This is a genomic window from Ancylobacter rudongensis, from assembly GCF_900100155.1.
Lineage (GTDB): Bacteria > Pseudomonadota > Alphaproteobacteria > Rhizobiales > Xanthobacteraceae > Ancylobacter > Ancylobacter rudongensis.
The window spans coordinates 112,570-169,067 of record NZ_FMTP01000009.1; the positions used below are offsets into that span (position 1 = coordinate 112,570).

Genomic DNA, 56,498 nt, shown 5'->3' on the forward strand with positions numbered 1-56,498 from the left:
CCGTCGGCGTGGTCAAGCAGCTCGCCAATGCAGATGACCCTCTGGTGGCCCTGCCGATCAACGCGCTGCTGCCGCACCAGCTGGCCCGACTGTGCCAGGAGGCCGGCGCGCGCCTTGTCCAGATCAGCACGGACTGCGTGTTCGACGGCACGCGCGGGAACTACACCGAAGACGATTTTCCTGACGCGACCGATTTGTACGGGCGCAGCAAGCTGCTCGGCGAGGTGGACTACCCGCATGGGGTCACCTTGCGCACCTCCATCGTCGGCCATGAGCTCGACAGCCATCATGGCCTGTTCGACTGGTTTCTGGCGCAAGAGGGGGTTGTCCGCGGTTACAGAAGGGCGATCTTCTCGGGCCTGACCACCGTCGAGCTGGCCCGTGTCATAGCCCGGCATGTGGTGCCGAACGCACATCTGCGCGGCGTCTATCATGTCTCGGCCGCGCCCATCAGCAAGGACACGCTGCTGCGAATCGTTGCCGATGTCTACGGCAAGTCGATCGAGATTGTGCCGACGGACGAGCCGGTGATTGATCGTTCCCTGCTTTCGCACCGTTTTCGGGCGGCGGTAGGTTACTCCCCGCCGGACTGGCCGACGTTGGTACGGGAGTTGCGCGATGTCTATGCGCGTGGGTGAGGGCATGGCGCCGGGGGCGACACGCATCGTCGTCACCGGGGCGGGCGGGCTGCTCGGCTGGCACTGCCTTGTCCGCCTCCACGCCCGCAACTGCGCGGCCCGGTTCCGCGGCGAGCCGGCGCCCTATGATCTGGTACCCCTCGACCGCGCGACGTTCAACGATCCGGCCCGCCTTGGCGGGGCGGTGGAAGGTGCGGCGGCGGTGCTGCATTTCGCCGGCGTCAACCGCGGCACCGAGGCCGAGGTCGAGGCCGGCAATATTGAGATCGCGAACCGCCTCGCCGGAGCCTGCGCGACGAGCGGGGCCGCGCCGCATATCGTCTACGCCAATTCCACCCATGCCGCGTCCGACACGCCCTATGGCCGCTCCAAGCGCCGGGCGGGCGAGATCCTTGCCGCCGCCACGTCGCGCTTCACCAATCTCGTCCTGCCGCACATTTTCGGCGAGGGCGCGCGGCCCTTCTACAACAATGTCACCGCCACCTTCATCCACCAGGTGATGCGGGGGGAGACGCCCGAGGTGAACCCCGAAGGGCGGGTGCAACTGCTCCATGCCGGGGCGGCGGTGGAAGCGGCGATCGGCGCCTGTGAGGGCGGGGTATTGGGCGAGCTTCGGCCCGCGCCGCGCCCGATGGGCGTTGGCGAGCTGCTGGCGCGGCTCCAGGACATGCACGCCGCCTATGGCGCCAACCTGTTCCCGAACCTGTCGGACCCGTTCGATCTCGCTCTGTTCAACAGCTACCGCGCCGCGCTCTATCCCGATGGCTTTCCGCGCCCGCTGAAACTGAACACGGACGCGCGTGGGGTTCTGTTCGAGGCGGCCAAGGGCGGCGGCGGCGGGCAGACCTTCCTCAGCTGGACCGAGCCGGGCGTCACGCGCGGCAATCACTTCCACCTCGACAAGGTGGAACGCTTTCTGGTGCTGGAGGGGCAGGCGGTCATCCGCATCCGCCGCGTGCCTGATGGCCCCGTGTGGGAGTACCGCGTCGATGGGCACCAGCCCGCCGCCGTCGACATGCCCACCTTGCACACGCACAGCATCGAGAATGTCGGCACGACGCCGCTGCTGACGCTGTTCTGGACTCAGGCGGTGTTCGACCCCGCCGCGCCCGACACTTATGCCGATCCGGTTCTGGGGTGAGACAATGCTCAAGGTCATGACGATATTGGGCACGCGGCCCGAGATTATCCGCCTCTCGCGCGTCATGGCGCGTCTGGACGAGTTCTGCGACCATCGCCTCGTTCATACCGGCCAAAACTACGACTACGAGCTGAACGAGGTGTTCTTCGAGGATCTCGGCGTGCGCCGGCCGGACCATTTTCTCGGCACCGGCGGCGGCTCGCTGGGCGAGACGCTGGGCAAGATCCTGATCGAGAGCGAGAAGGTGCTCGCCGCCGAGCGCCCCGATGCCGTGCTCATTCTCGGCGACACCAATTCCGCGATCTCGGCGCTCATGGCGCGGCGGATGAAGATCCCCGTCTACCACATGGAAGCCGGCAACCGCTCCTTTGACGGCAATGTGCCGGAAGAGACCAACCGCCGGCTGGTCGATCACATCGCCGATTTCAATCTCGTCTATACCGAGCATGCCCGCCGGCATCTCATTTCGGAAGGCCTGCCGCACCGGCGCATCTATCTCACCGGCTCGCCGATGCGCGAAGTGCTGGAGCATTACCGCCCGCGCATCGAGGCCTCCGACGTTCTGCAGCGGCTGGGGCTCGTCCCGCGCGGCTATTTCATCGTCTCGCTGCACCGCGAGGAGAATGTCGACAGCCGCGAACGCCTTGGCGAACTGGTGGGTGCCTTGTCGGAGCTGGCGGTGCGCTACGAGAAGCCGGTGATCGTCTCCACCCATCCGCGCACCCGCAAACGGCTGGAAGCGGCCGGGCTGGTGGCGGATGAGCGGGTGAGCTTCATGAAGCCGTTCGGCTTTCACGACTACAACCACCTGCAGATGAATGCCTTCTGCGCCATCTCCGACAGCGGCACCATCGCCGAGGAGGCCTCGCTGCTGAATTTCCCCGCCATCACCCCGCGCGACGCCATCGAGCGGCCAGAGGCGCTCGACACTGGATCGATCATGGTCACGGGGCTCTCCCGCGCCGCCATTCTGCGCGGCGTCGAGGTCGCCACCCGCCTGTTCGCCGCCCGCGCGGCACGGGGCGAGCGCTGCCCCCTGCCGGACGACTACGCCGTCACCAACACCTCGGAGCGGGTGGCGAGCCTCATCCTCGGCACGGCGCCACTCTCCAATGGCTGGGACGGGATCAGGGCGAACGCGAGCTGATCCCATGACGACCTCCGCTTCCACGAGCAGCGCGAAGCGGCCACGGCTGATCCTGCTAACGCAGTTTTTCGATCCCGAGCCGGCAATGAAGGGGTTGGCTTTCGCCCAGCGTATCGACGCGCTCGGATTCGACGTCGAGGTCGTGACTGGTTTCCCAAACTATCCCGGCGGCAAGGTCTATGACGGCTACCGCATCCGGCCGCTGCTGCGCGAGCGGATCGAGGGCGTCGCCGTGACCCGGCTGGCGCTCTATCCCAGCCATGACCGCAGCCGGATCGGCCGCGTGCTGAACTATGTCAGCTTCTTCCTCTCCGCGACGTTCTATCTGCTCTTCCGCGCCCGCCGCGCCGATGTTCTCTATGCGTATCATCCACCCCTGACCGTCGCACTTTCTGCCGTGGTGGCGCGGCGCCTGCACCGCATCCCATTGGTGCTCGACGTGCAGGATATGTGGCCGGACACGCTGCGCGCCACCGGCATGATCCGCAATGAGCGGGCCCTGCGGTTCATCGGTGCCATATGCCGCTGGACCTGGCGCCGGGCCGACCGGATCAGTGTTCTCTCCGAAGGGTTTCGCGGGCTGCTGGTCCAGCGGGGCGTGCCGGCCGAGCGGATCTCCGTGATCTACAATTGGGCCGACGAAGCCGATGGCAGCGGGGTCGCCACCGCCCCGCCAGACGCCTTCGCCATGCCGGGTCGCTTTCGCATTCTCTTCGCCGGAAACATGGGGCCGGCGCAGGGGCTCGACACGGTGCTCGACGCCGCAGCCCTGCTGATTGACGCGCACCCGCAGGTCGACTTCTGTTTTCTGGGTGAGGGGCTTGAGGCGAAGAGGCTCGAACAGGCCGCCGCCGCGCGCGCGCTCTCCAATGTCCGGTTTTTCCCGCGCGTGTCGAAAGCTGAGGTCGGCCCCTGGCTGGCGGCGGCGGATGTCCTGCTGGTTCATCTGAAGGATGATCCGCTCTTTGCCATCACCGTGCCCTCGAAGACGCAGGCCTATCTCGCCGCCGGCAAGCCGATCCTCATGGCCGTCGCGGGCGATGCGGCCGCACTCATCCGGCGGGCCGGCGCGGGGGTCGTCGCGCCGCCCGAGGATGCCCGCGCGCTCGCGGCGGCGGTGGAAAGGTTGGCGGCGCTCGATCCGGACCAATTGGCAACGCTCGGCGACAATGGCCGCCGCTACTATGACGAGCATCTCTGCTTCGCGCAGGGGACCGGACAGATGGCCGCGCTGCTGCGCGACGCCATGGCCGCGCGCGACCCGGCCTGAGCGGCACGCGGCGGCTCACACCCCGTAATAGTCCCGGTACCAGGCGACGAACCGCGCCACACCCTCGCGGATCGGCGTGTTCGGACGAAAGCCGGTGAGCGCCTGGATCAGGCTGGCATCGGCGAAGGTGGCGGGCACGTCGCCGGGCTGCATCGGCAGATAGTTGCGGATCGCCTTGGTGCCGATCTCGGCCTCGATGGCCTCGACGAAGTCGAGCAGGCGCACCTTGTCGGAATTGCCGATATTGACCACGCGGAAAGGGGCTGCCGGGCTCAGGCTGTCGCCCGGGATCGGCTCGCCGCGCGCGCCGGGCAAAGGCGGCACCGTGTCGATCAGCAGTCCGATGCCGCGCACGAGGTCGTCGACATAGGTGAAGTCGCGCCACATCTCGCCGTGATTGTAGATGTCGATTGGCGTGCCTTGGAGAATGCCGCGCGTGAACTTGAACAGCGCCATGTCCGGCCGGCCCCAGGGGCCATAGACCGTGAAGAAGCGGAACAGGGTGGTCGGCAGGCCGTAAATATGGGCATAGGAATGCCCCATCGCCTCGGTCGCCTTCTTGGTGGCGGCATAGATGGTCAGCGGCGTATCGGCCTTGTCGGTCTCGCGGAACGGCATGTCCTCATTGGCGCCGTAGACCGAGGAGGTCGAGGCCATGAGCAGATGCTGCACCGGCACCGCCCGCGCGCATTCCATCACATTGAAGGTGCCGAGGATGTTGGCGTCGATATAGGCGCGCGGGTTTTCCAGGCTGTAGCGCACGCCCGCCTGGGCGGCGAGATGGACGATGACATCCGGCTGGAACGCCTCGACCGTGCGCTGGAGCGTGTCGACATCCTCCAGCATCGCCTCGGTGGCGGCGAAGGCTTCGTTCTGCGCCAGCATCGCGTGGCGGCGCTGCTTGAGGCGGACATCGTAATAGTCCGTCAGGCCGTCATAGCCGTGCACGCGCCACCCCTGCGCCAGCAGCAGGCGCGCGAGGTGGAAGCCGATGAAGCCGGCGGTGCCGGATATGAAGATACGCCGCGCCACGCCCGTTCCCCGCTGCCGCGACAGGGCGGTCGCGGCGTTGCCCGGTCGCCTTGTTACGCCGCGTCGGTGGGGATGGGAAGCGCAGGCGGCGACGTGGTATCAGCCCACCGCGCGCAGATGGCGGATCGGCCGGCCCGGTACGATGGCCTGCACTGCCCGCACCATGCCCTGCGCGTCGATGCCGAAGTGCCGGTAGAGATCGGCGATGGTCCCGGTCTGGCCGAAATGCTCCACGCCGAGCGCGCGGGCGCGGTGGCCATGCACCGAGCCGAGCCAGCCCAGAGTCGCCGGGTGACCATCCACCGCGCTGATAATGGCGCAGCCTGGCGGCACAGCGTCGAGCAGCGTCTCCACATGTGCCTTCGCGCCGGCATCGCCAGCCTCGCGGGCGCGCTGCGCCGCCGTCCAGCCAGCATGCAGACGGTCGGCCGAGGTGACAGCGAGCAGGCCGACATCGCGCCGGTCCTCGGCGATCAGCCCCACCGCCTCGATCGCTTCCGGCGCCAGCGCGCCGGCATAGGCGATCACCACCTGCGCATTCGGTCCCGGCCGGCGCAGCCAGTAGCCGCCGGCCACGATGTCCGCCGCCAGCGCCGTGTCAATGGCCCGGCGCGGCTGCTCGATGGTGCGGGTGGAGAGGCGCAGATAGGTCGAGCCGCCATCTTCCGCCTGCGCATGCTGGAAGGCAAAGCGCAGGATCACCGCGAGTTCGTCGACAAAGGCCGGCTCGAAGCTTGCCAGCCCGTCCTGCGCCATGCCGATCAGCGGCGTGGCGATGGACTGGTGCGCGCCGCCTTCCGGCGCCAGCGTCACCCCGGAAGGGGTGGCAGCGAGGATGAAGCGGGCGTCCTGGTAGCAGGCATAGTTCAGCGCATCGAGCCCGCGCTCGATGAAGGGATCGTACAGCGTGCCGATGGGCAGAAGCCGCTCGCCAAACAGGGAATGCGACAGGCCGAGTGCCGAGAGCATCGTGAACAGGTTCATCTCGGCGATGCCGAGTTCCAGGTGCTGGCCGGCGGGGCCGAATTCCCAATTATAGGTCGAGGGGATTCGCTCCTTCTTGAAGGTGTCGGCCAGTTCCTCGCGGGCGAACAGCTTGCGCCGGTTCACCCAGGCGCCGAGATTGGTCGAGACGGTGACATCGGGCGAGGTGGTGACGACGCGGCGGGCGAACAGATCGTCGCGCTTGCCGATCTCGTTCAGCAGCAGGCCGAAACCCTGCTGGGTCGACATGGCGGGCTGCAGCGGCACGTCGAGCGCGGCCGGCACCTCGATCTTTGCCGGCTGGTGACGGCGCGTGCCCCCGGTGCGGAACGGCACCGCGTCGAGAAACGCCTGCAGCGCCGCAGGCGGGGCGCTGAGCCCCTCGAACAGGTCCCATTCGTGCCCTTCGCGCACATTGTGGCGGGCGCGCAGCGCCTCGACCTGTGTCGGCGTCATCAGCCCGGCATGGTTGTCCTTGTGGCCGGCCAGCGGCAGGCCGAAGCCCTTGATGGTGTAGGCGATGAAGCAGACCGGACGGTCATGCGTGCGGGCCGCTTCGAAAGCCTCGATCAGCGAGGGCAGATCATGCCCGCCGAGATTGCCCATCAAGGCCGCCAGCTCCTCGTCGCTCCGCCGCTCGATCAGCGCTGTGACGTCGCCCTGGTCGCCGATATCGTCCATCAGCCGCTTGCGCCACGCCTTGCCGCCCTGGAAGGTCAGCGCCGAATAGAGCGGGTTGGGGCAGGTATCGATCCAGCGGCGCAGCGCCTCGCCGCCTTTCTCCTTGAATGCCGCCTGCTGCAACTGGCCGTATTTCAGGATCACCACATCCCAGCCAAAGCTGCGGAAGATCGATTCGAACCGCTCCCACAGCCCCTCGCGCACCACGGCGTCGAGGCTCTGCCTGTTGTAGTCGACGATCCACCAGGTGTTGCGCAGGCCGTGCTTCCAGCCCTCCAGCAGCGCCTCGAAGATGTTGCCCTCGTCCATCTCGGCATCGCCGACGAGCGCGATCATCTTGCCCTCGGGGCCCTCTCCCAGCCCCTTGGCGGCCAAATAGTCCTGCACCAGCGAGGCGAACAAGGTCTGCGCCACGCCAAGCCCGACCGAGCCGGTGGAGAAATCGACGTCGTCACTGTCCTTGGTGCGGGAGGGATAGGACTGCGCGCCCTTGTAGGCGCGGAAATTCTCCAGCTTTTCCCGCGTCTGCGTGCCGAACAGGTACTGGATGGCGTGAAAGACCGGGCTCGCATGCGGCTTCACCGCCACCCGGTCCTGCGGCCGCAGCGCCTTGAGGTAGAGCGCGGTCATGATGGTCGCCATGGAGGCCGAGGACGCCTGATGGCCGCCCACCTTCAGCCCGTCCGCGTTGGGGCGGAGATGGTTGGCGTTGTGGATCGTCCATGTCGCCAGCCAGAGGATCTTGCGCTCCAGCTCCCGCAGGATGGCGATGTCGTCGGCACGGTGTTCGGCACGGTCAGTCATGGTCGGCGCTCCCGGCTCACCCATGGCAGAATCCTAGGCGCGGGTGAGGGGCGTTTGGAGCTATTCACGGTCGCCCGAGCCGCCTATCGTGGCTCAAACCACTCCCTGTGGCCTGCTCCGTGGTGATTCATGCCAGAGACGAAGATCGACGCCATCGACCGGAAGATCCTCGCCATCCTCCAGCAGGACGCACACACGACGATGGAGAAGCTGGCGGAGGCGGTGGGTCTCTCGCCCTCGCCCTGCGCCCGGCGCGTGCGCAACCTGGAAGCGGCCGGCGTCATCAAGCGCTATGTCGCTGTCGTCGACCAGGACAAAGCCGGCCTGCCGGTCAGCGTCTTCGCCTCGATCAAGCTGGAGCGTCAGCGCGAGGACGAACTCGACCGCTTCGCCAAGGCGATCTCGCGCTGGCCGGAGATCGTCGAGTGCTATCTGATGACCGGGCAGCGGGACTATCTGCTGCGCATCGTGGTCAAGGATCTGCCGGCCTATGAGGCCTTCCTCAAGCGGACGCTGACCCGGCTGGACGGCGTCGCCTCGATCGAATCGAGCTTCGCGCTGAGCCAGGTGAAGCACGCGCAAGGGCTGCCGATCGGGTGAGGGGGCGATTGCCGGGCCGCGCGCCGGCCCCTATCCTGCGCCCCCTTCCCGCAGGACGAGCGAGGCCCCCATGCCCCATCCCGCACCCATCCGCATCGGCGTCGGTGGCTGGACCTTCGAGCCCTGGCGCGGGGTGTTCTACCCTCAGGGCCTGACCCAGAAGCGCGAGCTGGAATATGCCGGCTCGAAGCTCACCGCCATCGAGATCAACGGCACCTATTACGGCTCGCAGAAGCCCGAGAGCTTCGCCAAGTGGCGGGCGGAGACGCCTGATGGCTTCGTCTTCACGCTGAAAGGCCCGCGCTTCACCACCAATCGCCGCGTACTCAGCGAGGCGGGTGAATCGATCGAGCGCTTCTTCAACAGCGGCGTGACCGAGCTGAAGGAGAAGCTCGGCCCGGTGAACTGGCAGTTCATGCCGACCAAGAAATTCGATCCCGACGATTTCGAGGGCTTCCTCAAGCTGCTGCCCAAGCGCGTCGACGGCCATGACATCCGCCACGCGGTGGAGGTGCGGCATGAGAGCTTCAAGACGCCGGACTTCATCGCGCTGGCGCGCGCCTACAGCGTCGCCATCGTCCATGCCGGCGACAGCGATTTCCCAGCGATTGCCGATGTCACCGCCCCCTTCGTCTATGCCCGCATCATGGGCACGCGCGAGGACGAGCCGCTGGGCTATTCCACGGACACGCTCGACGGCTGGGCCGGGGCGGCGAAGGCGTGGGCGAAGGGCGACACGCCGCCGGCGCTGAAGGAGGCTTTGCTCGCGCCGCCCGCGCCGGCGATGCCGCGCGAGGTGTTCCTGTTCGTCATCAGCGGCTTCAAGCCCCGCAACCCCGCCGCCGCCATGGCGCTCATTGAGAGGGTGTGAGGGGCTCCGGCGCGAGGGCGAGCCGCGCCGGGGCCATGGCGCGGGGGCTCACCCGATCGCTGCCGACACCGCCTCGACGGCGCCGCGCGTCGCGTCGACCACGATATCGGCTTCCTCGCGCGTCAGGCACAGCGGCGGGGCGAAGCCGAGTATGTCGCCCTGCGGCATGGCGCGGGCGATGACGCCGCGCTCCAGCAGGGCGGCGGCGATGCGCGGTCCGATCTTCTCGGACGTCTCGAAGAAGCGGCGGTCATCTCTGTCGCGTACGAGCTCAACCGCCGCCAGCAAGCCTTCGCCGCGCACCTCGCCGACATGGCGGTGGCCACTGAGCGCATCTTTCAGCGCCGCATTGAAATAGGCGCCGGTCTCGCGGGCATTGGCGACGAGATCGAGTTCGTCCACCAGCTCCAGATTGGCGATGCCGGCGGCGGTGCAGAGCGGATGCGAGGAATAGGTCCAGCCATGGCCGATCGGGCCGAATTCGTCCGAGCCCTGCTCCAGCACCCGCCAGACCTTCTCCGAGACGATGACACCGGAGAGCGGGGCATAGGCGGAGGTGAGGCCCTTGGCGATGGTGATGAGATCCGGCTCGATGCCGTAATGATCGGAACCGAACATGCTGCCCAGCCGCCCGAACCCGGTCACCACCTCGTCGGCGATCAGCAATATGTCGTGCTTCTTCAGCACCGCCTGGATCTTCGGCCAGTAGCCGGCCGGCGGCGGGACGATGCCGCCCGTGCCGAGCACCGGCTCGCCGATGAAGGCGGCGATGGTGTCCGGACCTTCCGTGAGGATCATTTCCTCCAGCTTGTCGGCGCAGTGCTGGGAGAACTGCTCCTCGCTCATCGAGCGGTCTTCGCGGCGGAAGTAATACGGCGCCTCGGTGTGCAGGATCGGCGCGCGCGGCAGGTCGAACAGGTTGTGGAAGCCGGCGAGGCCGGTGAGGCTGCCGGTCATCACACCCGAGCCGTGATAACCGCGCCAGCGCGAGATGATCTTCTTCTTCTGCGGGCGGCCGAGCACATTGTTGATGTACCAGACCAGCTTGATGTTGGTCTCGTTGGCATCCGACCCTGAAAGCCCGAAGAACACCCGGCTCATTCCGGCCGGCGCGCGCTCGATCACCATGCGGGCGAGGCGGATCGAGGGCTCCGAGCCGTGGCCGGCATAGGCGTGGTAATAGGCGAGCTTCGAGGCCTGCTCGGCGATGGCGTCGGTGATCTTTTTACGGCCGTAACCGACATTGACGCAGTAGAGCCCGCCAAAGGCGTCGAGGCTGCGCCGCCCCTCGCGATCGACGATGTAGACGCCTTCCGCCCCAGTGATGATGCGGTTCGGCGTCTCGCCGCGCGCATGCTGGCCCATATGGGTGGAGGGGTGGAAGAAGTGGTCGCGGTCCCAGCTGTCGAGTTCGTTGCTGGCGGGGGCGGGATGGTCGAGCATGATGGGTCTCCTTAAAACTCCCGCCTCAGCCGAGGTCGAGGCAGACATATTTGAGGTCGGTGAAGGCTTCGAGGCCGTGGCGCGAGCCTTCGCGGCCGAGGCCGGACTGCTTCACGCCGCCAAAGGGGATGGGTGCGCCGGTGATCTTGACCCGGTTGATTGCGACCATGCCGTAGTCGAGCGCCTGCGCCATCCGCGCCGCCCGCGCGCCGTCGCGTGTGACAACATAGGCGACGAGGCCATATTCGGTGGCGTTGGCGCGGGCGATCACCTCCTCCTCGCTGTCGAAGGGGGCAATGGCGGCCACGGGGGCGAAGGTCTCCTCGCGCATGATCAGCGCTTCTTCCGGCACGTCGGCGAGGGCAATGGGGGCGAGGAACAGCGGGCCGGGCAGGGGGCGCTCCGGCGTCAGGCGGCGGGCGCCGCGTTTGAGGGCATCGTCGATCTGCGCCTGCGCCTTGGCGACGGCACCTGCATGCATCAGCGGGCCGATCTCGGTGCCCTCGTCCAGCCCATGGCCGAGGCGCAGCCGGGCGACGCGCTCGGCAAAGGCGGCGCAAAAGCGGGGATAGAGCCCACGCTGCACATAGATCCGGTTGGCGGCGAGGCAGTCCTGGCCGGAGGTGGCGAACTTCGCATCGACAGCGATGGCGACCGCGCGGTCGAGGTCGGCGTCGTCGAACACGATCAGCGGCGCATGGCCGCCAAGCTCCATCACGACGCGTTTCATGCTGCTCGACGCGTTGCGGGCCACGATGCGGCCAATCTCGGTGGAGCCGGTGAAACTCACCGCCCGCACGCGCAGGTCGGCGCAGATGGTCTCGGCGATCGGCGCCGGCTCGCCGGTGACGACGTTGAACACACCGGGGGGCATGCCGGCGCGCTCGGCGAGTTCGGCGAGAGCCAGCGCTGACAGCGGCGTCTGCGAGGAGGGGTGCGCGACGATGGTGCAGCCGGCCGCCAGCGCCGCCGCCGCCTTGCGGGTGAGCATGGCGGACGGAAAGTTCCACGGCGTCAGCAGCGCGGCGACGCCCACCGGCTCGCGGCTGAGGGCCATTTGCGCGCCGGGGAGGTGGCTGGTGACGCCCTCCACATTCACCCGCAGCGCCTCCTCGGCGTAATAGGCGATGAAGGAGGCGGCATAGGCGATCTCGCCGCGCGCTTCCGCCAGCGGTTTGCCCTGCTCAAGGGTCATAAGAAGCGCCAGATCCTCGGCCGCGCCCTGCATCAGGGCGTGCCAGCGGCGGAGGATGTCCGCGCGCGCCTGCGGCAGCAGCGCCTTCCAGGCCGGGAAGGCGCGATGAGCGGCCTCGACCGCCCGTGTCGCCTCGGCCGCGCCGAGGGCGGCAACCTCCGCTACGGCGGTGCCATCGGCCGGATCGGTGACGGTGAAAGTCCGCCCATCCGGTGCGCCGGTCCATTTGCCGTCGATATAGGACAGGCTGCGCAGCAGCCGCGGATCGGACAGCCGCCCCAGTGCCGGGTGGCCGGCGGCGCGGGCGAAGCGTTCGTTACGGGCGCGTTCATTGCGGGCAGGCGCGATCATGGCGGCTCCTTTCTCTCGTGGCCTTAAGCCTAGGCGGGCGGGCTCCGAGAGGGTTTCCGAACATCCCGGCGACCACCGACAGGCCGCCGGAACTTCGCCGCTACGCCGAAGAATTATCGGCGGGCGCGGCTGCTACCGCAGCACCGAGGCCAGGAACTCGCAGGTGCGCGGGTGGCTGGGCGCGGTGAAGATGGCGTCCGGCGTGCCCTGCTCGCAGATGCGGCCCTTGTCGAAGAAGCAAACGCGATCCGACACCTCGCGGGCGAAGCGCATTTCGTGCGTCACCAGCAGCATGGTCAGGTCGTGCTCATGGGCGAGGTCGCCGATCACCGCCAGCACCTCGCCGACCAGCTGCGGGTCGAGCGCCGAGGTCGGCTCGTCGAACAGCAGCACGCGCGGGCGCATGGCCAGCGCCCGGGCGATGGCGACGCGCTGCTGCTGGCCGCCGGAGAGCTGCGAGGGGAAATGGTCCTTCTTGTCCGACAGCCCGACCAGGGCGAGCAGATCGACTGCCCGCGCCTGCGCCTCCTCGCGCGACAGGCCGAGAACGCGCACCGGCGCCTCCGCCACATTGCGCATCACGCTCATATGCGGGAATAGGTTGAAGCTCTGGAACACCATGCCGACACGGCTGCGGATCTCGCGCAGATGCCGTTCCGACGCCCGGAACGGGCCGGTGCCGCCCGGCTCCTGATAGGATAGGCCATCGAGGGTGAGCCTTCCCTCCTGAAACGGCTCCAGCGTCATCAGGATGCGCAGCACGGTGGACTTGCCCGAGCCGGACGGGCCGATGAGCGTGACCTTCTCGCCCGGCGCGACCTCGAAATTGAAATTGTCGAGCACGGTGAGGGCGCCGAAACGCTTGGTCACGCCGGCGAACTCGATCAGGGGCGCAGTCGCGTTCTCGGTCATCGCAGCGGGATTCCTGCCTTGGGGAGCACCTTCTGCAGCCGGTGCAGGCCGGCCGAGCAGATCAGCGTCAGGATGAGGAAGATGAGGCCGACCATGGTCAGCGGCACGAGATACTCAAAAGTCCGCTCGCCGATCATGTTGGCCAGCGCCATCATGTCGAGCACGGTGATGACGGAGAGCACGGGCGTCTCCTTGATCATCGCGACCATGTAATTGCCCATGGCGGGCAGGATGCGCGGCACGATCTGCGGCACCACGATGTCGCGATAGGTCTGCATCCGGGTGAGGTTGAGCGCGGTCGCCGCTTCCCATTGGCCGCGCGGCACCGCCTCGATGCCACCGCGATAAACCTCGGAGGTATAAGCCGAATACTGCAGCCCCAGCGCCAGCGCGCCGGTGAGGAAGGCGGGCAGGGTCAGGCCATATTCGGGCAGCACGTAATAGAGGAAGAACAGCTGCACAAGCAGAGGCGTATCGCGCAGGAACTCGACCACGCAGGCGGTGGTCCAAGACACGCTGCGGAAGCGGCTTCGCCGCAGCATGGCGAAGACCAGCCCCAGCACCAGCGCGATGGCGAAGCCGGCGGCGGCCGCCTTCAGCGTTACGGTGAGGCCGATGAGGATGATGGGAAGGATCGACCACGCATAGGTGAGCGGGGTCGCGGTGTCCCAGGTGAAGCCGTACATCATGCCGGGGCCCTCACGAATGCGCCGCGCGCGGGAAGGCCGCGCCGCGCCGGGCCAGCCGCTCGATCAGCCTCATCACCAGCATCAGCACCAGCGACATGGCGAAATAGCCGAGCAGGGTCAGCGTGTAGACGCCGGCGCTGTCGAGGGTGAGGTTGCGGATCGACTGGGCGCGGAAAGTGAGGTCGGCGATCGAGATCAGCGACACCAGCGAGGACAGTTTCAGCGTCTCGATGGCGAGATTGCCGAAGGCCGGCAGCATCTCGATGATCGCCTGCGGCAGCGTGATGTGGATGAGCGTGTGCAGCCGTCCGAAGTTAAGGGCGCGCGCCGCCTCGTGCTGCTGCACCGAGACGGAGGCCAGTGCGCCGCGGACGATTTCCGAACCATAGGCGCCGACATGCAGGGCGAGCACGAGGATGCCGGTCGCCACCGGCTCGAAGCTGATGCCGATCAGCGGCAGCGCGTAATAGAACCAGAACAGCTGCACCAGCAGCGAGGTGCCGCGAAACAGCTCCGTGTAGCACAGCGCCAGCGTGGAGACGGCGCGCCCACCCTCGACCCGGGCAATGCCGGCGACAAAAGCGAGCACCGCCCCGATCGCGATCGCCGCAAGCGTGATCCACGCGGTGACGAACGCGCCCTGCGCCAGCGAGGGCAGATAGGAAACCCACGGCATCGTCAGCTCCCGGTGTGAGCGTCGATAAAGGCGGCCCCCGCCGGGGCGCTGCCTCCGGCGGGGGATGCGGTCCAGTCAGGGCGCGGCGTTACTTGCCGGCGCAGAGATCGGCGACCTTGCGGTCCGCCGCGGCCTTGATGCTCTCCGGCGAGAGGCCGTAATTGGCTAGGATCTTCTTGTACTCGTCGGTGGTGCGGAACTCGACGAGGGCGGCGTTGAACGCCTCATAGAGTTCCTTGTCCTCGGGGCGGAAGGCGAAGCCGCCAAAGTTGCGCACCGGCTTGCCGTCCACCACAGGGTCGGTGAAGGGTGCTACCTGCTCGACGCCGTCCTGCCCCTTGGCCAGCGCGGCCACGGTGAGCTCGGTCGCAGCATAGGCGTCGGCGCGGTTGCGCACGGTGGCGAGCGCATCGGCATTGGCGGTGATGAAGATTACCTGGTCGTCCTTCACGCCAACGGCGCGCAGGAAGTCGATATTGTTGGCGCCGGAGACTACCGCGACCTTGAGCGAGGGGTCCTTGGCGATGTCGGCATAAGTGGTCAGCTTCTTCGGGTTGCCGGCCTTCACCAGCAGCCCTTCGCCATAGGAGGAGTTCGGCTCGGTGAAGGCGACCTGCTTGCAGCGCTCGGGCGAGATGTTCTGCTCGGCGGCGACGAAATCGTAGCGCTTGGCCTTGAGGCCGGGAATGAGCGTGCCGAACGGCGTCACCGACCAGGTGACATCGGTGATGCCCATCTTCTTGAGCACGGCATTGGCGACATCCGGGCCGATGCCGGCCGAGGTGCCGTCATCCTTCATGTAGGAATAGGGCACCTCATTGGCGGTGGCGGCGCGGATATAGCCCTGCTCCTTCACATCCTTGAGGGTGGTGGCGTTGGCGATGGAGAGGCCACCGGCGAAGGCAAGGGCGGAAAGCCCGGCAATCCTGATGAACGACATCTTGTTCTCCTCTGGTCGGTAGGGGTTCCGAAATTTCTCGGCGGCGCCGTGGTCCGGCGTCCGTGTTGGGCCGCGCGCGGCGGCCGGATGGATCAGGCCTCCGTCACCACGGCGAGGACGGAGAGGCAGTCGCCGGCCTTGATCAGGCCCGGCACATGGCGGGCGGCGAGCACGCCGTCCATCGCGGCGCGGTACTCGGCCGGCGCCTGTCCGGTGCGGCCGATGGGATAGACGCGGGCGACGAGGTCGCCCTTGCGCAGCTTTGCGCCGAGGTCGACCGCGAAGGCGATCAGCCCGTCATCGGCCGCGAAGGCGAAGCAGTCGCTTGACGGCATGTCGAGCCAACGCGTGGCGGCGGTCTCGGGTTCACCGGCGAGGATGCCGGCATGGCGCAGCAGGTTGGTCGCGCCCCGCCGGGCAATGCCGATGCTGGTCGCGCTCGCCGTGCCGGCGCCGCCGAGCTCGGTGGTGACGAACACCTTGCCCATGTCCTCGACCGTGGTGTCGAGCATGCCGACCGCGTCGATCTCCAGCATCCGCATCGAATAGGGGGCGGAAAACGCCGCCACCGCCGCGAAGCAGCGCGCTTCCTGCGCCTTGTCCGCCAGCTCATGCGCGGCGGCATAGGGCAGGAAGTCGAGCGTCTTGCCGCCGGAATGGAAGTCCAGCACCAGATCGGCCAGCGGCACGAGGTGGCGGGTGACGAAATCGGCGATCTTTTCCGTCACCGTGCCGTCCGGGCGGCCAGGAAAGCTGCGGTTGAGGTTGCCGCGGTCGATCGGCGAGGTCCGGGTGCCGGCGCGAAAGGCCGGGTAGTTCAGCGCCGGCACGAGGATGATGCGCCCCTGCACCTGTTCCGGCCGCAAGCTGCGCGCCAGCTCGAACAGGGCGGCCGGTCCCTCATATTCGTCGCCATGATTGGCGCCGGTGAGCAGGGCGGTCGGGCCCTCGCCATTGGCGATGACGCAGATGGGGATCATCACCGAGCCCCAGGCGCTGTCGTCACGGCTATAGGGCAGACGCAGATGGCCGTGCTGCACACCTTTCGCGGCGAAATCGACCGTCGGCGTGATGGGCGAGGGGCGCGGGGACGCGGTCAGCATCGCGTCACCCCTTCACGAACAGCTGGCGCGGCACGTTGGACAGGCATTCATGCCCGGCCTGCGTGATGGCGATGCTCTCGGTGATCTCCAGCCCCATATCCTCCAGCCACAGGCCGGTCATGAAATGGAAGGTCATGCCGGGCTTCAGCTCGGTGCGGTCGCCGGGGCGCAGGCTCATGGTGCGCTCGCCCCAGTCCGGGGGATAGCTCAGCCCGATCGGGTAGCCGGTGCGGTTGTCCTTGATGATCCCGTACTTCTTCAGCACCGCGAAGAAGGCGTTGGCGATGTCCTCGCAGGTGTTGCCGGGCCGGGCGGCGGCAAGGCCGGCTTCCATGCCCTCCAGCGTCGCCTTTTCGGCGTCGAGAAAGGCCTGTGTCGGCGTGCCGAGGAAGACGGTGCGCGAGAGCGGGCAGTGATAGCGCTTATACGCGCCGGCAATCTCGAAGAAGGTGCCCTCGCCGATCCGCATCGGCTTGTCGTCCCAGGTGAGATGCGGGGCGGAGGCATCCGCCCCCGACGGCAGCAGCGGCACGATGGCGGGATAGTCGCCGCCGAACTCGGCGGTGCCGCGAATGCCGGCATCATAGATCTCGGCCACGAGGTCGCATTTGCGCATGCCGGGCTCGACCACCTCGACAATGCGCTGGTGCATCAGTTCGACGATGCGGCCGGCCTTGCGCATATAGTCGAGTTCGGTCGGGCTCTTGACCGCGCGCTGCCAGTTCACCAGCCCGCCGGAATCGGTGAAGCTTGCATTGGGCAGGTGCTTGACCAGCGAGGCGAAGGCGGCAGCCGAGAAGTAGTAATTGTCCATCTCCACCGCGATGGAGCCCTTGTCCCAGCCGCGCTCGGCGATGATCTGCGACAGCAGGTCCATCGGGTGGCGCTCGGTCGACTGCACATAGTGGTCGGGATAGCCGATGATGTTGTCATGGCCGAGATAGGCGGTGCGCTTCGCGCCGTTCGCGTCCTGCTTGCGGCCGTACCACACCGGCTCGCCGGTCGGGGGCACCAGCACGCACTGATGGACATAGAACGACCAGCCATCATAGCCGGTCAGCCAGTGCATGTTGGAGGGGTCGGTGACGACCAGCAGGTCGATGCCGGCCTTGTCCATCGCCGCGCGGGTCTTGGCGAGGCGCTCGGCATATTCCTCGCGGGAGAAGTTGAGGGTGACGGTCACGCGATGTCTCCGGCTGCGGCCTTGGTGTCGATGGGGCGCCCGGCGCCGGCGTCGCGCGCACGGGCAAGGGCGAGATTGGCGATAGCGGTGTCCTGCACGCCGGTGCCGGTGAGGTCGGCCAGCGTGATCTCGTCCGGGCTTGTGCGGCCTGTCGCGGTGCCGGCGATCACCTCGCCCAGCTCGGCGAAAGCGGCATCGGCGGGGATGAGCCCGGCGGATAGGGCGTGGTGCAGCTCGCCCAGCCGCCGGGTCTGGCTCAGCCGGTCGGCGATGTAGGTGACGCGGGCGAAGGCGGCGGGGTCGATCTCGTTCTTATGCTCGCTGTCCGCGCCCATGGCGGTGACGTGCTGGCCCGGCTCCAGCCACTCCGCCTTGAGGATCGGCCGCTCGGCCGGGGTGGTGGTGACGACGATGTCGGCGCCGCGCACGGCCTGCTCGGGATCGGCGCTGGCGATGACGGGAAAGCCGAGGCGTGCGGTGAGATCGCGGGCGGTGGCGGCCGCCTTCGCCGCATCGCGGGCCCAGATGCGGGCCTCGCGAATGGGGCGCACGAGCGTGAGCGCTTCCAGCTGCAGCCTTGCCTGCATGCCGGCGCCGAGGATCGCGGCGACGCTCACCTCGGGGCGCGCGAGATGCCGGGCGGCGACCGCGCCGGCGGCGGCGGTGCGCACATCGGTGAGATAGCCATTGTCCAGCAGCAGCGCCTCGACCAGCCCGGTCCGGGTGCTGAACAGGATCATCAGCCCGTTAAGGCTCGGCAGGCCGAGCAGGGGATTGTCGAAGAAGCCAGGGCTGACCTTGATGGCGAAGCCGTCGAGGCCGGGGACATAGGCGGTCTTCACATCCACTTCGCCGCGATGCTCGGGAATGTCGAGCCGCAGGATCGGCGGCATGGCCACGGGCTTGGTCACCAGCGCGGCAAACGCCGCCTCAATGCCGTCGACGGCGCTGGCGTCCAGCCCGATGATCGGGCGCAGGTCGGTCTCGGTGAGGACGAGCATGCGGCTCATGCGGGCGCTCCGTTGACGAGGCGGCGGTGCAAAGCGGTGTCGATATTGCCGCCGGAGAGGATGAGCGCGGCCGGCCCGTGCGGGCGGACCTTGCCGGCGCGCAGGGCGGCGATGCCCACGGCGCCGCCGCCCTCCGCCGTCTCGCCTTCCTCGCGGGCGGCGTGGCGGATGCCGGCGGCGATCTCGTCCTCGCTGACGAGGACGACCTCATCGAGCAAGGCGCGGCACAGCGGAAAGGTGAAGCGGTTGGCAAGGCCGATACCGCCGCCGAGCGAATCCGCCAGCGTCTCCTCCTCCACCACATCGACCGGCCGGCCGGCAGTGAGCGAGGCGGCCATGGCGGCGCCCTTCTCCATCGAAACGCCGATGATGCGCACATTCGGGCGCAGGGTCTTGACCGCCAGCGCGATGCCGGCGGCCAGCCCGCCCCCCGACAGCGGCACGAGGACAAGCGCGAGCTCCGGCAGGTCCTCGACCAGTTCAAGGCCGATGGTGCCCTGTCCGGCGATCACGTCCGGATGGTCGAAGGGCGGGATGTTGGTGAGGCCACGCGCGGCCACCAGTCGTTCGACCTCGGCCTGCGCATCGTCCTGCGAGCGGCCGACGATCCGCACCTCGGCGCCGAGCGCGCGCACCGCCTCGACCTTGTTCAGCGGCACCAGGGCGGACATGCATACGATCGCCGGCACCCCGGCCTCGCGGGCGGCATAGGCGACGGCGCGGCCATGATTGCCGGTGGAGGCGGTGACGAGCCCGCGCCCACGTGCCGCCTCGTCCAGCGCCAGCACCGCGTTCATGGCGCCGCGCAGCTTGAAGGCGCCGACCGGCTGGCGGGTTTCCAGCTTGAGATGGATGGGTTGGCCCGTTAGCGCCGCCAGCGACGAGGAGGCGACCAGCGGCGTGCGCGCCACCCGGCCGGTGATGCGGCCGGCGGCGGCCTCGACGCTGGCGAACGCGACCGGAAGGCCGGGCGCGGCGGCGTGAAGGGAGCCTTGCGTGGCGTGCTGCGACATGAGCTGATGTGTCCTCTCACTTGTGATGGTGCGAGGCATCAAAAATCATGTCAATTATTATATTGTAATGATCCAATGGTGCGCGAACAGGAGTGCCCGTCGCGCGGCGGGGATGTCAGCCGATGGCGCCGATGTCGAAGACCGGGGGAAGCTGCTCGAAGGTCTGCCGTACAGTGGTCAGCGCCTGCGTCAGCGCGGCGGGCGAGAAATGCCCGCCGAGGCAGATGCGGATGCCGCCGCCATGATTGCTGCCGGCGATGAACGGATCGGACGGCGTGACCGCCACCCGCCGCTCCGCCAGCGAGCGCACCAGCCCGTCCTCGGTCCAGTGGGGCGGCACTTTGAGCCAGGCGCAGAGCGAGAGCGGATGGGTCGAGGCGACGTGGGGGCCGAGCGTCGCGGCCACCAGCGCCTGGCGCGCCTGCGCCTCCTCGCGCTGCACGGCGAGCAGGCGCTGCGCCGTGCCGTCCTCGATCCAGCGCGAGGCGATCTCGGCCAGCAGATAGGCCCCGCTCCAGCTGGTGACGCGCAGGATCGAGGCCGCCCGGATCGAATAATGCGGCGGCACCACGAGATAGCCGACCCGCAGGCCCGTCAGCACGGTCTTGGTGAAGCTGGTGATGAAGAAGCCGAGATCCGGCACCATCTGGCTGATCGAGGGCAGGGGGGTGTCGATCAGCGGCTTGTAGACCTCGTCCTCGATCACGAACACGCCGTGGCGCCGGGCGATGGCGGCGATGGCTTCGCGGCGGCCGGGGCCGGCGACATGGCTGGTCGGGTTGTTCAGCGTGGGGATCAGCACGAGGGCGCGGGGGCTGCCGGTCAGGCACGCCGCCTCGAACGCCTCGGGCAGCACGCCCTCGGCGTCGGTGGGCAGCCCCTTCAGGCTGAAACCCAGCACATTGGCGAGGCCGATCACGCCATGGTCGGTCAGGTTCTCGGTCAGCACCACATCGCCGGCGCGCACGATGCAGCTCAGGGCCAGGAACAGGCCATGCGCGGCGCCATTGGTGATGAGGATGCGTTCCGTGCCGGCCTCGACGCCCAGCGGCTTCAGCCAGGCGCGCGCCGCTTCGCGGTGCGGGTCGAGGCCGGCGATCGGCCGGCAGGCGCCCATGAAAGCGCCATTATCCGCCCGCGCCAGCGCGGCCAGAACGGCACGCGACGCCTCCTCATGCGCCTGGGTATAGACGCCGCGGACGATGGACAGGTCCACCGCCTCGTCGGGGTTGCGGTCCAGCATCAGGCGGCCGGCGCGCTCGGTGACGCGGGCTTTGACGAAGGTGCCGCGGCCGATCTCGCCGGAGAGATAGCCGAGCCGCTCCGCCTCCCGGTAGCTCAGGCTCACCGTCTGCACCGACAGGCCAAGGTCGCGGGCAAGGTCCCGATGCGTCGGCATCCGGTCCATCGGCTTGAGCACACCGGACTCAATGTCGGCGATGATCCGTTCCGTCAGCGCCGCGTGCTTGGTCTGGCCCTTGGCTTTGGCGAGGCGGGGCTGCCAGTCCACGCTCTTGCCCAAACCCGTTGCGGCCGGTGCCGCGGCCGGAGGGTGGACTTGACGAAGCATCGAATTGTCTCGTTCTTAAGGGAGGCCATTCATGACATTATGCACGTTCGGGCGCCAAAGATGAAGCTTGATGCCACCGACCACAGGATTCTCGCGGCGCTGCGCCGCGACGGGCGGATCACCAAGCTCAAGCTGGCGCAGGAGGTGCATCTCTCCCCGGCGGCGTGCTGGGAGCGGCTGCGCCGGCTGGAGACGGCCGGCATCATCAAGGGCTACACGGCGATCATCGACCTCGGGGCCGACGAGCCGCGCACGACGGTCATCGTCGAGATCAGCCTTTCCAGCCACCAGCAGGCCGATTTCCGCCGCTTCGAGGAGGCCGTGGCCCGCGAGCCGGCCATCGTCGCCTGCGACGCCACCGGCGGTGGCATCGACTACATGCTGCGGGTGACGGTGCCGGACATCGACAGCTACCAGCGCCTCATCGACCGGCTGCTTGAACAGCCGATCGGGATCGGGCGTTATTTCAGCTATGTGGTGACGAAAAGCGTGCCGCTGGGAAGAGGCGGTACCTGACCGGGGCGCGGCGACAGCGCTCAATGTCAGCCCGGCGCAAGGGCATCCCGGCCAGCCGTTCCGCGCGCCGGAAAGCGGGTACGGAACTCCTCGGCGGTCGCATAGGAGCGCTGGGTGCCCCGGCGGGTGATGGAATCGGCGGCGTAGCGCGCCGCCTCGTTCAGCGCCGCGATCACCGGCAGGCCCTGGGTGTGGAAATGCGCGAAGGCGCCGATAAAGGCATCGCCCGCGCCTGTGGTGTCGACCGGCTCGACCTTCACCGGCGCGACACGCTGGGTGCCGGCGCGCGTCACCAGCAGCGCGCCGCGTCCGCCCATGGTCACGACCACCGTGCCGATGCCGCGCGCGATCAGCGTCTGCGCCGCCGCCTCCACCTGCGCCTCGGTGTCCACCGGCATGTTGGTCAGCGTGGCGAGTTCGGTCTCGTTCGGGGTGAGAAAGCCGAGATCCTTCAGCTGCGCGACATCGAGATGCGGCAGCGCCGGCGCTGGCACCAGCAGGGTCGGCACGCCGTTTTCCTTCGCCCAGCGCACCGTGTGGTAGACGGTCTCGACCGGGATTTCGAGCTGCATCAGGATCAGCGCGCAACCCTTGAGCAGGTCGCTCGCGGCCTCGACATCGGCGGGGGCGAGAAGGGCATTGGCGCCTTTGACGATGAGGATCGAGTTCTCGCCCGTGGGCTCGACGAAAATCGGCGCCACGCCCGAGGGCAGGCCGGGGGTGCGGATGACGTGCGTGGTATCGATGCCGTTGCGGGCGAAATTGGCGATTGTGGCGTCGGCGAAGGTGTCGTCGCCGACCCGTGTCACCATCACCACCGGCGAGCCCAGCCGCGCCGCGGCGATCGCCTGGTTGGCGCCCTTGCCGCCATGGCCCATCTCGAAGCTCGGCGCCTCGACGGTTTCGCCGCGCAGCGGCATGTGGTCGACATAGGTGATGAGGTCCATCATGTTGGACCCGACGACGGCGATCTTCGACATCTCAACCTCCCGTTCCGCCCCGTGCCGGGCCGGCCTTGTAGCGTTCAACCGCCGAGCGTGTGGGCCAGCGCCGCGCATTCGCCGGCATCGAGATGGCCGAGCTCGACGCTGTAGCGCGCGGTGGCGCCGGCGGGCAGGCGGATGACATTGCCCTTCGCCTTCTCGGCGGCATAGCCCTCCGGCTCGCAGGTCGAGGGCAGGGCGAAGGCGCACACCGACTGGTCGTGCCCGGCGAGAATCCAGCGCACGGTCTTGGGAAAATCCGCCGGGCGGTAGCGGGCGAGGAAGGCGTCGCCCTCCGGCCGGCGCAGCAGCATTGTGGTCGCCCCGTCGGCATCGGTCGCCAGATCGCGGAGATAGAACACCTGCTCGGGGTCGAATCCGTCGGCCCGGCGGATGACGCGGCTCGCGGCAGGGTCGGCGGCCAGCGTCTCGATGCGGGCGAGATAGGCGGGGTTCGGCGTCACATGCGCCGGCACGGCGCGGCGCACCACGGTGTGGGCGGCATCGAACGGGGCCTGCTGGAGAATATCGCCGCCCTCGACGAAGGCGTAGTTCACATGCGCCATGTACATCAGATCCATGGCGTCGCCGGCGGAGAGGTTGGTCACCTCCATCGCCATGTCGAAGCGGGCGTCAGTGGCGTGCAGCGTCACGCTCGGGCGCGCCTCGTAATGCGCGCCGAAGCCCATGGCGTAGTCATAGGCGCCGAACAGCCGCATCCACGGGCCGCGCGCGTCCTCGCCCACCTCTATTCCGGCCGAATCCATCGGTGCGCAGGGCATTTCGCCATGGGCAGGGTGGGTGTCGGCGGGGCCGGGAACGCCATTGCGCAGCAGGCCGGAATGGAAGGCGAAGCAGCCATAGGTCTCGGCGATGGTCCGCACCGGGCGCGGCGCCTTGAAGATACTCTGCATGGTCAGGTCGACGCCGTCGAACGCCGCCGACCAGATCATCTGGCCGAGATAGGGCAGCACCACCAGCGCCCCGCGCGCATTGGCGAGGCGCACCGCCTCGACCCCGGTGGGGTAGCGGAACAGGGTGGCGGTCAGCCCGCCATGCTCGACGGCGAGGATTTCCGTGTCGCCAAAGGCGCGGCGGTCGAGGTGAAAGCGGGTCATGCGCGGTTCCGGAAGGCGTTCAGCACCATGACGAGCAGCAGGAAGCCGCCCCAGATGAAATCGATCAGATGGTTTGAGAAGCGCATCATCTGGAAGCCCGAGGCCAGCAGCATCAGCGCGATGACCGCGATGGAGATGCCGAGCACCGTGCCGCGCCCGCCGGCGGGGTTGGTGCCGCCGAGCACGCAGATCAGCACCGCCTGCAAGAGATAGGACGTGCCGTAATCCGACTTCGCCGCATTGGTGCGGCCCGACAGGATGATGCCGGCGAGGGCCGCGAGCGTGCCGCTCATCATGTAGGAATACAGCACCATGCGGTCGCTCTTCAGCCCGGCGAACACCGCCGCGCGCGGATTGGTGCCGATGAGGAAGAGGTTCAGCCCGAACGAGGTTCGGGTGAGCATCACCGCGATCACCATGGCCACGGCGACGAAGATCAGCAGCGGCACGGCGATGCCGAACAGCTTGCCATTGCCGATCAGCCCCCAATAGGCGGGGAAGCCGACAATGGCCGGCCCGCCGGTCAGCACCATGCACAGGCCGGTGAACACCTGGCCGGTGCCGAGCGTGGCGAGGATGGGGGTGATCTTCGCCCGGGTGATCAGCAGGCCGTTCAGCGCCCCGGCGACCAGCCCGACGCCCAACGCCAGCATCACGCCCGCGGCGACACGGGCGATCTCCCCGGCCATGCCGGCGGCAGGATCGCCGGGGAAGAGCTTGGTGAAGAACACGCCGGCGAGGATGCCCGCCAGATTGGCGATGCCGATCACCGACAGGTCGATGCCGCCCGTGAGCATCGCCAGCATCATCGCGATGGCGACGATGCCGAGCTCGGGAAAGATGAAGCTGATCGATTCGAAATTGTAGTAGCGCAGGAACTTGGTCGGTTCGAGCCAGCTCATCATCGCGAAGATCGCGACGGTGATGAGAATGAGCTGAAGGATGTTGTTGTCGCGGTTGACGAAGCGCGAGAGGTCGAACGGCTTGTTCATGATGCCTGTCTCCTCACGCCAGCGTCTTGCGGTCGCGCCAGGCGGTAAGCGCGGTTGCGATCACGATGACGCAGCCGATCACCACGCCCTGCCAGGTATTGTCGATGCGCATGATGATGAGGCTGTTCTTGATCAGCACCAGTAGGAACACGCCGAGCAACGTGCCGAGCACCGAGCCGCGCCCGCCGAAAATCGAGGCGCCGCCCAGCACCACCGCCGCGATCACGTCGAGCTCATAGCCGACGAAATCGCGCGGGTTGGCGAGCCAGATCATCGAGGCGTGCAGCAGCCCGGCGAACCCCGCCAGCGCCCCGGCCAGCCCATAGGCGACATAGACGGTGCGCCGCGTGTTGAAGCCGACCCGCTTGGCCGATTCCGCGTCGTCGCCATAGGCGAAGATCGAGCGGCCGGTCATGGTGCGGGTGAGCAGCAGCCCGACCAGCACCGCCAGCCCGAGATAGACGAACACCATCACCGAGAGCTTGGCCCCGCCCACATCCAGGCTGGAGCGGCCGAAGGCGATCAGCGCCGGCGGCATCCGGTCGATATTGACGATCGAGGTGCCCACCAGCCCGAGCAGCAGCCCGCGCACCACCGAGGCCGAGCCCAGCGTGACGATCAGCGGGATCATGCGGAAGGTGTGGATGAAGAAGGCATTGGCCAGCCCGCAGATGAGGCCGATCAGCGTCGCGCCGATGAAGGGCAGCACCACGCCCTCATAGCCATAGGCGTTCATCGCCAGCACGGTGAGATACATTGCCGCCGCCGCGAACGCGGGAAACGACACGTCGATGCCGCCGGAGACCATCACGATCAGCACGCTCAGCGCCATGATGCCGATGACGACATTGGCGCGCAGCAGGTTGAACAAATTGTCGGCCTGCCAGAAAGCCGGGTTGATCGCGCCGATCACGATCATGATCGCGACGACGATGAGGAAGACCGCCGTCTCGGAGCGGCGCATCAGCTTGGCGAAGAGGTTCATCAGCGCAGCGTCTTCAAGCGGGTGTGGATGTCGTCTTCCTGAAGGTCGCGCGGATCGAGATCGTCGACGATCGCGCCACGGTGCATCAGGAGGATGCGGTTGCAGTTGTGCAGAAGCTCCGGCACGTCGTCGGAGATCATCAGGACGGCGAGGCCGTCCTTGACCGCGAGTTCGCGGATGCGCCGGTGGATTTCCGCCTTGGAGCCGACATCGACGCCGACCGTCGGCCCGTTGAGGATCAGCACGCGCGGGCCGGTGAGCAGCCAGCGGCCGATGATGACGCGCTGCTGGTTGCCGCCGGAGAGCTTGCCGACCTGCTTTTCCACATCGGTGGTGGCGATCCGCATGTCGGTCACGGTGCGCTCGGCCAGCGCGGTCACCGCGTCGTCCGACAGGAAAGGTCCGCGCGTCGCCCGGTCGATGGCGCTGGCCACCACGTTGCGGGCGATGGACTGGCTCATGAACAGCCCTTCGGACAGCCTGTCCTCCGGCACATAGGCGATGCCGGCCTCGACCGCCTCCGGCACGCTGGCGAGTGCCAGCGGCTTGCCGTCGAGCAGGATGGTGCCGCGGTAGTCCGGCTCCATGCCGAACAAAGCGAGGGCGAGTTCGGTGCGCCCGGAACCGAGCAGGCCGGAGAGCCCGACGATTTCGCCGGCCCGCAGTTCGAGCGAGACGTCGCGCACAAGCTCGCCGACGCTCAGCCCCTGCACCCGCAGGCGCGGTTCGGCACTGGCGTCGCCCGCCCAGGCATAGCGTTCATGGCCCAGATCCTGCCCGGTCATGGCACGGGTGATGCGGGCCTCGGTGAAATCGGCGGTCGGGCCTTCCTCGACCTTCTGGCCGTTGCGGAAAACGCAGATTCGGTCGGAAATCTCCAGCATCTCGCGCATCTTGTGGCTGACGAACAGCACGGCGATGCCCTTGGCGCGGATCTCGCGCACCAGCGCAAACAGCCGGTCGACCTCGCGCCCGGTCAGCGCCGTGGTCGGCTCGTCCATGATGAGGAGGCGGGTCTGGCTCATCAGCGCGCGGGCGATGGCGACGATCTGCCGGTCGGCGGTGGAGAGCTCGCCCACGCGCGCGCCGAGGTCGATGTTCACGTCGAGCCGCGCCAGCGCCTCCGTGCCGAGGCGGCGGCATTCGGCGGGGGCGATGAAGCGCCGGCCCTCGCTCAGCAGCCGGCCCATGGCGAGATTCTCGGCCACGGTGAGGCTCGGGAACAGCGAGAAGTCCTGGTAGATCACCTGGATGCCGGCGGCGATGGCCGCGCGGGGCGAGAGGCCGGCGACCGGCATGCCGTCGATCAGCAGCGTGCCCTCGTCGAAATCATAGACGCCCGAGACGATCTTGATCAGCGTCGACTTGCCCGAGCCGTTCTCGCCGGCAAGGCACAGGATCTCCGCCGGGGCGATGGCGAAATCGACGCCGTCCAGCGCCTTCATGCCGGGAAAGCGCTTGGTGACGCCGCGCAGTTCGATCAGTGGTTCGGCCATGGCACGCGCTCTGGAAAGGGACACGGCCGGCCGGGATCACCCGGCCGTTCGCGCAGGAGCGGGAAGCTCCAAGGATAGCCCAGCTTCAGTCTGACGCGCGCGGGCGGGGCAGCCGTGCCACCCCGCCCGCGACAGCGGATCAGAACTTGTACTGGTCCATATTCTCCTTGGTCACGCCGACCCAGCCCTGGCCATAGAGCAGGTTCGGCGCGGCGCCGGCCGGGGTGGTGAGGTTCTCATAGCCCTTGAGGCCGAGATTGAGGCCAGCCTTGATCTGGTCCTTCTTGCCGGAGAGCGCCATCACGGCGAGCTCGTTCATGGCATAGCCGGCGACCGCCGGGTCCCAGAACTGGATGTACTGGATGTCGCCATCGGCGAGGTACTTGCCGGCCACCGAGGGCAGGCCGGTGCCGGAGAAGAACACCTTGCCCTTCAGCCCGCGCTCGGCGATCAGCCGGCCGGCGCCGGCCGAGGTCGGCATCGGGCCGCCGATGATGCCGTTCACGTCCGGATAGGTCGTGAGGGCTTCGGAGAGGCGGTTATAGTCGGTGTTGGCGTCGTCATAGGTCTCAAGCCGCTGTGTGGCGAGCGCCATGTCGGGGAAGTGCTTCTTCTGGTACTCGATGGCGCCGTCGATCCACTCGTTCTGCGACTGCGAGGTCAGGCTGCCCACCGTGGCGAGGTACTTGCCCTTGCCACCGGTGTACTTGCCGAGCACTTCCATCAGCTGGGCGCCATAGGCCTTGTTGTCGAAGGCCTCCAGAATGTAGTCGGCATTCTTGAGGTTGGAGGCCTCATGCGCGATCACCACGATGCCGCGGTCGCGGGCCTTCTTCAGCACCGGCTCGACCGCCTCGACCGAGAACGGCACGATGCAGATGGCGTCGACGCCCTGCGCGATCAGGTTCTCGATCAGCTGCACCTGCGCGGCGGCGTCCGCCTGGCTCGGGCCCACCTGCCAGACATCCATGCCGGTATCGGCGCCGAACTGCTTCACCCCGTCGCCCATGCGGTCGAACCAGGCGATGCCGTCGACCTTCACCACGGTGGCGATGGAGAACTTCTTGCCGGTGGCGGCGGCGGTGATGTCCTTCGGCACCTGGCTGACATCGACGACATTGTCGGCGAAGGCGGGGGCCGCCAGCAGCGACAGGCTGGTGGCGAGGGTCAGTAGCGTCTTTCTCATGGATGTCCTCCCAGACATTCGTTGATTTGGATTGCGTTGACGTCGCAACGGTTTGGGTTAGTAGCCGGCAGCGGCCGGCGCGGCGCCTCCGACGATGGCGACGCTGGCGCTGGCACCGATGCGGGTGGCGCCGGCATCGATCATCGCCCACGCCGTCGCGGCGTCGCGCACGCCGCCGGACGCCTTGACCCCCATGTCGGGGCCGACCACCCGGCGCATCAGCGCGATATCGGCCACCGTGGCGCCGCCGGTCGAAAAGCCGGTGGAGGTCTTGACGAAGTCGGCCCCGCTCTCCCGCGAGAGACGGCAGCCGGCCTCTTTCTGCGCCTCGTCCAGCAGGCAGGTTTCGAGGATGACCTTGAGCACGGTTCCCCGAGTCGCCGCGCGCACGGCGGCAAGGTCAGCCCGGCAGCGGTCGAGATCGCCTTCAACCAGCGCGCCGATATCGATCACCATGTCGATTTCCTGCGCCCCGGCGGCGATGGCGAGCGCGGCCTCGGCGGCTTTCGCCGCCGCGCCGCCGGCACCGAGCGGGAAACCGATCACCACGCAGGTCTTCACCCCGCTGCCGGCGAGCCGTTCGGCGACGAAGCCGGCATGGACGGCGTTGACGCACACCGAGGCGAAGCCAGCGGCCCGCGCCTCGTCGCAATAGCGCGCCACCTCGGCGCGAGAGGCCTCGGCCTTGAGGATGGTATGGTCAATGAACCCGGCCAGCGCGCGCGGATCGCGCAGCGGCGCGTGAGTGTTTTCTGGCATCGATGATCTCGATCTGGCGTATTTTGTTATGATTATCACAAAATTTGTTGCGAACATTTCACGCGCATCTTGACGAGTCAAGGCCGGGCGCCGATGGAAAGGCAGGGGACGGAGGCTGCTGTGAAAAAGTCCGAACGGATCCAACGGCTGGACGAGCGGCTGCGCGCGGCGGGCGTGCTGCATCTGCGCGACGCGGCCGAGCATCTCGCAGTATCCGAGATGACGGTGCGCCGCGACCTCGCGGCCTCGCCCGACCTGTTCAGCTATCTCGGCGGCTACATCCTGCCGGCCGGCGGCGAGCGCGCCACGACTTACCGGCTTGATGCCGAGCTGGACGCCCATGCGGAGGCGAAGGCACTCGCCGGCCGCGCGGCGGCGCGCCTGGTCGAGCCGGACGACACCATCTTCATCGACTGCGGCACCACCACGCCGCATATGATCGAGCACCTGCCCGTCACCGGCCGGCTCACCGTCATCACCTATGCCATGAACATCGCCGCGCGGGTGGCGTCCCGGCCCAATACCAGCCTCATCCTGCTCGGTGGCCTGTTCCACGCCTCGTCGCAGACCTTTTCCGGCGAGGAGGGGCTCAGGAGCCTGGAGCGGCTCGGCATCAGCAAGGCGTTCATCTCGGCCGGCGGCGTGCACGCCCAGCACGGCGTCACCTGCTCGAACTTCCACGAAGTGCCGGTGAAGCAGGCTGTTCTGGCGCGCGCGGCCATCGCCTATATGGTCGTGGATTCCAGCAAGATGGACAAAATAAAGCCGGCCTATTTCGCCCGCGCCGAGCAGTTCGCCGGCATCCTTACAGAGCTTTCAGACTAGATATTTGGGCCTGCGCGCACGGCTCGTGTTCGCCACTCCGCCAGTGCTCGACCGTCGCGCGGATGCCCGCCGCCGAATCGTCCACGGCAAGGGCGATCATATGCGCGATTGCCCCGGCCCGCACCACTCCTTCAGCCGATCTGCGCGCGACGCTCGGGGCGTCCCGTTCAGTTTGTCGTCTCAAGGCTGCGATTGCCGAGATCCTTCTTCTCGGCAATGAAGCGGGCGGCGAGGACGAACGCGCCCATGGTGAAATCGCGGCCGTGCTCGGCGATCATCCGTTCGGCGAGCGCGGCGATTTCCGCGAAGAACATGTCCTTGCTTTCCTCGGTCTGGTCGGTCGCGCTCATGGAACCCTCCTGTTGATCTGTTTGAACATGTGGGCTGGCAGGTCGATCACCCCGGCCCAGCCTTGCGCGGCGTGAAAGGCCAGGTGCTCGCCATCGCCCGACCAGCTCAGGTCGCGCAGGCCGCCCGGCGCCGGGTCGCGAATGACGAGTTCGTCGCGTTGACCCACCGCCATGACGACGATCATGCCGTTTTCATAGCCGGCCGCGACCAGCGGCAGATGCGGATGCAGCCGCGCCGCCTCCACCGCCACCAGGCCGGAACGGCCGGTCTCCAGGGTTTTCGGGCGGTCGTGGCTCCCCTCCACCGCCCAGACGATGGTGCGGAAGGCGCCGCTGGTCACGAGCCAGCGGGAATCGGCGCTCCAGTCCAGCGTGCGCACCGGGGCGGGATAGTCCGGCAGGCGCAGCACGCGCCGCGTCGCGGGGTCGATCAGGGCGACACCGCCATCAAGCAGGCCGGCGGCCAGAAAGCGCCCGTCCGGCGACCAGGCGAGGGCCTCCACCGGCCCGAGCGCGGTCTCGAACGGCTCGCCATCGGCGCCGAGCGGGTCGGTGATGGGCAGGTCGATGAGCGCAAGGCGGGCCTCGAAGCCCAGCGCGATCCGCGTGCCGTCGGGTGCGGGCGCGACCACCCGGGCGGTGCCCTCATAGCGCGCCATCGCCCGTGCGGTGCCCCCTTCGGGATCGTAGCGCGTGACGCTGCCGCTGGCGGCGACCCAGCCGGCACGCTCACCGGCGGCAGGCTCGCACGAGGTCGCCAGCGCGTCGACGCCGGCGCTGTCATGTTCGACCATCACACGCGTCGATCCGTCGGCGCCGATCTGCACCACCCGCCCGGAGCTGGTGCCGACCAGAAAGCCCGAGGAGCCGAACGCCGCCAGGCGCAGCGGGGGCTCGCCCACCGGCACCCGTGCCGGGGCGGCAACGGGGCGGGCGCGGGGGGAGATGGTGGAGCGCCCATCCTCGATCGACATGCGCCAGCGCACGCCCGCCGCTTCCGGGTCCTCCATCGAGACAAAGGCGAGCGTGCCATCCGCCAGCGCATAGGCAAGGCTGGCGCCGTCGCGGGCGAAGGTGCAGGCCTGAACCTCCGCTTCCAGCCGCCATTGCCGCGCCAGCAGGGTGAAAAGCGGTGATGCCTGGGCTTCCGTCGTGCTCATCTCTTTAGGCTCCCTGCCGATGCCCGGCGGTTCGGCTCACGGTTCACTGATCTCGCGGTCGAGCGCGTCGAGCTGCCCGTGCCATTCCATAAGGTCGCGCGCGTCCTCGGCGAGCGCGTTCTCCGCCGCCGCATGCTGCGCCCGCGCCTCGGCGAGGCGCTGCGCGGCGGCGGTCGCGTCTTCCCCCCGCGAGAGGTTGCGCTCGCACAGCATCACCTCCAGTTCGAGGCCGCTGGCGATCTGCCGGTTCTGCAGCTGGCGCGCATTCAGCCGGGCGATCTCCTGAACCACTTCAAGGCGCTTGCCGAGCAGGGTGCGCAGGTGCTGCGTATCCGTCATTGCGCGCCTCCCGCGGTGCCGGGGCGGAGGGCGGCGACTTCGGCCAGAATGTCGTGCAGGCCACCCAGGCCGGACAGGAAATGATGCTCGGCGCTCTCGATATAGCTGCGCAGGCTGTCCCAGATATCGGCCCGCAGCAGATGGGTGGAATCGCCGCCGAAACGCTCGAACGCCCTCAGGTCGATCTGGTGCGACAGCGCCATGCCGTTCACCACGAAATCGGTGAGCTCCCGGCTATGGGATTCGACGAACAGCCGCAGCAGCGGATGGTCGCCATAGTCGACGCCGTTCGAGCCGAGCGCGTGCTCGATGAAGCCCTGGAAGTGCCGTGACAGCAGATCCAGGCTCTCGCCGCGAATGCGCAGGGTGAAGACCACGTCGCGCTCGACCTTGTCGAGAATGATCGCGGCCAGCTCGCCGGGCCGGCGGGCGTGGCCGGAGGGGTCCATCCGTTCTGTCATATGAGCCTCGCCCTTTCGATTCCGTCTGTCCTCCCGCGCGGCGGCTAGTGCCTCGCCCGGTAGTGCTGCAGCTTGCGATAGAGCGTGCTGCGCGAGATCCCCAGCCGATCGGCGGCGACCGAGGTGTTGCCGCCCGAGGCGACGAGCGTACGCTCGATGAGGCGGCGCTCGGCCTCGTCGATGCGGGCGATCGGCTCCCCGGCATCGGCGCATTCCGCTGCTTCGCCGCCCGCCTCCCGCAGCGGCTGCAGGTCCTCGAGGAAGTCTTCCGGCAAGTCGTCGATCCCTACCGTGCGGTCGACGGCCATCAGCGAGAGCGACTCGACGAGGTTGCGCACCTCCCGGACATTGCCCGGCCACTCATAACGCTCCAGCAGATCGATCACCGCCGGCTGGAAGCGCAGCGGCTCGGTGCCCTGGCTCTCCGCCACCCGGCTGTTGAAATGATGCAGCAGCAGGCGGATGTCGCCATGGCGGTTGCGCAGCGGAGGAATGGTGATCTTGACCGCGCCGATGCGGAAATACAGGTCCTTGCGGAAGCGCCCCTCGGCCGCCTCCAGCTTGAGATTGCGGTTGGTGGAGGCGATGAGCCGCACATTGATCGGCCGGGGCCGCCCCTCGCCGATGCGATAGACGGCGTTTTCCTCAAGGATGCGCAGGAGATAGGGCTGGAGCTCGAGCGGCATCTCGCCGATCTCGTCGAGGCTGAGCACGCCGCTGTCGGCGATCTCGAACCGCCCGGCGCGGCCCTCGCGGGTGGCGCCGGTGAAGGCGCCCGGCGCGTGGCCGAACAGCTCGCCCCCGAGCAGATCCTTGGACACCGCGCCGCAATTGAAGGTGACGAAGGGCTCCTTGCCGGTGGTGAGCCCGGCCGCGTGGATGAGCTTGGCGAACAGCTCCTTGCCGACCCCGGTCTCGCCTTCCAGCAGGATGGCGCTGCGGCCCTGCGCGGCGCGCTCGGCCCGCTCGATGGCTTCGATGAGCACCGCGCTCTCGCCGATGATGGCGTCCCGCGCCGCCTTCAACGCCGTCCGCGCCGGGCTGCTGCCGGCCCGCACCGCCGGGGCGGGGTGGCCGGTCGGCCCGAGCAGCAGCACGGCGCCGGAGAAGCTGCCGTCGTGAAGCAGCGGCTCCATGCGCTGGCTGTCGATGCCGGGAATGCTGGCGATGTTGTCCGGCCAGCTGTCGCCCTTGAAGTCCATCAGCTGTTCGCCGAGCCGCAGCTCGGTGCCGGGATGGGCATGGCGCCAGCGCGCGGCGGCGGTGTCGCTGTGGTGGATCACCCGACCCTGGCGGTCGAGGATGACGAAGCCGTCACCCCGCGCGCCACCCTGCAGCCGGGCCAGGCACAGTTCGAGCAGCTGCATGCGCTCGACCCGCAGCTGGTCGGCAAGGGCGAGCTCGATATGGCTCGCCGCCATCATGCCGAGGGCGATGTTGTGGCGGCGGAAAATGTCTTGCGGGCCGGAGAAATCGACGACGCCGACGATGCTGCCGTCGAGCGGATTGCGGATCGGCGCGCCGATGCAGGTCCAGGACTTCACGCCCTCGCAGAAATGCTCGGCCGCGCGGACATAGACCGGCTTGCCCGTCACCAGAGCGGTGCCGATGCCGTTGGTGCCGGTGACGGTCTCGCCCCAATTGGCGCCGATCTCGAGGCGGATGTCATGGGCGGCGTCGAGAATATGGGGATCGCCGGCGGTGTCGATGATGACGCCGCGCTGGTCGGTGACGACGACCATGGTCGCGGTCTCGCCGAGAATGTCGGCCAGACGCTCGAAGGTCTTGCCGGCCGCCTGCACCAGGCCTCCATGCTGCCGGCGCAGGCCGTCCACCTCGTCGGCGGAGACGATGAGGCCGCTGCCGCGCCCGCGCGGGTCGACGCCGGAGACGGCGCTGCGCTGCCAGGAGCGCTCGATGACGCTGCGCACCAGCCCGCCGGGCCCGGTCGGTCGGCCCCGGCCGAGGAAATTCTCCCAAGCCTTCATCGTCGCCGACGCGTCGTAGGAGGCACCGTCCGCCGCGTGATCGGCGCCGTCCTCGCCCTCGTCCATGCGCGAGGGGAGTGGGGTCGAACGGCGCTCAACGGGCGGCTTTGTCATCTGCGCTTCCGTCTGCATCCCAATATCCCGTGGCCGCGCTCGAACCGGCATCTGCGCAAAGGGGACCGAAGGCTCCGGCGGGGACGCCCGCTCAGAGGACCTGCGGCGCGGCAAAGCCGAGGCGGGCGGCGAGTTCCTGCTTGAACGGCTCGTCGAGCTCGTCCTCGGAGAGTACGCAGCCATCGAGCCCGGCCAGCGCCTCCAGCACCTCGTCCGGCGCCGGATCGAAGAAACCATTGGCGCGGGTGGCGAGACAGAAGACCCGGCCCTGCGGGCGGTGCCGGATGTCGCCAAGGAACAGCAGCTGCCGATTGGTGTCTTCGTCGACCACAACGATGCGGTTGTTCAGGCTGATGCGGATATAGGGCCGTGCCGGCGCGGCCCGTTCCATCGAGGCGTAACCGATGAAGCTGCGGCGATCGTATTCGGCCACGGATGTCTTGGCGGCGCGGGCCTGCTTGATGTCCTGCCAGCGCCCACCGGAAATCTGATTGGCGAGACGATCAATCGTCCCCCAATTTTGTTCGATCATCTGCTTGGCGGCGACGTCCTCTTTGCGAGGTCCATCCTTCTTGGTGATGATATACACCAAAGCACCCTCCCGTTTATTTTTAGCGAAGATCAGATGCCTTAATTCTTGGCGTTCAGGATCTGCTTCGCTTCATTTGCGACGTTTTTACCACGCTTCCAATCAAGCGTCACTCAACCAGGACTCCCAGCGGGCCCGCCACCACAGGGCCCATCGCCACGACCGCCAGCCCGAAAGCGACGTCCGCGCCGGTGCCGCTGGCCGTGGCACGGGCGGGGCCGGCGCGGTGCCGAGCCGTGAGGGTCCCGGACCCTTTCGGGGGGCAGCCCGCCGGCCGGGCGGGACCTGCCGGCGGGATGCCATGATCATGCGCGGCCGAGCCTCTCGGCGCCGCCGCCGAGCGCCGGGCCGGCGGTGGGGTCGACATAATCGGTGATGTCGGCGATCAGCGTGTTGGTGGTGAGCACCAGCGTGGCGACCGAAGCGGCGTTGCGCAGCGCGGTGTAGGTGACGCGCACCGGATCGACGATGCCGGCCGAGATCATGTCCGTCATCTCGCCGGTGGCGGCATCGAAGCCGATGCCGTCCTCCGCCGCCATCAGCTTCTCGACGATGGCCTCGGGGTCGTAGCCGGCATTGCGGGCGATGAACGCCGCCGGGCGGGCCAGCGTCTCGCGCACCAGGCGGATGCCTTCGCCGACATCGCCGTTGAGATTGCCGAGCCGGGCCGCGACGATCGGCGCGCATTGCAGCAGCGCCGTGCCGCCGCCAGCGACGATGCCCTCTTCCGCCGCCGCGCGGGTGGCGCTCAGCGCGTCGTCGATCAGCTGCAGGGTGCGCTTCTGCTCCACCGGCGTCACGCCGCCGGCATAGATCACCGCCGTGCCGCCGGAGAGCTTGGCGAGGCGCTCCTTCAGCTTGTCCTGCTCGATATTGGGCGGGGCGAGCTCGTGCTGGCGCATTACCTGCGCCCGGCGGGCGGCGATCGCCTCGGCGTTGCCGCCGCCGCGGATTATGACGGTCTCGCGGGCGCTGGCGCGGACCTGGTGGGCGGTGCCGAGATCGTCGAGCGTGACGTCCTCCAGCTTTCCGCCGAGATCGCGGGCGATGACCTTGCCGCCGGTGATGATGGCGAGATCGTCCATCATCGCCTTGCGCCAATGGCCGTAATCGGGCGGGTTGACCACCAGCACCTTGCCGCGATTGCCGTCGCCCAGCAGGGTGACGACCACTTCCGGGGCGATTTCCTCGGCGATGATGACCAGGGTGCGCCCGGTCTTCGCCACCGCCGCGCGGAGGCCGGCGATTTCCTGCGGGGCGCGGATCTTGAGATCGGTCAGCAGGATGTAGGGCTCGTGCAGCACCACCTCCATCTTCTCGACGTCGGTCACCATGTGGTGGGAGATGTAGCCGCGGTCGAACGACATGCCCTCCACCACGTCGAGCGTGGTGGCGATGGTGAGGCCGTAGTCGGACGAGACGATGCCGTCGAGGCCGACCCGGTGCAGCGCCTCGGCGACGAGATGGCCGAGATGCGGGTTGGTGGCGGCGATGGTCGCCACCGCTTCCAGCACCGAGCGCTCGGAGGCCGGGCGGGCGCGACCCTTCAGCGTCTCCACGACCAGCTCCACCGCCGTGTCGATGCCCCGGCACAGGTCGACGGGTTTGGCGCCCCGCTCCAGAGCCGCGACGCCGTTCTGGATGAGGCCGTTGGCCAGCACCATGGCGGTGGTGGTGCCGTCGCCGGCGACCTCGTTGGTCTGCATCGAAACCTCGCGCACCACCTGCGCGCCCATATTCTCGAAGCGGTCGGGCAGCTCGATCTCGGAGGCGATGGTCACGCCGTCGCGCGAGACGATGGGGGTGCCGATCGGCCGGTCGACCATGGCGTTCATGCCTTTGGGACCGAGCGTCGATTCGACCGCCGCCGCCAGCTTGCCGACGCCGCGGGCGAGCGCGCGGCGCGCCTCGCCCTCATGCAGGATCATCTTTGCCATGGCTGTTTCCTCGTCATGTTGTTTGCTTGTTCGGGTCGACGTCGGAACGGAGCGTCGCCGCCTCGTTCACGCGGAGAGCGGGGAGCCGGTGGTCTGGCCGACAGTCTGCCGGGCGCAGCCGCCGCAGCATCCGCTGGACGCTCCGGCACCGCCGCAGGCATGGGTGGAGGGAGCGGCCGTCCTCTGGCGCGGCCCCTCGTCGTAGCGGGCATCGAGAAGCCCCCGGCACAGCGCGCCATTGGCCTCCATGTTGATGCGGATCGCCCGCAGCCCGCGCAGATGCACCGGCAGGCCCTCGGCCGTGATGGCCGCGCCGTCGAGGGTGACAAAGGCGAGGTCGGAGGGCCGGGCGGCAAGGCCGCGCGCCAGCAGGATCTCGCGGTAGCGCGGCTTCTGGCGCAGGCCCTCGGGATCGGTGAGCACAGTGCGGTCGAGCGTGCCGAGATCGGTGGTGACGATGGCCGCGTCCGACCAGCCGGCCCGCCGCAGGCCGAGGATGACCGCTTCCTGCCGGCGCTGGAACGCCTTGCGCAGAAAGGTCTCGCGCAGGCCCTCCAGCGTGTCGCTGACCTCCAGATCGCGGAACGTCTCGGCGAAGGAGAGGCCGAGATGGGTGCCGCGATTGACCTCCTGCGAGAACATATGGTCTTCGAGCCGGGGATGAACTTCCCGCGCCCAGGGCAGCGCCCGCACCGCTCGGCCGATATCGTCCGCCATCAGGAAGGCGAAGTTGGGCGAGCACCAGTAGGTCGGTAGCCGGAAGGCGACATCCACCCGGCCATCGGTGCCGATCGCGATGTCTTCCACGAAGCCGAGATCGACGATGGACTCGTCCAGCTCCGGGTCCATCACGCCGGCGAGCTGGGTCCACACGGCGGCGATGCGCGCATCGCCGCCAGTTTCGGTACGGGCGGGGCGGGGCATGGGCCTACTCCGCCGCGACCGCGAGCGAGGCGTCCTTCAGCCGCGCCTTCTGCGCCTCGATATCGATATTGTAGAGCCGGGCGGCGTTGAGGCCGAGGATCTTGCGCTTGGCCTCGCGGGTCAGGTCGACGCCATGCTCCTGCTTGATGTCCTCCGGGATCTCGAAGTTCCAGAACTTCTCGACCAGCCAGCGCGGCGTCCAGATCGCGTAGTCGCTGCCGAACAGGATCTTGTCCTCGCCGACCCAGAACAGCAGCTCGCTGATCACCTCGGCGAAGTAGCGCGGGCGGGAGTGGATGAAGGGCAGCGCCACGGCGAGGCCGCCATAGACATTGGTCTCCTGCACCGCGATCCAGCAGAAATCGTCGAGCCGGGGCAGGCCGCAATGCTCGATGATGAAGTTCAGCCCCTGGAAATCGGTCGCGGCATGGTCGACGTCGTGGACATCGAACGCATCCTTGTCGAGCGGGATGATGGTCGGTCCCTTGTGGACATGGACATTGGTGATGCCGAGCTTCTGGCACAGCTCCAGGCAGCGATAGGCGCTGGGGTCGGTGAGCTTCCAGCCCCGGGAATCGCCCTTCCACTCCGCCGTATAGAGCTTCACGCCCTTGATGTTGTAGTTTTCCTTCATGAAGTGGATGTATTCGAGCGCCTTCTCGCCATCGCGCGGGTCGAAGGAGCCGTTGACGATGTAGCGGTCCGGATAGGCCTTCGCCATGTCGAGATTGCGCTCGATGGTGTTGAAGCCGTTCTTGTAGAATTCCTTCAGATAGGTCGACTGCACGATCGCCATGTCGTCGGGGCCATCGACGAACAGATCATGGTGCATCTTGTCGGCGCTGTATTTCTCGAACTGCTCCTTGCTCCACAGCTGGTCCTTGGGGCTGAGAGCGTTGTGGTAGGCGTAGAAGCAGTCGATGAACTGCTTGCCATGGATGTTGGCCTGGTTCTCCGGGCTACCGTCCCAGAAATGCGTGTGACCATCGATGATGAAGATCTCTTCACCGTCCGGTGTTCTGAACATGAACCCTCTTCCCTTTTTGACGAATTCTGGAGGCGCGTGGCGTCGCGCCTGTTGGTGTCGGGCACGCCGTGCCGGGGAGGGCCAGCCCTCCCCGGCAACGGTCGTGCGGTGCTCACTCGATGTATTGGCGGATCTCATCCATGTCGCCGAACAGCGTGACGGTGTTGTCGTCGACCCGGATCATGCGGCCATAATGGGTGGAGGTGTTGACCTCGAAGATCTCGGCATTCATTTCCTTGCCGAGAATCTCGCTGATCTCGTCCATCTTGAAGATCAGCTTGCCTTCGCCATCGATGCGGATCAGCGCCGGCTGGTAGGTGATGGTGACATTGGGCTTCTGCCCCATGAACTCGGCGATGGCGCGTGCCTCGACGCTGTCGTTCATGGTGACGCCGCACTGGTGCGAGATCGTCTGGTCGAAGACGAGATCGCCCATCTTCTGGAAGATATTCTGGTTGGTGGCCGAGCGAGACATGGTGGACATGGGCGTCACTCCTTGGGAAGGTCGAGGCCGAGCTCGCCCAGGATCTTCCCGATGCGCTCGACCGACTGCGCGCGCGCGTCGGAATACTGGACAGGCTTGGAATGCGGCTGCGACCAGATCGGCTGCAGGCCGGCCGAGGCCTTGTTGGCCAGGGCGACATGCTTGTGCAGCCAGGACTGGAACAGGCGCTTATTGTGGGCGCCGTGCTCGGGGTCGTGCGCCAGCAGGTGGAACAGGTCGATGGCGTTGGCGAGGTTGCGCTCGTAATCGGCTTCCGCCGCCGAGATCACCGGCGGGGTGATGAAGTCGCCATTGGGGGACGCCACCTGCATGAGGAAGCCCGAGCGGAACAATTCGCCCACCAGCGGCTCGAACACGATGTTGATGGCGAAGTACTGCTCAAGATAATCCTCCGAGCCCATGATGGACTCGACCGCCTCGCGCGTGCCCTGCCAGTTGACGTCTTCCAGCCAGGTGCGCTTGCCGGCCTCGTCGTCGAACGCGCCGATATCCATGCCGATTTCGGCGAGGTAGAGCGTGATGTCCTGGGCGAGGCGCAGCTTGTACGACGAGTTGGTCAGCGTCGCGTTGTTGATCATCTGCGTGTAGCCGTAGCGCTGCGCCTGCATCAGCGAGGTGCCGAGGCCGAATTCGGCATGCTTCCACGCGCCGAGATGGTTCTGAAGCACCTTCACCCACGCCTTGTCGAAGTGCAGCGGCGCGCCCGACTTGCGGCCATTGGCGATGACCGCCTGCACCATCGCCTCGATCTTCGACTGGCGCTGGTAGTGGGTGCGCTCCCACTCCTGGTCCGGGGCACGGAACAGGTGCCAGTTGGAGCTCAGCGCGGCGGTGTTGTCCTTGGAATAGGCGCCGCGCCCGTTCGGGAACGAGATGATCCAGTCCTGCAGCAGATAGCGCTCGGGATCGGGCTGGACGTCGACGGTGACGTCCTCGTAATGGGTCGCGCGCTTGCCGCGCGGTTCGAAGTAGCGGTACTTCCGGCTGTCGGAATCAGCGAAGACGGCCGATCCGGCTGCCCCCGACTTGACCGGCGCCGTTTGCGTGGCTGTCATGGTGTCCTCCCAAATTATCGTTGTCTGGCCAAGGCTTGTGGTGAGTGCGCTCAGGCGTGCGCCAGCTGCTCGGCGGGGCTTGAGGCTGGCGTGAACTTGTCGAAGAAGATCCGTTCGGTGGAGACGTCGTTCATCTGCAGCACCGGCACGAGAGCCTCGATCATCGGCTCCGGGCCGCAGGCATAGACGTCGACATCCTCGCCGAAGCCCAGCCGGCGCAGATGGGCGTTCAGCACCTCGTGGATGAAGCCGCGCTCGCCGGTCCAGTCGTCCTCTTCGCCGACGCCCGAAAGCGCGGGGACGAAGTGGAAGCGGGGATTTTCCGCCGCCAGCCGGGCGAAGTCGTCGAGGTAGAACAGGTCCTTGGGCGTGCGGGCGCCGTAGAAGAAATGGACCTCGCGGTCCTCGCCGCTCTCCAGATGGTCGTGCAGGATCGACCACAGCGGCGACATGCCGGAGCCGCCGCCGACCAGGATCAGGGCTCCTCCCTTGTCTTCCCGTCGGAAACAGGTGCCGAAGGGGCCGCGGACGGTGAGCCGGGTTCCGGGCTTGAGTTCTCCGTCGAGGCGGGAGGAGAATTTTCCGTCCGGGTATTTCTTGATGATGAAGGCGAGTTCTTTGCCCGCGACCGGCGTATTTGCCATGGAAAACGAGCGCGTAATCGCCTCTGGCCCCGGGAGCGTGATGTCGACATATTGCCCCGCCCAGAATTTGAGAGGCTGATCGAGCACGATCTCCAGGCGCCTTATGTCGTGGGTCAGTTCGACGACCCGCGCCACCTCTGCGCCGAAGCTTCGGACGGGTATCGATTTCGAGAGGATTTCCTCGTCGAAATTGAGCAGATCCACCTCGATGTCCGAATAGGCCAGGGTGCGGCACAGCAGGACATAGTTCTGGTCCCGCTCCATCTCGTTCAGCGCGAAGGTGGAATAGGGCTTGAGCTCGACTTCACCTTCGTTCAGCACGCATTTGCAGGCCGCGCACCGCCCCTCCTTGCAGCCATGCGGCAAGGCGATGCCCTGCCGGAAGGCCGCGTCGAGCACGGTTTCCCCCTCTTCGACCTCGAATTCGACGCCGACCGGATTCAAGCGGACGGTATAGACGTCGCCCATCGTGCGACCTCCCCGTTAGGTTCTGGAGCACCTCGGTCGATGCGGGACCGGCGAGGCCGGTCCCGCATGACGGTCAGTTGCAGGGATTGATGGTGAAGCCGGCGCGGTAGGCGGCGAGGTGCGTCTCGCGCTGCTCGGGGCTCATCTCGCGCAGGGTGATCAGCGGGCTCTTGATGGTGTGCCCACGCACATCGTCAAGCGTCCACATCTCCTTCTCCTCGAAGCGCAGATGCGGCTGCGGCACGAGGGTCTTGCCGTCGGTGCGCACGAAGCCGAGATCCTGGATGGCGTCGGCCAGGTCCCAGTCGTGGTAGCAGCTCTCCCACTCGCGCCGGCCGCTGAAGCGGCCCATCGCCGGCGTGGGACGGCCCTGATACTCGCTGGCGAAGGCTTCCACCGCGGTCCAGCGGTCGAGCTCATGGGCGAAGGTGTGCAGCTTGCCGTCGATCGTGTCGGTGACGATGTCCTCGCGCACCACGCAGGGCACCATCGAGCTCCAGCACCGATGCGGATAGACATAGCCGGTGTCCGGGTTGAACAGCATGTTGGTCTGGCCGCGATGCGACAGCTTGTCGTACCACTTCCAGTACTCGCCGAACTGCGCATACCAGCCCGGGTACTTGTGCTCGAACCACTCGAAGTCCTTGTCCGTCTGGGCCTCGATGCGCCAGAAATTCACCGGCCAGCCGACCGAGAAGAACTGCGCGATCTTGTGGACATAGTGCTTCTCGGTGATGCGCTTCCACGCCGCCTGCACATCGTCATGGTGGATCTTGATGCCGTATTTCTCCAGCGGCAGCATGTAGGTGCGGTAGTAATCCTCGAAGATCCAGCGATGCCACATCTCCGCGTAAGACTCCTTGTTCTTGTCGCGGTTGGTGGTGCCGTATTCGATGAAGGTGCCGATGGCGGCATCGACGATGGCGTGGTTCTGCCAGAAGGCGTAGCGCATGTCGCGTTCGAGCAGGAGATGGTTCTCCGGCTCCTTCAGCATCGACATCAGCATGGAATGGCCGTTGCCGACATGCCGGCTCTCGTCCGACTGCACGGAGAGGAACACGGTCGGCAGGGCGTAGTCGCCGTTGCGCGCCGCTTCCGAAGGCATGGCGACGAACAGCGTGTTGGTGAACGCGGTTTCCGCCACCACGGTCAAATAGACATTGGCCGAGGTGATGGCATCGCCGGTGATGAAGCCTTCACCGAACTGGCGGCCGATGGTGGTGGCGTAGCACTTGCCGAAGGCTTCCTCGGTAATATCGAACCCGGCCGGGTCGATATAGTTCTCCATGTACCACTTCTTCAGGTTCATCTGGATGGTCGAGTGGCGGAACTCGTCGACCATCTGCATGGTGAAGCCGGTACGCAGGTCCTCGCCGGGCGCCAGGCGGCCGACCATCGCCATGGAACGGGCGGCCGAGATTTCCGGGAAGGGGATGATGGCCAGGAACAGCTTCATCCATTCCACCCAGCGCGGCTCGACATTGCGGAACATGTCGCCGCGCAGGGCCGCGTCGAGCGCGCCATAGACCCGGTTGTCCTTTTCTTCCTGCATCGGGAAGTAGGAGCGAAGCACCTGCTTCATCGGGTCTTTCGGCGCCTTGGTGATCTTGTAGTCGGTCGGGAAGGTCATCGCCTCCTGCACATAGGAGGGGTTCCAGCCGAGATCGGCGATCTTCTTCGCGGCATCGGCGACGGAGATGCCTTTCTGCGCGGTGATCTTGTTCAGGGTCAGTGTACTTGTCATTTTTGCCATCCTGCTCTTGGAGCGGAGTCCACGGTCAATTTCCTCCCGCCGGGCGCGGCACAGCGTTCGCGCTGTCCGGCCGGCTGGGCTTCAGACATGAGCAACCCTTCGCCCGTCGCAGGTGCGGCGAGCGTCGAAGGCCTGGGCAAAGGTACAAGGCACCGGGTGCGGCTGTTGGCGTAACGGGTGCGGGACGGCGGTCCTGACCTGACCGTCTCGTGACCCGCCGGCCCGGCTCATCGCCGTGCCGGCAGCTTCCCCGGACTTCTCCCCTTCGTTCTTTTTGTGGCCTGCCCCGTGGGGCACGTCAGCATTGTTCTAATAGTAATGTAGCAAGTGCTGTGCCAAGTGGTCGCAATAGGTGTTTCAACGACTTGACGGAGATGAAACACGTTCCGGTTCGCGGGAGTGATTTGTTTTGCGAATCGCGCGATCGAAAGTGTTTCATTATGCGAAAATGGTGCAGCGCAGAATGGTAGGTAAAAGTTGCTTCCATATCGGCACGTTATGCTGCGATGCACGCATTATCTTCTCTGGAATACAAGATACCCGCCACCCGTCAGGGCACGAGGACGGCCCGGCCATGGATCTTGCCGGCATTGAGGTCGTGCAGCGCCCGGTTGGCATCGGCGAGCTTGTATTCGGCGGTCGCCAGCTCGACGAGCCCGCGATCGGCCAGCGCCATCAGCTCGGTCAGTTCGGCCCAGGTGCCGACCAGATTGCCGATGATGTTGCGCTCGGAAATGATCAGGTCGACGGCGGGGATCCTGATGTCCTCGCCATAGCCGACAATGTAGTAGCTGCCCATCGGGCGGGTCATGGCGAGGCCCTTGGCGGTGGTGCCCTTCTCGCCGACGAAGTCGATCACCGCCTCCGCGCCGGCGCCGCCGGTCAGCGCCAGCACCGCCTCGACCTCGTTGCCGTCGGCCTTCACGGTCTGGTCGGCACCGCTCTTGGTCGCCAGCGCCAGCGAGGCGTCCGACTTGTCGACGACGATTACATCGGCGGCGCACATCGCCTTCAGGCACTGGATGCCGATATGCCCCAGCCCGCCGGCACCGATGACGACGCAGCTCTGGCCCGGCAACAGGTGCCGCGTGGCCTTCTTCACCGCGCGATAGGCGGTGAGGCCGGCATCGGCATAGGGCGCCACTTCCTTCGGCGCCAGCGAGCGCGGCAGCGGCACGATGTTGCGTTCCGAGGTGCAGATGAACTCGGCATAGCCGCCATCGCAGTCGAGGCCGGGAAAGCTGCCCGGCCCATGCATGTCGAAGCCCCGACGGCAGGCGAGGCAGGTGCCGCCGGTGATCTTCGGGTGCACGATCACCGGGTCGCCCTTCTTCAGCCCCTCGACCTCCTTGCCGACCTCCTCGATCCAGCCGGCGTTCTCATGGCCCATGATGAGCGGCAGCAGCTTGTCGCCGGTGGGGTCCATATGCGGCTTCCACACCCCCTCGATGATGTGGAGATCGGTGCGGCAGACGCCGGCGCCGCCGATGCGGACGATGACATCGGTGGATTTGACGATTTTGGGGTCGGGCACGTTCTCCTCCGCCACCCAAAGGTCGGCGGTGAGGCTCGTGTCGTAGTTTTTCAGCACCTGCGCCTTCATGGCGTCCTCCGTTTTTTGGCAGCGCGTGGCGTCGCCGTCGCAGGAACCATCGCAGCAAGTGTGCCATGCGCTATTCCTTCACTTCATCAACGCTTTACTGCAGGTGCGAAGGCTCTTCAGCGTTCACGCGATGAACAGGGCCGGCCGAACAGTGTCCAGTTTCTGGATATTGCCTTCGCTCTGTTTTGCGCCGACCCTGCGGCAAAACCACAAGAACCGTTGGAGGACAGCGCCGATGCCGCCCCTCTCTCACCCGCCGCTGTCCAGCGTCGCCCATGCCCGTGCCGCCCTGGAGGCGGGCGCTCGGCTGCCCGGCGGCGCGCTGTCGCCGGAGATCGCCCGCAGCTGGGAGCGCTGTCTCGCCGGCGGGCTCGACCCGACCCGGCGGCCGGAAGAGGCGGTCATCGCCTTTGCCGAGGTGCGGACCCGGCGCGAGGAGCAGGCGCTGCTGCGCCGTCTGGCGCTGGCGCAGATGCAGCTGCTCTATGAACAGATAGCCGGCTCGGATTTCATGATCGCCTTTGCCGATGCCGGCGGCGTGGTGCTTGATGCGCTGAGCGACCCCCACTTCGCCGACAGCGAGGCGGGGCGCTCCATCGTGCCCGGCAGCGTGTGGCTGGAGACTGGGCGCGGCACCAATGCGCTCGGCCTCGCCCTGGTCGAGCGGGCGCCGGTGGCGATTTATGGGCGCGAGCATTTCTTCGCCTGCCATGGCCATCTCAGCTGCGCGGCCGTGCCGATCTTCGATCCCGAGGACCGGCTGGTCGGCCTGCTCGATGCGTCGAGTTCCAATGAGGCGCGCCAGCAGCATACCCACGCTCTGGTCCGCATGGCGGCGGCGGCGGTCGAGAACGGGCTGATCGTCAATGGACGGCCGGATGTGCTGCTGTTCGCCCTGCATCCGCGCGCCGAATATCTCGACACGCTGTCGGCAGGCCTGATCGCGCTGTCGCCGGAGGGCGAGCTGATCTCGATCAACCGCGCCGCGCGGGCCCTGCTCGCCGGGCTGGATGTCAGTTGCGGGCAGCCCTTCGATGCCCTGTTCGAGCCCGGCCTGGGCCGCGTCGTCGACGAATTGCGCCGCGCGGGCATCGCCCGGGTGCGCGACCGGGCCGGCAGCCTGCTCTCGGTCGCGTGCCGGCGCTTCGCCGCGCCGCCGGTGGTCGCGCCTCCGGCCCGTCGCCTGCCGGCGCCGACCACGCCGGCCACACCTCTTGCCGCGCCGGCTGCCGCCTTCGTCTGCGAGGACCCGCTGCTGGTTCGGCGGATGCGCGGTCTGGCGGCGGCCACCCGCGAACGGCTGGCCGTCCATATCCATGGCGAAACCGGCACCGGCAAGGAACTGATGGCCCGCCATGTCCATGCGCTCAGCGGCCGCGCCGGCGAGTTCGTCGCGATCAATTGCGGCGCCGTGCCGGAATCGCTGTTCATCGCCGAACTGTTCGGCCATGACCGGGGCGCCTTCACCAATGCGCGCAGCGAGGGGGCGCCGGGGCTGCTGCGTCTGGCGGACCGGGGCACGCTGTTTCTCGATGAGGTGGGCGAAATCCCGCTCGCGGCACAGGCCACGCTGCTGCGCTTCCTCGACACGATGGAGGTGCGCGCGCTCGGCGGCGGCAAGGCCGCGACGCTCGATGTGCAGATCGTGTCCGCCACCAACCGGGACCTCGCCGCCGCCGTCGCCGCGCGCGAGTTCCGGGCCGATCTCTATTACCGGCTCAACGGGCTCTCCATCGAGATCCCGCCGCTGCGCGAGCGCGGCGATTTCGATGCCATCCTCCGCCATCTGCTGGCCCGGCACGCGGCGAATGTCTCGATGGACGAGGTGGTGATCGAGCGCCTGCGCCAGCGTCCCTGGCCCGGCAACATACGCGAGCTGCAGTCCTGGCTCCGCCGCGCCGCGATCGAGGCGGAGGGCGAGGGCGTGTCCCTGCTGGACGGCGCGGATTGTGGCGGCGAGGGCGCGCCGACCTGCGCCCATTGCGCTCCGCACGCGCTGAGCCGCGACCGCTGCCGGCGCATCCGCGAGACCTTTGCCGCGACCGGCGGCAATATCCAGCAGACCGCGCGCCGGCTCGGCATCTCCCGCACGACGGTCTACAAACATCTGGAGGTCGGCTGAACGACGTCGGGCGATAGCCTCATCTGCCCGAAGGCATCGGCCCGTGCCGGCGCAGGAGCGGGCGCGTCCGGTCAAGGCGGGACCCGACGGCAGCCGCAAAGGTATCGGGATGGATTTTTCCCGTTCAGGCCCCATTGAACTTCTGTTTGGCATGACTTAACGTTTGTTAAGTGACGCCGGATCAAGGACGAGATGGACCCCGCAGCGCGCCCCGTTCCCGATGAGACCGACACGCTGCGCCTGGTGGCGGAGCGGCTGCGGCGGCTGCGGCGGGCCAATGGCCTGTCGCTGCGCCAGCTGGCGGACGCGACGGGCACGTCGGCGAGTTTTCTCAGCCAGCTGGAGCGCGGGCTCACGGGGGCCAGCGCCTCGACGCTGATCCGTATCGCCAACTGCTTCGGCACCAGCATTTCCGAACTGTTCTCGACCCCGGAGATCACCCGCGACCCGGTTCTGCGCCGCGCGCAACGCCCGGCGCTGCCGGTGACGGACGGCCAGCGCAAGATGCTGCTGTCGCGCCGCCCGCTGACCCATTTCGAAACCTATGTCTCGGAATTCGATGTCGGCGGCTCGACCGGTCCCGAGCAATACACCCATGGCGACTCGCACGAGATGTTCATCGTGTTGAAGGGGTCCGTGCGGCTGGAGCTGGGCGCCGATCATCACGACATGCACGCGGGCGACAGCGTCGAATATGCGAGCTCGGTCCCGCATCGCGTCGCCAATATCGGCGATGTCACGGCCGAGGTGCTGTTCATCATCTCGCCGCCGACCTCGACGGCGACCTATCTCGATACTTACCGCGCCAACGGTGAGTAGCGCAGGCGCGCCACGGGACGGGCGCTGTCCCTCCGTGGCGGGCGAGTTCACACGGCAAAACATAAGCCCCAGAGGCATAGTCCAGAGGAGAGAATGATGAAGCGGAGCACACTCACCGGCATCGCCACCCTCGCCGCCATCGGCATGGCGCTGGCCGGCGCGGCTCGGGCCGAAGGTCCGGTCGCCGGCGAGGTCGCCGAAGGCTCGCTCAAGGGCAAGACGCTGACCTTCGTGTCCTATGGCGGCGTCTTCCAGGACGGCCAGATCAAGGCGCTGGAGGATTTCGTCAAGAAGTCCGGCGTCACTCTCCTGTCGGACGGGCCGACCGAGAACGCCAAGATCCAGGCGCAGGTCGAATCGAACAACGTCGTGTGGGACGTGGTGGATACGGGCGACTACACGCCCTTCGTCCATTGCGGCACGCTGTTCCAGAAGCTGGATCTCAGCAAGATCGACACCTCCAAGATCCCGCCCGGCCAGGTTGGACCGTGCAGCGTCCCGGCGATGAACTATGCCGTCATGTTCCTGTATAACAAGGAAAAATACGGCGATAACCCGCCCAAGAGCTGGGCTGATTTCTTCGATGTCGAGAAGTTTCCCGGCACGCGCGGCATTCCCGGCTATGCCGACGCCGAAGGCTACATGGTGGAACTCGGCCTGCTCGCCGATGGCGTGCCGCAGGACAAGATGTTCCCCGCCGATATCGACCGCGGCCTGAACAAGTGGCGCTCGATCCGTGAGCATCTGGTGCCGTGGACCACAGGCGCGGAAAGCCAGCAGATGATGGAGTCGGGCGAGGCGGACATGGTCATGGTCTGGTCGGGCCGTGGCAAGGCGGCTCTGGCCAACGGGGCGAAATACGTTCCGGTCTGGAAGGACTGGATCGTCGTCAAGGACCAGATCGCCATCCCCGTCGGCGTGAAGGACACGGATGCCGCCTATGCGCTGGTCAATGCCTATCTCGGCAAGCACGCGCAGGAAGTGATGGCCGAGACGACCTCCTATTCGCCGATCAATGTCGACGCCACGCCCAAGGTGGACGAGCTCACCGCCTCGTTCATGACCAATACGCCCGAGAAGCAGGCGATGGCCTACAACCAGAACGTCGATTACTGGGTCAAGAACTACGACGCTCTCAGCGCCAAATGGGCGGAATTCATCGCCGGCAACTGATCCGGCGGCGCAATGATCGGGGCGACCGCGTCGCCCCGATCCCCCGCGCGGCGCGCCCCCATGCGGCGCCCCGGCTCCGCGAGAGAGGCTGAACCATGTCTGTTCTGACCGGCCGCGCCCCGCGCGGGGCGCTTCTGCTGACGCTGCCGGCCATCGCGGTGCTGCTGCTTGTCATGGCGGTGCCGTTCGGCGTCATCGTGCTGCGCAGCTTTGCCGAGCCGGTGCCGGGCCTCGCCAATTATGTGTGGTTCTTTCAGACCCCGGTGAACCTCACCGTGCTGGCGCGCACCTTCACCATCGCCTTCTGGGTAACGGCCTCCTGCGTGCTGGTGGCCTATCCCTACGCCTTCGCCATGTCGATCGCCGGACCGCGCCTGCGGCTGGTCCTGATCATGTGCGTGCTGGTGCCGTTCTGGGTGTCGGGGGTGGTGCGCACGCTGGCCTGGGTGATTCTGCTGCAGGATTCCGGCGTCATCAACCGCATCCTGCTCGCGCTGGGCTTCGAGAAGGTGCGGCTGATCCGCACCCAGCTCGGCGTGACCATCGGCATGACGCAGGTGCTGCTGCCCTTCATGATCATGCCGCTCTACGCGGTGATGCGCGGCATCGACCTGCGGCTGCTGCAGGCGGCGCGCAGCCTCGGCGCGCATCCGGTGAAGAGCTTCTTCCAGATTTATCTGCCGCTGTCGCTGCCCGGCGTATTTGCCGGGGCGACGCTCGTGTTCATCCTGTCGCTCGGCTTCTACATCACGCCGCTGCTGCTGGGCGGGCCCCAATCGACCATGCTCTCCACCCTGATCCAGCAGCAGGTGCTGTCGCTGCTGAGCTGGGGACGCGGCGGCGCCATGGGCGTGGTGCTGCTGGTGGCGACCTTCGGCGTGCTGGCGCTGGCCGGCCCGTTCATGCGGCGCCGCTACCAGATCAGCGGAGGCAGCCGATGACACGCTTCCGTCCCGGCCGGCTGCTGCTGCAGCTCTCCTGCCTGCTGATCGCCATCTGGCTGGTGGCGCCGACGCTGGTGGTGATCCCGATGTCGTTCGCCGACAGGAAGTCGCTGGCCTTCCCGCCGCAGGGCTTCTCCACCCAGTGGTACGCGAATTTCTTCGCCAATCCGCAATGGTTCGGCAGCCTGGTCGTCTCGCTGAAGATCGCGGCGATGGTGGCTGTCGTGGCCACAATCATCGGCACCATGGCGGCCATCGGCATCGAGCGGCTGAAGACCCGCGCCGGCGGCATCATCCGCGTGCTCCTGCTCACCCCGATGATCGTGCCGGGCGTGGTGCTCGCGGTGGGCATCTATGCGGTCTATCTCGACACAAGGCTGGTCGGCACATGGACCGGCTATGTGCTGGCGCACACGCTGCTCGCCATCCCCTTCGTGGTGATCGCGGTGGGGGCCAATCTCGCCGTGTTCGATGCGCGGCTGGAAACGGCGGCGGCGAGCCTGGGAGCCTCGCGGCTCACCACCTTCTTCACCGTCACCCTGCCGCTCATCCTGCCGGGCATCCTGTCGGGGGCGCTGTTCGCCTTCGTCACCTCCTTCGACGAGGTGATCGTGTCCCTGTTCATCACCAGCCCGCAGCTGAAGACGCTGCCGGTGCAGATCTTCTCCTCCATGACGCGGGATGCCGACCCGACCGTGGCGGCGGTGGGGTCGCTCATCTTCCTGGCGACCACGCTGATTATCGGGCTGGGACTCATCTTCGGACTGCGGAGGCGCGGGGCATGAACGCTGTGAGCAACGAGGCGGCCTCAAAAGGCGCGGCGATCGATATTGACGGCATCAGCAAGTTCTATGGCAGCTTCACCGCGCTGGAGAAGGTGAGCCTGCGGGTGGAGCCGGGCGAGTTCATGTCGTTTCTCGGGCCGTCCGGCTCGGGCAAGACGACGACGCTGAACCTGATTGCCGGCTTCACCGATCTCAGCGGCGGCGACATCCGGCTCGACGCGCGCTCCATCGGCCATGTGCCGGCGCACAAGCGCAATATCGGCGTGGTGTTCCAGCATTACGCGCTGTTCCCGCATATGAGCGTGGCGCAGAACGTGGCCTATCCGCTCAAGCAGCGCCGCGTCGGCAAGGCCGAGCGGACCCGCGCGGTGGAAGAGGCGCTGCGCAAGGTGCAGCTGGACAGCTTCGCCCATCGCTACCCCTCCGAGCTGTCGGGCGGCCAGCAGCAGCGCGTGGCGCTGGCGCGGGCGATGGTGTTCAACCCCTCGCTGCTGCTGATGGACGAGCCGCTCGGCGCTCTCGACAAGAAGCTGCGCGAGGTGCTGCAGCTCGAAATCAAGCGCATCCACCGCGAGCTCGGCTCCACCTTCGTCTATGTCACCCACGACCAGGAGGAGGCGCTCGTGCTCTCCGACCGGATTGCGGTGTTCAACAAGGGGCGGATCGAACAGGTCGGCACCGGGCAGGCGCTCTACACCGCGCCGCAGACGCTGTTCGTCGGCCAGTTCATCGGCGAGAGCTCGGTGCTGCGCGGTCCGCATCGCTCGGCCGGCGGCGAGACGGTGCTGACCGTCGCCGGCACGACCCTCGCCGCTCCGGGCGCGGCGAGGGGGGAGGGCGCGCAGGTCATTCTCCTGCGCCCCGAGGCGGTGATGGTGCAGGCGCCGGGCACCGGCCCGCAGGAAGGCCGCAGCAACATCCTCTCGGGAGTGGTCCGCGAGATGCTCTATCTCGGCTCGGCGATGAAATATGAGGTGACGCTGGCTGACGGCAGCCATGTCACCGCCCGCACCCCCACGCAAGGCGCGCCCTTCGCTCTCGGCGCCACGGTCGAGCTGGCGTGGCGGCCGCAGGAGAGCGTGCTCCTGGCAGACGACGGATCGACCGCCGGTCATTGAAGGAACGATGGCAATGGACGTGAAGAAGAATGGCGACGTGTCCTTCTGGTATGCCGATATTGGCGGCGTGCCGGGCTATCGCCCGCCCTTGCCGGGCGACATCGAGGTCGATGTCTGCATTGTCGGCGCCGGCTTCACCGGGCTGTGGACCGCCTATTATCTGAAGGAGGCCGAGCCGGGCCTCTCCATTGCCGTGGTCGAGAAGGAATTCGCCGGCTTCGGCGCCTCTGGCCGCAATGGCGGCTGGTGCTCGGGCGAATTCGGCTGGAGCCGGGAGAAATATCTCTCCTCCGGCACGCGCGAAGGCATCATCGAGTGGGAGCGGCAGCTGCGCAGCACCGTCGCCGAGGTGCGCCGCGTCACCGAGAAGGAAGGCATCGACTGTGACTACCTGCTCACCGACTGCCTGACCTACGCCCAGAGCCCGGCGCAGATGGAGCGCCTGCGCGAAGGCTATGAGGAAGCCATGGCCTGGCAGGTGCCCACCAGCCGGCTGGAGCTGATCGACGGGCCGGAGGCGGCCGCCCGCATCCGGGTCGACAAGGCGCAGGGCGCGCTGGTGCGTCACGATGTGGCGCGGGTGCAGCCGGCCAAGCTGGTGCGTGGCCTCGCCGAGGCGGTGGAGCGGCGCGGCGTCGCTATCTATGAGCGCACCGCCGTCACCGGCATCGAGAAGGGCCGTGTCACCACCGATCGCGGCTCCGTCAAGGCCAAGCGCATCGTCCGCGCCACGGAGGGCTTCACCCACGGCATTCCCGGCAATGAGCGGGAGTGGATCCCGATGAACAGCGCCATCATCGTCACCGAGCCGGTGCCGGACGATCTGTGGCGCGAGATCGGCTGGCAGGGCAGCCAGCTCCTTGCCGACGCCTCCCACGCCTATTGCTATGCCCAGCGCACGCGCGAGGGGCGCATCGCCATGGGCGGGCGCGGCGTGCCCTATCGGTTCGGCTCCAAGACGGATGTGCGCGGCCAGACCCAGCCCGAGACCATCCAGGCGCTGAAGGACATTCTCTACCGCATGCTGCCGCAGACCCGCGGCCTGAAGCTGGACCATGCCTGGTGCGGTGTGCTCGGCGTGCCGCGCGACTGGTGCGCCACAGTCGGGCTGGATCCACGCACCGGCATCGGCTGGGCGGGCGGCTATGTCGGCCTCGGCGTCTCCACCTCGAATTTTTCCGGGCAGACGCTGGCCGATCTGGTGCTGGACAGGCATACGGAGCGCACCAGCCTGCCCTGGGTGAACCGCCGGCCGCGCAAATGGGAAGTGGAGCCCTTCCGCTGGCTGGGCGTGCACGGCATGTACTGGCTCTACCACAAGGCCGACCGCAACGAGGCGAGCACCGGCGGACGCGCCACCTCGCGCCTCGCCACGCTGGCCAACGCCCTCACCGGGCGCTGACCGCCCGCACGCCTTCACCCCCGCGCCCATTGCTCCAAGCCGGCACCATCGCTGCCGCCTTTGGCAGGAGACCCTATGATCGACCTTTCCGTATTCACCCAGCTGTCCGGCATCGACCTTGGCGCACTGGCCGACAAGCCCACCACCCTGAGCCCCGGCCAGCAGGAGGGCGCCGCCTCGCTCTGGACCGCGCCCGACGGGTCGCTCGACATCGGCCTCTGGGAGTGCACGCCGGGCCGTTTCACCGCCGATCGCACGGGGGCGGCGGAGTTCTGCTATTTCCTGCAGGGCAAGATCATCATGACCCAACTGGACGGCACACGCCGCGAGCTCGGGCCCGGCGATGCCCTCATGCTGCCGCGCGGCTGGAAGGGCACCTGGGAGATCGTGGAGCACACCCGCAAGATCTACGTCTTCCTGTCCGACCCGGCGCCGCGCTGACCCTCCTCATGCGCGGGACAGGATCGGCCGGCACAGGGGCGGATCTGGCGCCGGCCCCCGCCCGTCGGCGCTCCGGCCGCTCAGTGCGCGGCAAGCGCGTCCGGGATGTTGCCCGCCGAGGTGGCGATGCCGGGGGTGGTGAGCATGCTGACGTCCGGGAGCGGGCGGGCCAGCACTCCATCACGCGCCAGCCGCGCCTCGATCGCGGCGGCGGCCGCCAGCGTCCCCACATCGTCGCGGCCCCGCCCGACGATCTGAAGGCCGAACGGCATCCGCGTCGGCCCCAGCCCCGCCGGGATGACGGTGGCGGGATGGCTGCTGAGGGTGATCGCATAGGCAATGCCAACCCAGCGAATATAGGTTTCCATCTGCCGGCCATCGACCTCCTTCACATAGAGGTTCTCGACCGGGAACGGCACCACGGAGGCCGCCGGGCAGATCAGGATGTCGATCTCCCGGAAGAACGTCTCGAAGCTGCGAAAGATCTCGCTTTGGCGGGCATGGGCACGCCCCACATCCTCCAGAGAGAGCCTGCGGGAGAGTTCCACATTGGAGACGACGTTGGCGCCGCTGAGAGCACGGTGCTGGTCGATATAGTCACCGTAGGAGTGACCATAGCCCACGGCCCGAAGCGCCTCGAACGTGTCGTCCAGATCCCTGATCTCGGGGTGGCTCCATTCGGTGCTGCCGAACATGCCCGCCATCCGCTCCGCCACCATCCGGAAATGCTGCCGCACCCCGCGCGAGACCGGCGCGCAGCCGAGATCCTCGGAGAACGCGATCCGCAGTCGCCTGGTGTCGACCTCGGGGAGAGCCAGGAACGCATCGGCCGACAGGTCCTGCGAGAGCGGGTCCCGGCTCGACCTGCCGACGATGGCCGCCATCAGCAGCGCCGCATCCGGCACGTTGCGGGCCATCGGGCCATCGACGGCCAGCGGCGACCAGGGGTCGCCTGCAACCTCCATCGGGCAGGCGCCCGGCGACGGGCGATGCCCGACGATCCCGCAGAACGAGGCCGGGGTGCGCAGGCTGCCGCCCAGATCGGAGCCGGAGGCCAGCGGCACCATGTCTGCTGCCAGAGCCGCGGCCGAGCCGCCCGACGACCCCGCGGTCGAGAGGGCGAGATCGAACGGGTTTACCGTGGCGCCGTGGACCCGGTTGGTCGTGTTGGCGCCGCTGCCGAATTCGGGCGTGTTGGTCTTGCCCATGATGACGGCGCCGGCCGCGCGCAGGCGCTTCACCATCAATTCGTCTTCCGTCGGCACATTGTCCTTGTGAACCAGCGAGCCAAAGGTGGTCCGCATGCCGGCGGTGAGCTGAAGATCCTTGATGCCGACCGGCAGCCCGTGGACGATCCCGAGCGTCTCGCCCTTCATCACGGCGTCTTCCGCCCGCTTGGCTTCGGCACGACTGCGCTCGAAGTCCACCGTGACGAACGCATTGATGGCAGGGTTCGCCGCTTCGATCCGCGCCCGGAACGCGTCGAACACCTCGATCGGCGACAGCGCCTTGGAGCGGATCAGGGACCGGATCTCGAGCGCCGTCTTTTCCACGATATCTTGCATGCGTCCCCCAATGTCCGGGAAATTTTCCGATGGCCGGCACGACAGGCCGATGACGTTATCAGACGGGTCCACAGCCCGTCCCGGCGCTTGGTTGCGTCGCGAGAGCCTGTCGCCTCGCGAGCCGATCGCCACCCCCACTTTCCTCATATCGGTGCTGCGGCACGGCGATCGCCATTGCCTATCGCCGCGCGCATCGCGCAGACTATCCCGACGCCTGCCTTCCCAGCGATGAGAGACCCGCCCGCATGAGCCCCAACACGCAGAAATTCTACATTGACGGCGCCTTCGTCGAGCCGCTGGAGCACCGCCCGCTCGGCGTGGTCGACCCGGCGACCGAACAGGAATTCGCCACCATCTCGCTGGGCACCCGCTCCGATGTCGACCGCGCGGTGGCGGCGGCGCGCGCGGCCTTCGCCAGCTTCCAGTTCTCCACCAAGGAGGAGCGCCTGGCTCTCCTTGAGCGGCTGCTCGCGGTCTATGAGCGCCGCTACGAGGATGTCGCCCAGGCGATCAGCCGCGAAATGGGCTCGCCCATCGCCCGCGCCCGTGATTCCCAGGCCTATGCCGGCCTCGGCCATCTGAAGGCGACCATCGAGGCGTTCAAGCGCTTCGAGTTCGACGAGACGCGCGGCACCACCCGCGTCACCCATGAGCCGGTCGGCGTCGTCGGCCTCATCACGCCGTGGAACTGGCCGCTCAACCAGATCATGTGCAAGGTCGCGCCCGCCATCGCGGCCGGCTGCACCATGGTGCTGAAGCCCTCCGAAATCGCGCCGATCTCCGGGATCGTCTTCGCCGAGATCATGGATGAGGCCGGCTTTCCCAAGGGCGTGTTCAACCTGGTCAACGGCACCGGCCCCGAGGTCGGCGCTGCGCTGTCCTCGCATCCCGACATCGACATGGTGTCCTTCACCGGCTCGACCCGCGCCGGCACCGATGTGGCGCGCAACGCCGCGGCGACGGTGAAGCGCGTGGCGCAGGAACTCGGCGGCAAGTCCGCCAACATCGTGCTGCCCGACGCCGATCTCGAAGCGGCGGTGTCGGAAGGCGTGCGCGCCTGCTTCGGCAATACCGGCCAGTCCTGCGACGCCCCGACCCG

General features: G+C 67.5%; 52 protein-coding genes (2 of these 52 only partly in view). 17 read left to right on the forward strand and 35 right to left on the reverse strand.

Going from position 1 to position 56,498, the window contains the following annotated elements:
- The 4 genes from BLO63_RS18700 to BLO63_RS18715 all read left to right on the forward strand — a co-directional run.
- On the forward strand, positions 1-638 hold the 3' portion of the coding sequence (locus BLO63_RS18700; RefSeq protein ID WP_091443819.1) for a dTDP-4-dehydrorhamnose reductase family protein. The gene continues 223 nt to the left of window position 1, outside the view; 638 of the gene's 861 nt are visible here — the last part of the coding sequence; the start codon falls outside the window, past its left edge; the stop codon is at positions 636-638.
- On the forward strand, positions 619-1,779 hold the full coding sequence (locus tag BLO63_RS18705; protein WP_244517972.1) for a polysaccharide biosynthesis C-terminal domain-containing protein: 1,161 nt from the start codon (positions 619-621) through the stop codon (positions 1,777-1,779). The genes BLO63_RS18700 and BLO63_RS18705 overlap by 20 nt, the downstream gene beginning before the upstream one ends.
- Positions 1,780-1,783: 4 nt before the next feature.
- Positions 1,784-2,926, forward strand: coding sequence for a non-hydrolyzing UDP-N-acetylglucosamine 2-epimerase (gene wecB / locus BLO63_RS18710; RefSeq protein WP_091443821.1), 1,143 nt, complete (start codon positions 1,784-1,786; stop codon positions 2,924-2,926).
- 85 nt (positions 2,927-3,011) lie between these two features.
- A complete protein-coding gene (locus BLO63_RS18715; protein WP_244517974.1) occupies positions 3,012-4,196 on the forward strand; it encodes a glycosyltransferase family 4 protein in 1,185 nt (394 codons plus the stop codon).
- A 15-nt stretch (positions 4,197-4,211) separates the two neighbouring features.
- Here BLO63_RS18715 and BLO63_RS18720 read toward each other — a convergent pair whose 3' ends face one another.
- On the reverse strand, positions 4,212-5,228 hold the full coding sequence (locus BLO63_RS18720) for an NAD-dependent epimerase/dehydratase family protein (RefSeq protein WP_091443827.1): 1,017 nt from the start codon (positions 5,226-5,228) through the stop codon (positions 4,212-4,214).
- 99 nt (positions 5,229-5,327) lie between these two features.
- Entirely contained in the window at positions 5,328-7,697 is a 2,370-nt protein-coding gene (locus BLO63_RS18725; RefSeq protein WP_091443830.1) for a transketolase, read from the reverse strand.
- A gap of 129 nt (positions 7,698-7,826) precedes the next feature.
- Here BLO63_RS18725 and BLO63_RS18730 point away from each other — a divergent pair, with 129 nt between their 5' ends.
- Together BLO63_RS18730 and BLO63_RS18735 are read left to right on the forward strand one after the other, a co-directional pair.
- Positions 7,827-8,297, forward strand: a complete 471-nt coding sequence (locus BLO63_RS18730) for an Lrp/AsnC family transcriptional regulator (RefSeq protein ID WP_091443831.1) — start codon at positions 7,827-7,829, stop codon at positions 8,295-8,297.
- A 70-nt stretch (positions 8,298-8,367) separates the two neighbouring features.
- Positions 8,368-9,168, forward strand: a complete 801-nt coding sequence (locus tag BLO63_RS18735; protein WP_091443833.1) for a DUF72 domain-containing protein — start codon at positions 8,368-8,370, stop codon at positions 9,166-9,168.
- Between the two features lie 48 nt (positions 9,169-9,216).
- On the opposite strand, the gene BLO63_RS18740 is transcribed toward BLO63_RS18735, so the two are convergent.
- The 11 genes from BLO63_RS18740 to ehuR all read right to left on the reverse strand — a co-directional run bounded on the left by BLO63_RS18740 (position 9,217) and on the right by ehuR (position 21,253).
- The gene (locus BLO63_RS18740; RefSeq protein WP_091443835.1) at positions 9,217-10,611 is read right to left on the reverse strand and encodes an aspartate aminotransferase family protein; all 1,395 of its coding nucleotides are present in this window, start codon (positions 10,609-10,611) and stop codon (positions 9,217-9,219) included.
- A 25-nt stretch (positions 10,612-10,636) separates the two neighbouring features.
- Positions 10,637-12,157: an NAD-dependent succinate-semialdehyde dehydrogenase gene (locus BLO63_RS18745; protein WP_091443837.1), complete on the reverse strand. Its 1,521-nt coding sequence runs from the start codon at positions 12,155-12,157 to the stop codon at positions 10,637-10,639.
- Positions 12,158-12,289: 132 nt separating this feature from the next.
- Positions 12,290-13,069, reverse strand: a complete 780-nt coding sequence (gene ehuA / locus BLO63_RS18750) for an ectoine/hydroxyectoine ABC transporter ATP-binding protein EhuA (protein ID WP_091443838.1) — start codon at positions 13,067-13,069, stop codon at positions 12,290-12,292.
- Entirely contained in the window at positions 13,066-13,758 is a 693-nt protein-coding gene (ehuD, locus tag BLO63_RS18755; protein ID WP_091443840.1) for an ectoine/hydroxyectoine ABC transporter permease subunit EhuD, read from the reverse strand. Before ehuD ends, ehuA begins: the two co-directional genes overlap by 4 nt.
- A 10-nt stretch (positions 13,759-13,768) precedes the next feature.
- Positions 13,769-14,434, reverse strand: a complete 666-nt coding sequence (gene ehuC / locus BLO63_RS18760; protein WP_091443841.1) for an ectoine/hydroxyectoine ABC transporter permease subunit EhuC — start codon at positions 14,432-14,434, stop codon at positions 13,769-13,771.
- 88 nt (positions 14,435-14,522) lie between these two features.
- Positions 14,523-15,374, reverse strand: a complete 852-nt coding sequence (gene ehuB / locus BLO63_RS18765) for an ectoine/hydroxyectoine ABC transporter substrate-binding protein EhuB (RefSeq protein ID WP_091443844.1) — start codon at positions 15,372-15,374, stop codon at positions 14,523-14,525.
- Positions 15,375-15,466: 92 nt separating this feature from the next.
- Entirely contained in the window at positions 15,467-16,477 is a 1,011-nt protein-coding gene (gene doeB / locus BLO63_RS18770; RefSeq protein WP_091443845.1) for a N(2)-acetyl-L-2,4-diaminobutanoate deacetylase DoeB, read from the reverse strand.
- A gap of 4 nt (positions 16,478-16,481) precedes the next feature.
- Entirely contained in the window at positions 16,482-17,660 is a 1,179-nt protein-coding gene (gene doeA, locus BLO63_RS18775; RefSeq protein ID WP_091443848.1) for an ectoine hydrolase DoeA, read from the reverse strand.
- Positions 17,657-18,670 (reverse strand): ectoine utilization protein EutC, encoded by a 1,014-nt coding sequence (gene eutC / locus BLO63_RS18780; protein WP_091443850.1) that lies wholly within the window; start codon positions 18,668-18,670, stop codon positions 17,657-17,659. The genes doeA and eutC overlap by 4 nt, the downstream gene beginning before the upstream one ends.
- Positions 18,667-19,683, reverse strand: coding sequence for a hydroxyectoine utilization dehydratase EutB (gene eutB / locus BLO63_RS18785; protein WP_091443852.1), 1,017 nt, complete (start codon positions 19,681-19,683; stop codon positions 18,667-18,669). The genes eutC and eutB overlap by 4 nt, the downstream gene beginning before the upstream one ends.
- A 115-nt stretch (positions 19,684-19,798) precedes the next feature.
- On the reverse strand, positions 19,799-21,253 hold the full coding sequence (gene ehuR, locus BLO63_RS18790) for a MocR-like ectoine utilization transcription factor EhuR (protein ID WP_425284345.1): 1,455 nt from the start codon (positions 21,251-21,253) through the stop codon (positions 19,799-19,801).
- Between the two features lie 60 nt (positions 21,254-21,313).
- On the opposite strand from ehuR, the gene BLO63_RS18795 reads away from it, so the two are divergent.
- Positions 21,314-21,769 carry an Lrp/AsnC family transcriptional regulator gene (locus BLO63_RS18795; protein WP_091443856.1) on the forward strand — a complete coding sequence of 152 codons (456 nt, stop codon included), beginning with the start codon at positions 21,314-21,316 and terminating at the stop codon, positions 21,767-21,769.
- Between the two features lie 26 nt (positions 21,770-21,795).
- Here BLO63_RS18795 and rbsK read toward each other — a convergent pair whose 3' ends face one another.
- The 7 genes from rbsK to deoC form a co-directional block, all read right to left on the reverse strand.
- Positions 21,796-22,749, reverse strand: coding sequence for a ribokinase (gene rbsK / locus BLO63_RS18800; RefSeq protein ID WP_091443859.1), 954 nt, complete (start codon positions 22,747-22,749; stop codon positions 21,796-21,798).
- Positions 22,750-22,793: 44 nt separating this feature from the next.
- Positions 22,794-23,870: an aldose 1-epimerase family protein gene (locus BLO63_RS18805; protein WP_091443862.1), complete on the reverse strand. Its 1,077-nt coding sequence runs from the start codon at positions 23,868-23,870 to the stop codon at positions 22,794-22,796.
- Complete coding sequence (locus BLO63_RS18810; protein WP_091443864.1) at positions 23,867-24,862, reverse strand: ABC transporter permease; 996 nt, start codon at positions 24,860-24,862, stop codon at positions 23,867-23,869. The genes BLO63_RS18805 and BLO63_RS18810 overlap by 4 nt, the downstream gene beginning before the upstream one ends.
- A gap of 13 nt (positions 24,863-24,875) precedes the next feature.
- Positions 24,876-25,847 (reverse strand): ABC transporter permease, encoded by a 972-nt coding sequence (locus BLO63_RS18815; RefSeq protein ID WP_091443867.1) that lies wholly within the window; start codon positions 25,845-25,847, stop codon positions 24,876-24,878.
- A complete protein-coding gene (locus BLO63_RS18820) occupies positions 25,847-27,343 on the reverse strand; it encodes a sugar ABC transporter ATP-binding protein (RefSeq protein WP_091443869.1) in 1,497 nt (498 codons plus the stop codon). The genes BLO63_RS18815 and BLO63_RS18820 overlap by 1 nt, the downstream gene beginning before the upstream one ends.
- A gap of 139 nt (positions 27,344-27,482) precedes the next feature.
- Positions 27,483-28,529 carry an autoinducer 2 ABC transporter substrate-binding protein gene (locus tag BLO63_RS18825; RefSeq protein WP_091443872.1) on the reverse strand — a complete coding sequence of 349 codons (1,047 nt, stop codon included), beginning with the start codon at positions 28,527-28,529 and terminating at the stop codon, positions 27,483-27,485.
- Positions 28,530-28,586: 57 nt separating this feature from the next.
- The gene (deoC, locus tag BLO63_RS18830) at positions 28,587-29,288 is read right to left on the reverse strand and encodes a deoxyribose-phosphate aldolase (RefSeq protein WP_091443875.1); all 702 of its coding nucleotides are present in this window, start codon (positions 29,286-29,288) and stop codon (positions 28,587-28,589) included.
- 120 nt (positions 29,289-29,408) lie between these two features.
- Here deoC and BLO63_RS18835 point away from each other — a divergent pair, with 120 nt between their 5' ends.
- Positions 29,409-30,113, forward strand: coding sequence for a DeoR/GlpR family DNA-binding transcription regulator (locus BLO63_RS18835; protein WP_244517976.1), 705 nt, complete (start codon positions 29,409-29,411; stop codon positions 30,111-30,113).
- Positions 30,114-30,280: 167 nt separating this feature from the next.
- Here the strand turns inward: BLO63_RS18835 and BLO63_RS18840 are convergent, their stop codons facing one another.
- From BLO63_RS18840 to BLO63_RS18905, 14 genes are all read right to left on the reverse strand, one after another.
- The gene (locus BLO63_RS18840) at positions 30,281-30,463 is read right to left on the reverse strand and encodes a hypothetical protein (RefSeq protein ID WP_091443883.1); all 183 of its coding nucleotides are present in this window, start codon (positions 30,461-30,463) and stop codon (positions 30,281-30,283) included.
- A complete protein-coding gene (locus tag BLO63_RS18845) occupies positions 30,460-31,623 on the reverse strand; it encodes a WD40 repeat domain-containing protein (RefSeq protein ID WP_091443886.1) in 1,164 nt (387 codons plus the stop codon). The genes BLO63_RS18840 and BLO63_RS18845 overlap by 4 nt, the downstream gene beginning before the upstream one ends.
- 36 nt (positions 31,624-31,659) lie before the next feature.
- A complete protein-coding gene (locus BLO63_RS18850) occupies positions 31,660-31,962 on the reverse strand; it encodes a hypothetical protein (RefSeq protein WP_091443889.1) in 303 nt (100 codons plus the stop codon).
- The gene (locus tag BLO63_RS18855; RefSeq protein ID WP_091443892.1) at positions 31,959-32,423 is read right to left on the reverse strand and encodes a hypothetical protein; all 465 of its coding nucleotides are present in this window, start codon (positions 32,421-32,423) and stop codon (positions 31,959-31,961) included. The genes BLO63_RS18850 and BLO63_RS18855 overlap by 4 nt, the downstream gene beginning before the upstream one ends.
- A gap of 44 nt (positions 32,424-32,467) precedes the next feature.
- On the reverse strand, positions 32,468-34,525 hold the full coding sequence (locus BLO63_RS18860; RefSeq protein WP_244517977.1) for a sigma-54-dependent Fis family transcriptional regulator: 2,058 nt from the start codon (positions 34,523-34,525) through the stop codon (positions 32,468-32,470).
- A 91-nt stretch (positions 34,526-34,616) separates the two neighbouring features.
- Entirely contained in the window at positions 34,617-35,114 is a 498-nt protein-coding gene (locus BLO63_RS18865; RefSeq protein ID WP_143007086.1) for a hypothetical protein, read from the reverse strand.
- Positions 35,115-35,419: 305 nt separating this feature from the next.
- The gene (gene groEL, locus BLO63_RS18870) at positions 35,420-37,051 is read right to left on the reverse strand and encodes a molecular chaperone GroEL (protein ID WP_091443898.1); all 1,632 of its coding nucleotides are present in this window, start codon (positions 37,049-37,051) and stop codon (positions 35,420-35,422) included.
- Positions 37,052-37,117: 66 nt separating this feature from the next.
- On the reverse strand, positions 37,118-37,975 hold the full coding sequence (locus BLO63_RS18875) for a metal-sulfur cluster assembly factor (RefSeq protein ID WP_091443901.1): 858 nt from the start codon (positions 37,973-37,975) through the stop codon (positions 37,118-37,120).
- A 4-nt stretch (positions 37,976-37,979) separates the two neighbouring features.
- On the reverse strand, positions 37,980-39,002 hold the full coding sequence (locus BLO63_RS18880) for an amidohydrolase family protein (protein WP_091443904.1): 1,023 nt from the start codon (positions 39,000-39,002) through the stop codon (positions 37,980-37,982).
- 112 nt (positions 39,003-39,114) lie between these two features.
- Entirely contained in the window at positions 39,115-39,486 is a 372-nt protein-coding gene (locus BLO63_RS18885) for an MmoB/DmpM family protein (protein ID WP_018391468.1), read from the reverse strand.
- Between the two features lie 5 nt (positions 39,487-39,491).
- Positions 39,492-40,562 (reverse strand): aromatic/alkene monooxygenase hydroxylase subunit beta, encoded by a 1,071-nt coding sequence (locus BLO63_RS18890; RefSeq protein WP_091443907.1) that lies wholly within the window; start codon positions 40,560-40,562, stop codon positions 39,492-39,494.
- A 50-nt stretch (positions 40,563-40,612) separates the two neighbouring features.
- Positions 40,613-41,674 carry an NADH:ubiquinone reductase (Na(+)-transporting) subunit F gene (locus BLO63_RS18895; protein WP_091443909.1) on the reverse strand — a complete coding sequence of 354 codons (1,062 nt, stop codon included), beginning with the start codon at positions 41,672-41,674 and terminating at the stop codon, positions 40,613-40,615.
- 73 nt (positions 41,675-41,747) lie between these two features.
- Positions 41,748-43,418, reverse strand: coding sequence for an aromatic/alkene/methane monooxygenase hydroxylase/oxygenase subunit alpha (locus BLO63_RS18900; RefSeq protein ID WP_162841842.1), 1,671 nt, complete (start codon positions 43,416-43,418; stop codon positions 41,748-41,750).
- A 559-nt stretch (positions 43,419-43,977) separates the two neighbouring features.
- Complete coding sequence (locus BLO63_RS18905) at positions 43,978-45,030, reverse strand: NAD(P)-dependent alcohol dehydrogenase (RefSeq protein WP_091443914.1); 1,053 nt, start codon at positions 45,028-45,030, stop codon at positions 43,978-43,980.
- A gap of 235 nt (positions 45,031-45,265) precedes the next feature.
- Here BLO63_RS18905 and BLO63_RS18910 point away from each other — a divergent pair, with 235 nt between their 5' ends.
- The 8 genes from BLO63_RS18910 to BLO63_RS18945 all read left to right on the forward strand — a co-directional run bounded on the left by BLO63_RS18910 (position 45,266) and on the right by BLO63_RS18945 (position 53,834).
- Positions 45,266-47,152, forward strand: coding sequence for a sigma-54-dependent Fis family transcriptional regulator (locus BLO63_RS18910; RefSeq protein ID WP_162841843.1), 1,887 nt, complete (start codon positions 45,266-45,268; stop codon positions 47,150-47,152).
- A 192-nt stretch (positions 47,153-47,344) separates the two neighbouring features.
- Positions 47,345-47,971: a helix-turn-helix domain-containing protein gene (locus BLO63_RS18915; RefSeq protein ID WP_091443919.1), complete on the forward strand. Its 627-nt coding sequence runs from the start codon at positions 47,345-47,347 to the stop codon at positions 47,969-47,971.
- Between the two features lie 96 nt (positions 47,972-48,067).
- The gene (locus tag BLO63_RS18920) at positions 48,068-49,144 is read left to right on the forward strand and encodes an extracellular solute-binding protein (protein WP_091443921.1); all 1,077 of its coding nucleotides are present in this window, start codon (positions 48,068-48,070) and stop codon (positions 49,142-49,144) included.
- Positions 49,145-49,239: 95 nt separating this feature from the next.
- Positions 49,240-50,085 carry an ABC transporter permease gene (locus BLO63_RS18925; RefSeq protein WP_091443923.1) on the forward strand — a complete coding sequence of 282 codons (846 nt, stop codon included), beginning with the start codon at positions 49,240-49,242 and terminating at the stop codon, positions 50,083-50,085.
- Positions 50,082-50,873, forward strand: coding sequence for an ABC transporter permease (locus BLO63_RS18930; protein ID WP_091443925.1), 792 nt, complete (start codon positions 50,082-50,084; stop codon positions 50,871-50,873). The genes BLO63_RS18925 and BLO63_RS18930 overlap by 4 nt, the downstream gene beginning before the upstream one ends.
- Positions 50,870-51,991 (forward strand): ABC transporter ATP-binding protein, encoded by a 1,122-nt coding sequence (locus BLO63_RS18935; RefSeq protein ID WP_091443928.1) that lies wholly within the window; start codon positions 50,870-50,872, stop codon positions 51,989-51,991. Before BLO63_RS18930 ends, BLO63_RS18935 begins: the two co-directional genes overlap by 4 nt.
- Before the next feature lie 13 nt (positions 51,992-52,004).
- Positions 52,005-53,393, forward strand: a complete 1,389-nt coding sequence (locus BLO63_RS18940; protein ID WP_091443930.1) for an NAD(P)/FAD-dependent oxidoreductase — start codon at positions 52,005-52,007, stop codon at positions 53,391-53,393.
- 75 nt (positions 53,394-53,468) lie between these two features.
- The gene (locus tag BLO63_RS18945) at positions 53,469-53,834 is read left to right on the forward strand and encodes a cupin domain-containing protein (RefSeq protein WP_091443932.1); all 366 of its coding nucleotides are present in this window, start codon (positions 53,469-53,471) and stop codon (positions 53,832-53,834) included.
- 80 nt (positions 53,835-53,914) lie between these two features.
- On the opposite strand, the gene BLO63_RS18950 is transcribed toward BLO63_RS18945, so the two are convergent.
- A complete protein-coding gene (locus BLO63_RS18950; protein WP_162841844.1) occupies positions 53,915-55,531 on the reverse strand; it encodes an amidase in 1,617 nt (538 codons plus the stop codon).
- A 113-nt stretch (positions 55,532-55,644) separates the two neighbouring features.
- Between BLO63_RS18950 and BLO63_RS18955 the strand changes: the two genes are divergently transcribed.
- On the forward strand, positions 55,645-56,498 hold the 5' portion of the coding sequence (locus tag BLO63_RS18955; protein WP_091443936.1) for an aldehyde dehydrogenase family protein. Its footprint extends 577 nt past the window's final position; the window shows 854 of its 1,431 coding nt (coding positions 1-854); it begins with the start codon at positions 55,645-55,647; its stop codon lies off the right edge, out of view.

Bases quoted from the DNA above. Each gene is read 5' to 3' on its own strand.
- BLO63_RS18705 (WP_244517972.1), top strand. From the start codon at position 619: ATGTCTATGCGCGTGGGTGAGGGCATGGCGCCGGGGGCGACACGCATC.
- wecB (WP_091443821.1), top strand. From the start codon at position 1,784: ATGCTCAAGGTCATGACGATATTGGGCACGCGGCCCGAGATTATCCGC.
- BLO63_RS18715 (WP_244517974.1), top strand. From the start codon at position 3,012: ATGAAGGGGTTGGCTTTCGCCCAGCGTATCGACGCGCTCGGATTCGAC.
- BLO63_RS18725 (WP_091443830.1), bottom strand. From the start codon at position 7,697: ATGACTGACCGTGCCGAACACCGTGCCGACGACATCGCCATCCTGCGG.
- BLO63_RS18730 (WP_091443831.1), top strand. From the start codon at position 7,827: ATGCCAGAGACGAAGATCGACGCCATCGACCGGAAGATCCTCGCCATC.
- BLO63_RS18735 (WP_091443833.1), top strand. From the start codon at position 8,368: ATGCCCCATCCCGCACCCATCCGCATCGGCGTCGGTGGCTGGACCTTC.
- BLO63_RS18740 (WP_091443835.1), bottom strand. From the start codon at position 10,611: ATGCTCGACCATCCCGCCCCCGCCAGCAACGAACTCGACAGCTGGGAC.
- BLO63_RS18745 (WP_091443837.1), bottom strand. From the start codon at position 12,157: ATGATCGCGCCTGCCCGCAATGAACGCGCCCGTAACGAACGCTTCGCC.
- ehuA (WP_091443838.1), bottom strand. From the start codon at position 13,069: ATGACCGAGAACGCGACTGCGCCCCTGATCGAGTTCGCCGGCGTGACC.
- ehuD (WP_091443840.1), bottom strand. From the start codon at position 13,758: ATGATGTACGGCTTCACCTGGGACACCGCGACCCCGCTCACCTATGCG.
- ehuC (WP_091443841.1), bottom strand. From the start codon at position 14,434: ATGCCGTGGGTTTCCTATCTGCCCTCGCTGGCGCAGGGCGCGTTCGTC.
- ehuB (WP_091443844.1), bottom strand. From the start codon at position 15,374: ATGTCGTTCATCAGGATTGCCGGGCTTTCCGCCCTTGCCTTCGCCGGT.
- doeB (WP_091443845.1), bottom strand. From the start codon at position 16,477: ATGCTGACCGCGTCCCCGCGCCCCTCGCCCATCACGCCGACGGTCGAT.
- eutC (WP_091443850.1), bottom strand. From the start codon at position 18,670: ATGAGCCGCATGCTCGTCCTCACCGAGACCGACCTGCGCCCGATCATC.
- eutB (WP_091443852.1), bottom strand. From the start codon at position 19,683: ATGTCGCAGCACGCCACGCAAGGCTCCCTTCACGCCGCCGCGCCCGGC.
- ehuR (WP_425284345.1), bottom strand. From the start codon at position 21,253: ATGCTTCGTCAAGTCCACCCTCCGGCCGCGGCACCGGCCGCAACGGGT.
- BLO63_RS18795 (WP_091443856.1), top strand. From the start codon at position 21,314: ATGAAGCTTGATGCCACCGACCACAGGATTCTCGCGGCGCTGCGCCGC.
- rbsK (WP_091443859.1), bottom strand. From the start codon at position 22,749: ATGTCGAAGATCGCCGTCGTCGGGTCCAACATGATGGACCTCATCACC.
- BLO63_RS18805 (WP_091443862.1), bottom strand. From the start codon at position 23,870: ATGACCCGCTTTCACCTCGACCGCCGCGCCTTTGGCGACACGGAAATC.
- BLO63_RS18810 (WP_091443864.1), bottom strand. From the start codon at position 24,862: ATGAACAAGCCGTTCGACCTCTCGCGCTTCGTCAACCGCGACAACAAC.
- BLO63_RS18815 (WP_091443867.1), bottom strand. From the start codon at position 25,847: ATGAACCTCTTCGCCAAGCTGATGCGCCGCTCCGAGACGGCGGTCTTC.
- BLO63_RS18820 (WP_091443869.1), bottom strand. From the start codon at position 27,343: ATGGCCGAACCACTGATCGAACTGCGCGGCGTCACCAAGCGCTTTCCC.
- BLO63_RS18825 (WP_091443872.1), bottom strand. From the start codon at position 28,529: ATGAGAAAGACGCTACTGACCCTCGCCACCAGCCTGTCGCTGCTGGCG.
- deoC (WP_091443875.1), bottom strand. From the start codon at position 29,288: ATGCCAGAAAACACTCACGCGCCGCTGCGCGATCCGCGCGCGCTGGCC.
- BLO63_RS18840 (WP_091443883.1), bottom strand. From the start codon at position 30,463: ATGAGCGCGACCGACCAGACCGAGGAAAGCAAGGACATGTTCTTCGCG.
- BLO63_RS18845 (WP_091443886.1), bottom strand. From the start codon at position 31,623: ATGAGCACGACGGAAGCCCAGGCATCACCGCTTTTCACCCTGCTGGCG.
- BLO63_RS18850 (WP_091443889.1), bottom strand. From the start codon at position 31,962: ATGACGGATACGCAGCACCTGCGCACCCTGCTCGGCAAGCGCCTTGAA.
- BLO63_RS18855 (WP_091443892.1), bottom strand. From the start codon at position 32,423: ATGACAGAACGGATGGACCCCTCCGGCCACGCCCGCCGGCCCGGCGAG.
- BLO63_RS18860 (WP_244517977.1), bottom strand. From the start codon at position 34,525: ATGACAAAGCCGCCCGTTGAGCGCCGTTCGACCCCACTCCCCTCGCGC.
- groEL (WP_091443898.1), bottom strand. From the start codon at position 37,051: ATGGCAAAGATGATCCTGCATGAGGGCGAGGCGCGCCGCGCGCTCGCC.
- BLO63_RS18875 (WP_091443901.1), bottom strand. From the start codon at position 37,975: ATGCCCCGCCCCGCCCGTACCGAAACTGGCGGCGATGCGCGCATCGCC.
- BLO63_RS18880 (WP_091443904.1), bottom strand. From the start codon at position 39,002: ATGTTCAGAACACCGGACGGTGAAGAGATCTTCATCATCGATGGTCAC.
- BLO63_RS18885 (WP_018391468.1), bottom strand. From the start codon at position 39,486: ATGTCCACCATGTCTCGCTCGGCCACCAACCAGAATATCTTCCAGAAG.
- BLO63_RS18890 (WP_091443907.1), bottom strand. From the start codon at position 40,562: ATGACAGCCACGCAAACGGCGCCGGTCAAGTCGGGGGCAGCCGGATCG.
- BLO63_RS18895 (WP_091443909.1), bottom strand. From the start codon at position 41,674: ATGGGCGACGTCTATACCGTCCGCTTGAATCCGGTCGGCGTCGAATTC.
- BLO63_RS18900 (WP_162841842.1), bottom strand. From the start codon at position 43,418: ATGACAAGTACACTGACCCTGAACAAGATCACCGCGCAGAAAGGCATC.
- BLO63_RS18905 (WP_091443914.1), bottom strand. From the start codon at position 45,030: ATGAAGGCGCAGGTGCTGAAAAACTACGACACGAGCCTCACCGCCGAC.
- BLO63_RS18910 (WP_162841843.1), top strand. From the start codon at position 45,266: ATGCCGCCCCTCTCTCACCCGCCGCTGTCCAGCGTCGCCCATGCCCGT.
- BLO63_RS18915 (WP_091443919.1), top strand. From the start codon at position 47,345: ATGGACCCCGCAGCGCGCCCCGTTCCCGATGAGACCGACACGCTGCGC.
- BLO63_RS18920 (WP_091443921.1), top strand. From the start codon at position 48,068: ATGAAGCGGAGCACACTCACCGGCATCGCCACCCTCGCCGCCATCGGC.
- BLO63_RS18925 (WP_091443923.1), top strand. From the start codon at position 49,240: ATGTCTGTTCTGACCGGCCGCGCCCCGCGCGGGGCGCTTCTGCTGACG.
- BLO63_RS18930 (WP_091443925.1), top strand. From the start codon at position 50,082: ATGACACGCTTCCGTCCCGGCCGGCTGCTGCTGCAGCTCTCCTGCCTG.
- BLO63_RS18935 (WP_091443928.1), top strand. From the start codon at position 50,870: ATGAACGCTGTGAGCAACGAGGCGGCCTCAAAAGGCGCGGCGATCGAT.
- BLO63_RS18940 (WP_091443930.1), top strand. From the start codon at position 52,005: ATGGACGTGAAGAAGAATGGCGACGTGTCCTTCTGGTATGCCGATATT.
- BLO63_RS18945 (WP_091443932.1), top strand. From the start codon at position 53,469: ATGATCGACCTTTCCGTATTCACCCAGCTGTCCGGCATCGACCTTGGC.